Annotated in this window: 62 protein-coding genes and 1 other RNA gene (1 of these 63 running past the window's edge); 56 read left to right on the forward strand and 7 right to left on the reverse strand. The window is 34.0% G+C overall.

The genetic code is table 11. The features are described from left to right. Positions 1–153: 153 nt before the first annotated feature. Entirely contained in the window at positions 154–729 is a 576-nt protein-coding gene (locus ACX6U0_RS16815; protein ID WP_464961032.1) for a DUF2238 domain-containing protein, read from the reverse strand. Positions 730–1,008: 279 nt separating this feature from the next. Here ACX6U0_RS16815 and ACX6U0_RS16820 point away from each other — a divergent pair, with 279 nt between their 5' ends. The 3 genes from ACX6U0_RS16820 (at position 1,009) to ACX6U0_RS16830 (ending at position 2,541) form a co-directional block, all read left to right on the forward strand. Continuing rightward, positions 1,009–1,935 carry an alpha/beta hydrolase gene (locus tag ACX6U0_RS16820; RefSeq protein WP_464961033.1) on the forward strand — a complete coding sequence of 309 codons (927 nt, stop codon included), beginning with the start codon at positions 1,009–1,011 and terminating at the stop codon, positions 1,933–1,935. A gap of 59 nt (positions 1,936–1,994) precedes the next feature. After that, positions 1,995–2,228, forward strand: a complete 234-nt coding sequence (secG, locus tag ACX6U0_RS16825; RefSeq protein ID WP_088000739.1) for a preprotein translocase subunit SecG — start codon at positions 1,995–1,997, stop codon at positions 2,226–2,228. Between the two features lie 88 nt (positions 2,229–2,316). Continuing rightward, on the forward strand, positions 2,317–2,541 hold the full coding sequence (locus ACX6U0_RS16830) for a PepSY domain-containing protein (protein ID WP_464961034.1): 225 nt from the start codon (positions 2,317–2,319) through the stop codon (positions 2,539–2,541). Between the two features lie 45 nt (positions 2,542–2,586). Here the strand turns inward: ACX6U0_RS16830 and ACX6U0_RS16835 are convergent, their stop codons facing one another. After that, entirely contained in the window at positions 2,587–3,072 is a 486-nt protein-coding gene (locus ACX6U0_RS16835; protein ID WP_464961035.1) for a DinB family protein, read from the reverse strand. A 283-nt stretch (positions 3,073–3,355) separates the two neighbouring features. Here ACX6U0_RS16835 and ACX6U0_RS16840 point away from each other — a divergent pair, with 283 nt between their 5' ends. The 9 genes from ACX6U0_RS16840 (at position 3,356) to ACX6U0_RS16880 (ending at position 11,059) form a co-directional block, all read left to right on the forward strand. Next, the gene (locus tag ACX6U0_RS16840; RefSeq protein ID WP_464961036.1) at positions 3,356–4,096 is read left to right on the forward strand and encodes an alpha/beta hydrolase; all 741 of its coding nucleotides are present in this window, start codon (positions 3,356–3,358) and stop codon (positions 4,094–4,096) included. Between the two features lie 72 nt (positions 4,097–4,168). After that, a complete protein-coding gene (gene rnr, locus ACX6U0_RS16845) occupies positions 4,169–6,604 on the forward strand; it encodes a ribonuclease R (RefSeq protein ID WP_464961037.1) in 2,436 nt (811 codons plus the stop codon). A 134-nt stretch (positions 6,605–6,738) separates the two neighbouring features. Next, positions 6,739–7,206, forward strand: a complete 468-nt coding sequence (gene smpB / locus ACX6U0_RS16850) for an SsrA-binding protein SmpB (protein ID WP_464961038.1) — start codon at positions 6,739–6,741, stop codon at positions 7,204–7,206. A gap of 224 nt (positions 7,207–7,430) precedes the next feature. Continuing rightward, positions 7,431–7,788, forward strand: a transfer-messenger RNA (tmRNA) gene (ssrA, locus tag ACX6U0_RS16855). Between the two features lie 585 nt (positions 7,789–8,373). After that, on the forward strand, positions 8,374–8,697 hold the full coding sequence (locus ACX6U0_RS16860) for a PadR family transcriptional regulator (RefSeq protein ID WP_464961039.1): 324 nt from the start codon (positions 8,374–8,376) through the stop codon (positions 8,695–8,697). A 1-nt stretch (position 8,698) separates the two neighbouring features. Then, entirely contained in the window at positions 8,699–9,079 is a 381-nt protein-coding gene (locus ACX6U0_RS16865; RefSeq protein WP_464961040.1) for a DUF1048 domain-containing protein, read from the forward strand. A 13-nt stretch (positions 9,080–9,092) separates the two neighbouring features. Beyond that, positions 9,093–9,437, forward strand: coding sequence for a DUF1048 domain-containing protein (locus ACX6U0_RS16870; protein WP_464961041.1), 345 nt, complete (start codon positions 9,093–9,095; stop codon positions 9,435–9,437). A gap of 93 nt (positions 9,438–9,530) precedes the next feature. After that, a complete protein-coding gene (locus tag ACX6U0_RS16875) occupies positions 9,531–10,292 on the forward strand; it encodes an ABC transporter ATP-binding protein (protein WP_464961042.1) in 762 nt (253 codons plus the stop codon). A gap of 38 nt (positions 10,293–10,330) precedes the next feature. After that, positions 10,331–11,059, forward strand: a complete 729-nt coding sequence (locus ACX6U0_RS16880; RefSeq protein WP_464961043.1) for an ABC transporter permease — start codon at positions 10,331–10,333, stop codon at positions 11,057–11,059. 200 nt (positions 11,060–11,259) lie between these two features. On the opposite strand, the gene ACX6U0_RS16885 is transcribed toward ACX6U0_RS16880, so the two are convergent. Beyond that, positions 11,260–12,699 carry an alanine/glycine:cation symporter family protein gene (locus ACX6U0_RS16885; protein ID WP_464961153.1) on the reverse strand — a complete coding sequence of 480 codons (1,440 nt, stop codon included), beginning with the start codon at positions 12,697–12,699 and terminating at the stop codon, positions 11,260–11,262. Positions 12,700–13,255: 556 nt separating this feature from the next. Between ACX6U0_RS16885 and ACX6U0_RS16890 the strand changes: the two genes are divergently transcribed. The 33 genes from ACX6U0_RS16890 (at position 13,256) to map (ending at position 45,213) form a co-directional block, all read left to right on the forward strand. Beyond that, on the forward strand, positions 13,256–14,830 hold the full coding sequence (locus ACX6U0_RS16890) for a histidine kinase N-terminal 7TM domain-containing diguanylate cyclase (RefSeq protein ID WP_464961044.1): 1,575 nt from the start codon (positions 13,256–13,258) through the stop codon (positions 14,828–14,830). A 363-nt stretch (positions 14,831–15,193) separates the two neighbouring features. After that, positions 15,194–16,171, forward strand: coding sequence for a ring-cleaving dioxygenase (locus ACX6U0_RS16895; protein ID WP_464961045.1), 978 nt, complete (start codon positions 15,194–15,196; stop codon positions 16,169–16,171). Between the two features lie 127 nt (positions 16,172–16,298). Then, entirely contained in the window at positions 16,299–16,733 is a 435-nt protein-coding gene (locus tag ACX6U0_RS16900; protein WP_464961046.1) for a hypothetical protein, read from the forward strand. Position 16,734: 1 nt separating this feature from the next. Beyond that, positions 16,735–17,400 (forward strand): PspA/IM30 family protein, encoded by a 666-nt coding sequence (locus ACX6U0_RS16905; protein WP_464961047.1) that lies wholly within the window; start codon positions 16,735–16,737, stop codon positions 17,398–17,400. A gap of 547 nt (positions 17,401–17,947) precedes the next feature. Beyond that, the gene (locus ACX6U0_RS16910) at positions 17,948–18,610 is read left to right on the forward strand and encodes a M50 family metallopeptidase (RefSeq protein ID WP_464961048.1); all 663 of its coding nucleotides are present in this window, start codon (positions 17,948–17,950) and stop codon (positions 18,608–18,610) included. A gap of 58 nt (positions 18,611–18,668) precedes the next feature. After that, positions 18,669–19,343, forward strand: coding sequence for a response regulator transcription factor (locus tag ACX6U0_RS16915; protein ID WP_464961049.1), 675 nt, complete (start codon positions 18,669–18,671; stop codon positions 19,341–19,343). After that, positions 19,333–20,751 carry a sensor histidine kinase gene (locus tag ACX6U0_RS16920; protein ID WP_464961050.1) on the forward strand — a complete coding sequence of 473 codons (1,419 nt, stop codon included), beginning with the start codon at positions 19,333–19,335 and terminating at the stop codon, positions 20,749–20,751. The genes ACX6U0_RS16915 and ACX6U0_RS16920 overlap by 11 nt, the downstream gene beginning before the upstream one ends. A gap of 196 nt (positions 20,752–20,947) precedes the next feature. Beyond that, positions 20,948–22,183 carry a S1C family serine protease gene (locus ACX6U0_RS16925; RefSeq protein ID WP_464961051.1) on the forward strand — a complete coding sequence of 412 codons (1,236 nt, stop codon included), beginning with the start codon at positions 20,948–20,950 and terminating at the stop codon, positions 22,181–22,183. Between the two features lie 37 nt (positions 22,184–22,220). Continuing rightward, positions 22,221–23,084: a peptidylprolyl isomerase gene (locus ACX6U0_RS16930; protein ID WP_464961052.1), complete on the forward strand. Its 864-nt coding sequence runs from the start codon at positions 22,221–22,223 to the stop codon at positions 23,082–23,084. Between the two features lie 143 nt (positions 23,085–23,227). Then, positions 23,228–23,638 carry a hypothetical protein gene (locus ACX6U0_RS16935; RefSeq protein ID WP_464961053.1) on the forward strand — a complete coding sequence of 137 codons (411 nt, stop codon included), beginning with the start codon at positions 23,228–23,230 and terminating at the stop codon, positions 23,636–23,638. A gap of 222 nt (positions 23,639–23,860) precedes the next feature. Beyond that, entirely contained in the window at positions 23,861–25,339 is a 1,479-nt protein-coding gene (locus ACX6U0_RS16940) for a flavin monoamine oxidase family protein (protein ID WP_464961054.1), read from the forward strand. 171 nt (positions 25,340–25,510) lie between these two features. After that, complete coding sequence (locus ACX6U0_RS16945; RefSeq protein ID WP_464961154.1) at positions 25,511–25,666, forward strand: spore coat associated protein CotJA; 156 nt, start codon at positions 25,511–25,513, stop codon at positions 25,664–25,666. 5 nt (positions 25,667–25,671) lie between these two features. Continuing rightward, positions 25,672–25,935, forward strand: a complete 264-nt coding sequence (locus tag ACX6U0_RS16950) for a spore coat protein CotJB (protein WP_464961055.1) — start codon at positions 25,672–25,674, stop codon at positions 25,933–25,935. Positions 25,936–25,950: 15 nt separating this feature from the next. After that, positions 25,951–26,520, forward strand: coding sequence for a manganese catalase family protein (locus ACX6U0_RS16955; RefSeq protein ID WP_088000701.1), 570 nt, complete (start codon positions 25,951–25,953; stop codon positions 26,518–26,520). A gap of 411 nt (positions 26,521–26,931) precedes the next feature. Continuing rightward, the gene (locus tag ACX6U0_RS16960; RefSeq protein WP_464961056.1) at positions 26,932–28,176 is read left to right on the forward strand and encodes an ABC transporter substrate-binding protein; all 1,245 of its coding nucleotides are present in this window, start codon (positions 26,932–26,934) and stop codon (positions 28,174–28,176) included. 59 nt (positions 28,177–28,235) lie between these two features. Further along, entirely contained in the window at positions 28,236–29,186 is a 951-nt protein-coding gene (locus ACX6U0_RS16965; protein WP_464961057.1) for a carbohydrate ABC transporter permease, read from the forward strand. Between the two features lie 89 nt (positions 29,187–29,275). Further along, the gene (locus tag ACX6U0_RS16970; RefSeq protein ID WP_464961155.1) at positions 29,276–30,034 is read left to right on the forward strand and encodes a carbohydrate ABC transporter permease; all 759 of its coding nucleotides are present in this window, start codon (positions 29,276–29,278) and stop codon (positions 30,032–30,034) included. A gap of 28 nt (positions 30,035–30,062) precedes the next feature. Continuing rightward, positions 30,063–31,328 carry a Gfo/Idh/MocA family protein gene (locus tag ACX6U0_RS16975; RefSeq protein WP_464961058.1) on the forward strand — a complete coding sequence of 422 codons (1,266 nt, stop codon included), beginning with the start codon at positions 30,063–30,065 and terminating at the stop codon, positions 31,326–31,328. A gap of 101 nt (positions 31,329–31,429) precedes the next feature. Next, complete coding sequence (locus tag ACX6U0_RS16980) at positions 31,430–32,149, forward strand: GntR family transcriptional regulator (RefSeq protein WP_464961059.1); 720 nt, start codon at positions 31,430–31,432, stop codon at positions 32,147–32,149. A 68-nt stretch (positions 32,150–32,217) separates the two neighbouring features. Further along, positions 32,218–33,429 carry an SIS domain-containing protein gene (locus ACX6U0_RS16985; protein WP_464961060.1) on the forward strand — a complete coding sequence of 404 codons (1,212 nt, stop codon included), beginning with the start codon at positions 32,218–32,220 and terminating at the stop codon, positions 33,427–33,429. Next, complete coding sequence (gene gatY / locus ACX6U0_RS16990) at positions 33,426–34,277, forward strand: tagatose-bisphosphate aldolase subunit GatY (protein ID WP_464961061.1); 852 nt, start codon at positions 33,426–33,428, stop codon at positions 34,275–34,277. The genes ACX6U0_RS16985 and gatY overlap by 4 nt, the downstream gene beginning before the upstream one ends. Positions 34,278–34,281: 4 nt before the next feature. Then, positions 34,282–35,217, forward strand: a complete 936-nt coding sequence (gene pfkB, locus ACX6U0_RS16995; RefSeq protein ID WP_464961062.1) for a 1-phosphofructokinase — start codon at positions 34,282–34,284, stop codon at positions 35,215–35,217. A gap of 1 nt (position 35,218) precedes the next feature. Continuing rightward, the gene (locus ACX6U0_RS17000) at positions 35,219–36,154 is read left to right on the forward strand and encodes an ROK family protein (protein WP_464961063.1); all 936 of its coding nucleotides are present in this window, start codon (positions 35,219–35,221) and stop codon (positions 36,152–36,154) included. Between the two features lie 81 nt (positions 36,155–36,235). Next, positions 36,236–37,378 carry an N-acetylglucosamine-6-phosphate deacetylase gene (nagA, locus tag ACX6U0_RS17005; protein ID WP_464961064.1) on the forward strand — a complete coding sequence of 381 codons (1,143 nt, stop codon included), beginning with the start codon at positions 36,236–36,238 and terminating at the stop codon, positions 37,376–37,378. A 156-nt stretch (positions 37,379–37,534) separates the two neighbouring features. Next, on the forward strand, positions 37,535–38,548 hold the full coding sequence (locus ACX6U0_RS17010; RefSeq protein ID WP_464961065.1) for a S66 family peptidase: 1,014 nt from the start codon (positions 37,535–37,537) through the stop codon (positions 38,546–38,548). A gap of 36 nt (positions 38,549–38,584) precedes the next feature. Further along, positions 38,585–38,908 carry a hypothetical protein gene (locus ACX6U0_RS17015; RefSeq protein WP_464961066.1) on the forward strand — a complete coding sequence of 108 codons (324 nt, stop codon included), beginning with the start codon at positions 38,585–38,587 and terminating at the stop codon, positions 38,906–38,908. A gap of 57 nt (positions 38,909–38,965) precedes the next feature. Further along, the gene (locus ACX6U0_RS17020; protein WP_464961156.1) at positions 38,966–39,367 is read left to right on the forward strand and encodes an NUDIX hydrolase; all 402 of its coding nucleotides are present in this window, start codon (positions 38,966–38,968) and stop codon (positions 39,365–39,367) included. A 289-nt stretch (positions 39,368–39,656) separates the two neighbouring features. Next, on the forward strand, positions 39,657–40,592 hold the full coding sequence (locus tag ACX6U0_RS17025) for an ABC transporter substrate-binding protein (RefSeq protein WP_464961067.1): 936 nt from the start codon (positions 39,657–39,659) through the stop codon (positions 40,590–40,592). A 20-nt stretch (positions 40,593–40,612) separates the two neighbouring features. Next, positions 40,613–41,602, forward strand: coding sequence for a FecCD family ABC transporter permease (locus ACX6U0_RS17030; protein WP_464961068.1), 990 nt, complete (start codon positions 40,613–40,615; stop codon positions 41,600–41,602). Beyond that, positions 41,592–42,575 (forward strand): FecCD family ABC transporter permease, encoded by a 984-nt coding sequence (locus ACX6U0_RS17035; RefSeq protein ID WP_464961069.1) that lies wholly within the window; start codon positions 41,592–41,594, stop codon positions 42,573–42,575. Before ACX6U0_RS17030 ends, ACX6U0_RS17035 begins: the two co-directional genes overlap by 11 nt. Before the next feature lie 18 nt (positions 42,576–42,593). Beyond that, complete coding sequence (locus tag ACX6U0_RS17040; protein WP_464961070.1) at positions 42,594–43,013, forward strand: ankyrin repeat domain-containing protein; 420 nt, start codon at positions 42,594–42,596, stop codon at positions 43,011–43,013. Positions 43,014–43,022: 9 nt separating this feature from the next. Then, the gene (locus tag ACX6U0_RS17045) at positions 43,023–44,309 is read left to right on the forward strand and encodes an Ig-like domain-containing protein (RefSeq protein WP_464961071.1); all 1,287 of its coding nucleotides are present in this window, start codon (positions 43,023–43,025) and stop codon (positions 44,307–44,309) included. A gap of 157 nt (positions 44,310–44,466) precedes the next feature. Next, positions 44,467–45,213 (forward strand): type I methionyl aminopeptidase, encoded by a 747-nt coding sequence (map, locus tag ACX6U0_RS17050; RefSeq protein ID WP_464961072.1) that lies wholly within the window; start codon positions 44,467–44,469, stop codon positions 45,211–45,213. 44 nt (positions 45,214–45,257) lie between these two features. Here the strand turns inward: map and ACX6U0_RS17055 are convergent, their stop codons facing one another. After that, a complete protein-coding gene (locus ACX6U0_RS17055) occupies positions 45,258–45,665 on the reverse strand; it encodes a VOC family protein (RefSeq protein WP_464961073.1) in 408 nt (135 codons plus the stop codon). 202 nt (positions 45,666–45,867) lie between these two features. Here ACX6U0_RS17055 and ACX6U0_RS17060 point away from each other — a divergent pair, with 202 nt between their 5' ends. The 4 genes from ACX6U0_RS17060 (at position 45,868) to ACX6U0_RS17075 (ending at position 49,766) form a co-directional block, all read left to right on the forward strand. Continuing rightward, complete coding sequence (locus ACX6U0_RS17060; protein ID WP_464961157.1) at positions 45,868–45,999, forward strand: RAxF-45 family protein; 132 nt, start codon at positions 45,868–45,870, stop codon at positions 45,997–45,999. A 112-nt stretch (positions 46,000–46,111) separates the two neighbouring features. Further along, the gene (abc-f, locus tag ACX6U0_RS17065; protein ID WP_464961074.1) at positions 46,112–47,989 is read left to right on the forward strand and encodes a ribosomal protection-like ABC-F family protein; all 1,878 of its coding nucleotides are present in this window, start codon (positions 46,112–46,114) and stop codon (positions 47,987–47,989) included. Positions 47,990–48,084: 95 nt separating this feature from the next. Then, entirely contained in the window at positions 48,085–48,393 is a 309-nt protein-coding gene (locus ACX6U0_RS17070) for a hypothetical protein (RefSeq protein ID WP_464961075.1), read from the forward strand. A 341-nt stretch (positions 48,394–48,734) separates the two neighbouring features. Then, positions 48,735–49,766, forward strand: a complete 1,032-nt coding sequence (locus ACX6U0_RS17075) for a tetratricopeptide repeat protein (protein ID WP_464961076.1) — start codon at positions 48,735–48,737, stop codon at positions 49,764–49,766. A gap of 85 nt (positions 49,767–49,851) precedes the next feature. Here the strand turns inward: ACX6U0_RS17075 and ACX6U0_RS17080 are convergent, their stop codons facing one another. Beyond that, positions 49,852–50,838, reverse strand: a complete 987-nt coding sequence (locus ACX6U0_RS17080; protein ID WP_464961077.1) for a Gfo/Idh/MocA family protein — start codon at positions 50,836–50,838, stop codon at positions 49,852–49,854. Positions 50,839–50,937: 99 nt separating this feature from the next. On the opposite strand from ACX6U0_RS17080, the gene ACX6U0_RS17085 reads away from it, so the two are divergent. Next, complete coding sequence (locus ACX6U0_RS17085; protein ID WP_464961078.1) at positions 50,938–51,522, forward strand: LOG family protein; 585 nt, start codon at positions 50,938–50,940, stop codon at positions 51,520–51,522. Positions 51,523–51,577: 55 nt separating this feature from the next. On the opposite strand, the gene ACX6U0_RS17090 is transcribed toward ACX6U0_RS17085, so the two are convergent. After that, positions 51,578–51,829: a transporter suffix domain-containing protein gene (locus ACX6U0_RS17090; RefSeq protein WP_464961079.1), complete on the reverse strand. Its 252-nt coding sequence runs from the start codon at positions 51,827–51,829 to the stop codon at positions 51,578–51,580. Positions 51,830–51,956: 127 nt separating this feature from the next. On the opposite strand from ACX6U0_RS17090, the gene ACX6U0_RS17095 reads away from it, so the two are divergent. Next, positions 51,957–52,874 (forward strand): ABC transporter ATP-binding protein, encoded by a 918-nt coding sequence (locus ACX6U0_RS17095; RefSeq protein WP_464961080.1) that lies wholly within the window; start codon positions 51,957–51,959, stop codon positions 52,872–52,874. After that, positions 52,867–53,817, forward strand: coding sequence for an ABC transporter permease (locus ACX6U0_RS17100; protein WP_464961081.1), 951 nt, complete (start codon positions 52,867–52,869; stop codon positions 53,815–53,817). Before ACX6U0_RS17095 ends, ACX6U0_RS17100 begins: the two co-directional genes overlap by 8 nt. 379 nt (positions 53,818–54,196) lie before the next feature. Here the strand turns inward: ACX6U0_RS17100 and ACX6U0_RS17105 are convergent, their stop codons facing one another. Next, positions 54,197–54,790, reverse strand: coding sequence for a TetR/AcrR family transcriptional regulator (locus tag ACX6U0_RS17105; RefSeq protein ID WP_464961082.1), 594 nt, complete (start codon positions 54,788–54,790; stop codon positions 54,197–54,199). A gap of 158 nt (positions 54,791–54,948) precedes the next feature. Between ACX6U0_RS17105 and ACX6U0_RS17110 the strand changes: the two genes are divergently transcribed. The 4 genes from ACX6U0_RS17110 to kynU all read left to right on the forward strand — a co-directional run. After that, the gene (locus tag ACX6U0_RS17110) at positions 54,949–55,836 is read left to right on the forward strand and encodes an ABC transporter ATP-binding protein (protein WP_464961083.1); all 888 of its coding nucleotides are present in this window, start codon (positions 54,949–54,951) and stop codon (positions 55,834–55,836) included. Between the two features lie 3 nt (positions 55,837–55,839). After that, positions 55,840–56,637, forward strand: coding sequence for an ABC transporter permease subunit (locus tag ACX6U0_RS17115; RefSeq protein WP_464961084.1), 798 nt, complete (start codon positions 55,840–55,842; stop codon positions 56,635–56,637). A 24-nt stretch (positions 56,638–56,661) separates the two neighbouring features. Further along, positions 56,662–57,456 carry an ABC transporter permease subunit gene (locus ACX6U0_RS17120; protein WP_464961085.1) on the forward strand — a complete coding sequence of 265 codons (795 nt, stop codon included), beginning with the start codon at positions 56,662–56,664 and terminating at the stop codon, positions 57,454–57,456. Between the two features lie 177 nt (positions 57,457–57,633). Continuing rightward, positions 57,634–57,671, forward strand: partial view of a kynureninase gene (kynU, locus tag ACX6U0_RS17125; protein WP_464961086.1) — the start only. The gene runs 1,237 nt beyond the window's last position; the window shows 38 of its 1,275 coding nt (coding positions 1–38); its start codon is at positions 57,634–57,636; the stop codon falls past the right edge of the window.

A 57,671-nucleotide genomic window follows, 5' to 3' on the forward strand; every position in this document is an offset into this window, starting at 1 on the left:
GGCAGGGCGAGTTGCCTCCACTTTTCTTATTGTCTAGTTCCAGCGCCTAGCCCCTCGAGGTCATAAGCCAATGCCAATAAAAGTTAAAAAGCAACTTTTCTAGTCCTTGTCTTATGCTTGTCGGGGCTGAGCGAGGCGCTTCCACTTTTCTTTCTACTTTATCGTTTTAACTTTTGATCTTCTAGCAACCCAGATTGCTATGATTAGTGCTCCTACTGTGTCTGCTACTAGGTCTGTCATTGTGTCGAAGTTTCCTCCACCTTGGGTTGTTGTTCCGAGGAATTGGTCTGCGCTAAATTCATAAATTTCCCAAAGTACTCCTCCAAATACTCCAAAAGAGAGTACATACAGAAATATAAACCAGGCCGACATTTCGCTCCTTGATTGATCAGTTGTGAACTTTTCCATTAAATCGACAGCGAGGAAGGATATTAATGCACCACTTAGTAAATGTAGAAATGGTGTGTCCCACCAACCTAATGAATAGAGTCCTAACATTGAACCAAGGCATTGTGAAGCGACTAAGAAAGCAAAATATGAAATGATGAATGGTAAAGTAAATCGTATTTTTAAAAATTTATCTAAAGCAAATGGAATGAGACCGCATATGATACCGCCTATTGCAATTTGATATCGATACGTATCTCCTTTTAAGAAAAAGATTACGAATAGAGCAACCATTAATATGGTATAACCAAGACTTAATATCGTTTGAAAACCTCTTTTCATTTTCAACACCTCTTTTATTCCATATAAAAATTCATTACTATCAATTTTCCCTAATTAATAAATTCTAAGCAAAATGAACCAAACTGCTTTATAAAACGGGAAGGAATCAATAGCGGATTTCTCGAATACTTAAAAGGTTACTTTTGGTATACTATTAAAATGATTGTATTGTATATATACTGGTTAGTTTTCAGTTTTATCAGTGCTAAAAAGGTCATTTAATAACATACGATAAATTAAACAATAGTTACTTATTACATATGAAATGAAGGGGTTAAGATGAAAAACTGGGAAGGGTTAATTTCGGCCGAAGATAGAACGAAAATTTATGTTAGAAAATTTATTCCGGATCAACCGATTGCAGTCGTTCAAATTGTACATGGTATGGCTGAACATGGGGGCGCATACGAAAAATTCATTGAATACTTAGTTCATCAAAATATTGCGGTTTATATTCATGATCAAAGAGGACATGGAAAAACGGCAAAGAGTGAAGATGACTTAGGTTATTTTGGAGATAAAATTGCATGGGACCAAATTGCTAAAGATATTATTTATATAACAAAAATCATAAAGGAAGAATTGAGTGTTCCGCTTATTTTATTCGGTCATAGCATGGGGTCTTACCTAAGTAGACGTGTCGTTCAATTAGATGGACAGCTATACGATGGGTTAATTTTATCTGGTACGGGATTTGATCCTGGTATTTTAAGAAAGTTAGGGGTATTATTATCAGGCTCTGAATCCTTCATTATTGGTGACAAAGGAAGAAGTAAGCTATTAGACTTTTTAACATTTGGTAATTTTAATAATCATTTTAAATTTCCAAGAACAAAGTATGATTGGCTAACTCGAGATGAAGCTGAAATTGATCGTTATATAAAAGATCCTTATTGTGGGTTTATTTGTTCTCCAAGTTATTACCGAGAGCTTTTAAAAGGTGTTGGGATTATCCACCGAAAAGAAGAAATAAGAAAAACGCCAACAAATTTACCTATTTATATTTTTTCAGGTAGCAAAGATCCAGTTGGTCAAAATGGTGATGGCGTGAAAAAAGTTTACGAGCTCTATAAAAATTTAGGTTGTATAGATTTAACAATGAAACTATACGATGAGGGACGTCACGAAATGCTACACGAAATAAATAAAGATGATGTTTACCTAGATGTTAAAACATGGATAGAACAACATGTACTCTCATCTTGAAGTAAACTGTTCTTCATAGTAGAATAATAAGTAACAGTGTTTACTGTGGAGGTGAAGAAATGCATACGTTTTTATCTGTTTTATTAATTATCGTTTCAGTTCTTATGATTGTTCTAGTTTTACTTCAATCAAGTAAAAGTAATGGATTATCAGGTGCGATTTCTGGTGGAGCTGAACAGCTTTTCGGAAAACAAAAAGCACGTGGTTTCGAATTAGTTTTACAAAGAATAACAGTTGTTGTAGCAGTATTATTCTTCATTTTAACAATTGCTGTAACTTATTTAAAACTGTAATAAACTAGCTACCTGCTAAAGGTGGCTTTTTTATTTGTTGTTATATGATATTAAGCTTTGTTAGTTTTTTATTTTTGGGCGAAGCTAATTGAAAATTGAAGGATTCGTCATTAAATCTAAAGAAGCAAGAGAGATTGCATTAGCGGAAGTAAAAGACGCTACAATTACAGAGATAGAAAAAGAAGATGAAGATGGAAAATTTTATTATAGTGTCGAATTAATGAAAAATCATATAAATTATTCAATTGATATTGACGCGAAGTCGGGAAAAATATCGTCTATTGAACAAGAAGATATCTTTTTAAATGATTAATAAAGGAAGAGACAACCTTAGAATGGTTGTCTCTTTCTTTTAAAATTATTTCTTCATTTGAGCCCATTCTTCTCTGCTAGGACCATAAATTCCTGGTACGACTAATCCAGCTTGTCTCATTAGTACTGTCATTTGACCTCTATGATGGATTTGGTGATTAAGTGTCATACGAAGGATTGCAAACACAGGCATATCAAAACCAAAGCAATTTTTCATTTCTTTTAAGCTTTCGTCATTCCATTGTGCTTTTGCAGCTTCAACTATTGCACTACTAACCTTTTTGTAAGTTTCAGCAATTTCTTTTGCTGATCCAGGCATTTCGTCTTGAATTGTTACATCAATTTGTAAGCCAGATTGTGAGACGATTCCTTTAGCAGCTGTAGTAACGTGCCAAGCTAGTTCTCCAAGTGAAAAATGATCTTCTTCAATTGCTTGATCAAGTGAATCGTCAGTTAACACGTTTAAATATTTTAATGTACCTTCTGCTTCATGTGTCCACTCTTTAATAAATTGGTCAATGCTAATAAACATAAAATGCCTCCTAAAGTTTCTTATGTATATACAAAGATATTATAGCCTCAAGTATCATTAAAGCATAAGCATAAAGATAAAAAAACTCTTTATTGGTAAATAATGCAAATGAAAGGTAAAATAAAATAACACTTCCTATAAGGGTAAACTAATATGGGAAGAGTTATGTAAGTTTGATTGTAAGATGTAATTTAGAATGAATTTGAAACTCATTAGTATATAAGTTGTAAAAACAAAGGAATCTAATGAAAAAATGGATAGAACAGTTTTGGAGTGAGTATAAATGAAAGTAACAATGCCTAAGCCTTTCACATTTGAAGGTGGAGAGCGAGGAGTTTTATTATTACATGGTTTTACAGGGCATTCAGCCGACGTTAGAATGCTAGGTCGATTTTTAGAAAAACGTGGTTATACATGTCATGCACCACATTATAAGGGGCATGGGGTACCACCTGAGGAGCTTGTTCATACTGGGCCAGAGGATTGGTGGAAAGATGTAACGGAGGCTTACCAATATTTAAAGGACCTAGGTCATGAAAAAATTGCTGCGGTAGGTTTATCTCTAGGTGGAGTATTTGCACTGAAACTAGGTTATACAGTCCCATTAAATGGAATTGTGACAATGTGTTCCCCAATGTACATAAAAAGTGAAGAAATTATGTATGAAGGTGTTCTTGAATATGCTGCTGAGTTTAAAAAGCGAGAAGGCAAAGCACCGGAACAAATAGATATAGAAATGGAAGAGTTCAAAAAAGCACCAATGAAAACATTAAAAGAACTTCAAGGGTTAATCAAAGAAGTTCGTGAAAATGTAGACACTGTTTACGCACCTACATTTGTAGTGCAATCCAGAGTTGATGCAATGATTAATACAGATAGTGCAAATATTATTTTTAATGAAGTTCAATCTGATCAGAAAAAATTAAAATGGTATGAAAACTCTACTCATGTTATTACGCTCGGACAAGAGAAGGATCAATTGCATGAAGACGTCTTGGCGTTTCTGAATGATTTGGATTGGTAGAATCATGTTATTATGGACAAACTTAAATAAAAGACCCTTAACCGGATTGGTGAGAAAAGGAGGGAAATGTATATGCAAGATTTTCAACATTGGAAAGATAAGTTATTAACATTAATGAAAAGTGAAGACTACAAGCCTTTAAATATTCAAGGGTTAGAAGAAGAATTACAATTAACTGACGCTGTAGATTTTCGTGAAGTGGTCAAAGCGCTTGTCACATTAGAAGATGAGGGTTTCATTGTCCGTTCACGAAACAATAAATACAGTTTACCTGAACAATCAAATCTAGTAAGAGGTAAACTTACTGGTCACGCACGTGGTTTTGCATTTGTTATTCCAGAAGAAGCGGGAGCAGAGGATGTATTTATTTCACCATCAGATTTAAATGGAGCACTACACGGAGATGTTGTTTTAGCAAGAATTACGAAAGAAAAAAGCGATGCTCGTCGTGAAGGCACAATCGTAAAAATACTTGAGCGTGGTCAAACGAAAATGGTTGGGACATTCCAAGCACAGAAAAACTTTGGCTTTGTGGTTCCAGATGATAAACGATTTGGTAGTGATATTTTTATTACAAGAAGCAATTCACAAGGTGCAGTTGAAGGACACAAGGTAGTTGTGGAACTAACTCAATTCCCTGAAAACGGCAAAAATGCTGAAGGAATTATTGTTCAAATCCTTGGTCATAAAAACGATCCAGGAGTAGACATTCTTTCAGTCATTCATAAGTTTGGATTACCACAGGAATTTCCTAAAGAAGCAATGGATCAAGCTAATGCTGTTCCTGAAGAGATTGATGAAGCAGATATTGGTACTCGACGTGATTTGCGAGATCAACAAATCGTCACGATTGATGGAGCCGACGCAAAAGATTTAGATGATGCTGTTACTGTGACAAAACTTGAAAATGGCCACTATAAGCTTGGCGTACATATTGCTGACGTATCTTATTATGTAACGGAAAATTCTCCGATTGACCAAGAAGCTTATGATCGTGGAACAAGTATTTACTTAGTTGATCGAGTGATTCCGATGATTCCACACCGACTATCAAATGGTATTTGCTCATTAAATCCACAAGTTAATCGATTTACTCTTTCTTGTGAAATGGAAATTGACCAAAAAGGTGATGTCGTTAAACACGAAATCTTCGAAAGTATCATTAAGACAACTGAACGAATGACATATAGTGATGTTAACAAAATTCTAGATGAAGCAGATGTCGAGTTACGTGAACGTTATGAGCCACTTGTTCCTATGTTTGAAGAGATGGCTCATTTAGCAAGCATTTTACGTAAACGTAGAATGAATCGTGGTGCAATCGATTTTGATTTTAAAGAAGCGAAAGTTCTTGTAGACGCTGAAGGTCATCCTGAAGACATCGTACTACGTGAGCGTTCAACAGCAGAGAAATTAATTGAAGAGTTTATGCTTGTTGCGAATGAGACTGTAGCAGAGCATTTCCACTGGTTAAATGTTCCGTTTATGTATCGTGTTCACGAAGATCCTAAAGAAGAAAAACTACAACGCTTTTTTGAGTTTATTTCAACATTTGGTTATACAGTTAAAGGTGCGGCTAATGATATCCATCCGAGAGCATTACAACAAGTTCTTGATATGGTACACGGTCAACCAGAGGAAACGGTTATTTCAACTGTTATGCTTCGTTCAATGAAGCAAGCGAAGTATGAAGCTGATAATTTAGGACACTTTGGTTTAGCAGCGGAGTTCTATACGCATTTTACTTCACCAATTCGACGTTACCCTGATTTAATCGTACATCGTTTAATACGTACTTACTTAATTCAAGGGAAAATGAATGATGATACTAAGCGTGAATGGGATGATAAATTACCAGCCATTGCTGAGCACGCATCAAATATGGAGCGTCGTTCTGTAGAAGCTGAACGTGAAACCGATGATTTGAAAAAAGCAGAATTTATGCTTGATAAAATTGGCGAAGAGTATGAAGGAATTATTAGCTCAGTAACAAACTTCGGTATGTTTATTGAATTGCCAAATACGATTGAAGGTCTTGTTCGTGTAGCTGATTTATCGGATGACTACTACAACTATGATGAACGTCATTACGCTATGGTAGGAGAACGAACAGGTAAGATCTTTAGAATTGGTGATGAGGTTTCGATTCGAGTTGCCAATGTAAATAAAGAAGAACGTGCAATTGATTTTGAAATTGTCGGTATGAAATCAAATAAACCTCGTCGAAGTGGTGGAAGAGGTCCAGTGAATCGAGATGGCGGCGGTTCAGGAGGCCGAGGTAGAGGTCGTGGAAGAGGACCAACAGAAAGAAGTACTGATCGCAATAGAGGTGGTAGTTCACGTGGTAGACGTGGTGGAGATAATACCACTTCAAGTGAAGAAAGAGACAATGGCCGAAATGGGAAACCACGTAACAAACGAGATGATCGTTTTAACCCAACAAAAAGTAAAAGTAAAAAGAAAAAACCTTTCTATGATAAAGTAGCAAAAGGGAATAAGAAGAGATAATAAAAAATAAAGCAGTGGACTGATGAAATGTTCACTGTTTTATTCTTTTTGATTAAGTCCGGAGAAGTCCTATGTACATAGAAAATGGTTTCACTTTATGGTAAAATAAGTCAAGATAGTGAGGTGTTTCAAACATGCCAAAAGGTGAAGGTAAGGTTATCGCGCAAAATAAAAAAAGTTATCATGATTATTTTATTGAAGAAACGTATGAAACAGGTATCGTATTACAAGGTACTGAAATAAAATCATTACGTGCTGGAAAGGCTAATTTAAAGGATTCATTTGCTAGAGTTCAAAACGGTGAAGTTTGGCTTCATAATATGCATATTAGTCCGTACGAACAAGGCAATCGATATAATCATGAACCATTACGTACCAGAAAATTACTACTTCATAATAAAGAAATTGTTAAATTAATTGGTTATACAAAGGAAACGGGTTACACATTAGTGCCTTTAAAAATCTATTTAAAAAATGGATATGCGAAGTTATTACTTGGATTAGGTAAAGGTAAGAAACAATTTGATAAACGTGATGATCTGAAGAAGAAAGAAGCAAAACGTGAGGTTGAGCGAGCGTTCCGAGATCGTCAAAAAAGTTAATTGGATAATAGTTGAAGCTTTTCCATTCTGTATTACTATTAACAACAATTGTTAATTGCAACTGATGTCGAATGTGCTATAATAAGTTTGTAAGTTAATGAAACACATAAATGAGCACGATGATGTGCAGATTTTATAGATTATGAAGCTAAGCTTTTGTTTAGTGCTTCGTAAGTCACTCATAGCCACGAAGACTGAAAAAATGTCGAGTGTGCATTTTATATGGGGACGTTACGGATTCGACAGGGGTAGTTCGAGCTTAAGTCGCGAGTCGAGGGGTCGGCCTCGTTAAAACGCAAAAGCCTATAACTGGCAAAAACAACAATTTCTCTTTAGCTGCTTAATTGCACTAAAGGCTCCTCCTATGTATCGCCCATGTGCATAGCTTAGAGGGGTTCACTCATTAGTGGGCTACGCCGGACCTCACCGTCTGAGGGGAAAGGAAGAGACTAACCAGACTAGCTACTAGGAAGCCTGTCAATAGGCTGAATAGTATGCGAAATACGAATATATTGACTACGCTCGTAGAAGCTTAAGTGCCGATATTTCTGGACGTGGGTTCGACTCCCACCGTCTCCACCAATACATATTGTTGGTGGTTTTTTTATGTCAAAAATTCTGTTTTAATCGCTAATGGTTACTTTTAGTTTAATCTTTAACGAATTATAAAAAAGTAGATATCTGGGCTATCGTAAAAAGAAAATTTACTTTAGCCCATTTTCTTTTTCGATGATCATGACTAAATTTCTTGTTTCTCAAATTATTCAGCAGCTATTTTTGTTTTAGGATTGCAGGGGTTTATGGGTACGAACAAAAAAATTTTACTTAACATCTTTACAAACTTCACTACTTAGTGTTACGATATACAGGTACTAAGTAATACAGAATATCTGTAATACTAAATAGAGAATGTTTTTTAAAAAAATTTTAAAAATAGGTTCACATTTTAGCTACTCGGTAATACAATGTACTATTACTAAGTAACACAGAATATCAGTAATGCTAAATAGCTGAAAGGATAAATAAAGGTTAACACTTATGAAATCCTTGTTTCTTAAGTTATTTAGAGTTTTTTATTCAACACTACTAAGTGATACTGAATATCTGTGTTACTAAATAGCTATACTAAAAAGAAAATTAATTTATATATATAAGGAGGTGTATACCATGGAAAATTTAACAGAAATGCTTAAAGGTTCATTGGAAGGTTGTGTGCTTGAAATTATCAGTCGAGGTGATACTTACGGCTATGAGATTACACGCCGACTTAATGATCTTGGATTTTCAGAGGTTGTTGAAGGTACTGTCTACACCATTTTGGTACGACTGGAAAAGAAAAAGCTGGTGAATATTGAAAAAAAACCATCTGAAATGGGGCCGCCTCGTAAGTTTTATTCATTAAACGAAGCTGGACATGAGGAATTAAAACAATTTTGGGGGAAATGGGATTTTCTTTCATCAAAAATTAATATTTTAAAGGGGGAGAAGTAATATGAAGAAATTTATAGATCTAATCATTGGAGATTTGGAAAGCAAGAAGGAATACAAAGCATTTATGAAAAAAGTAAATGCGCTACCGAAGGATTACGCCTTTGTATTTAAAAAGATTCAAAAGTACATGTGGAATTTCGGTTTTGGATTTGGTGAAGAAATTATCAATTTATATGAATTGTTTGAAGCAAGTGCAGCAGAAGGCAAGCATGTCCTAGACGTTACTGGCGAAGATGTGGCAGCATTTGCCGACGAATTAATGGCTGTTTCAAAGTTAGATGAGGAATCCGGGATTAAATTAGGTGAGCAAGTAGAGTTGAATAAGGAAATTGAAAGTAGAGTTGAACAGCAAGTAAAAATATGGACGAATAAAAATAAATAGGGGGTTCAATACCATGGTAAATTTCATCAAAAAGATATTAAACGACAAAAAAGAATATAAAGAAATGATGGCGCGTGTCGAAGCTTTGCCTGGCGACTACCCAGAAGCATATAAAAAAATTTGTGAATATATGTGGCGTTTCTCTGCTGGTAGCGGCATGGATATGCTGAGAATCCAGTACGATTTAATCGACTTGTTTGAAGATGGTGCGGCAGAAGGAAAAGACGTTTTGGAAATAACAGGTGAAGACGTTACAGCATTCGCTAATGGACTGATTGAACAAGCGAAAAGATGGGATGATAAGTTACGCAATAACTTAAACAAAAGCATTTTAGATCATTTAGGTAAGAAAAAATAAGGTAGAAGAATCTATGGAGAGTAAACCAGTTGTTGGGCGCTATCGCGCTTTGAGCACGCGCCTTCAACATTAAATAGGGAGGGGAACAAAATTATGAGTAATACAGCAATTTCAGTGAAAGGGCTGGAGAAATCCTTCAAAGATAAAGATGTTTTAAAAGGTGTAGATTTTGAGGTGAAAAAGGGCAGTGTTTTTGCGCTTCTAGGGTCAAACGGTGCCGGTAAAACAACTATTATTAAAATATTAACTACTTTACTAAAAACAAACAAAGGTGAGATTGAAGTTTGCGGTGCCAATCTTCGAACAAATCCAGAGCAGGTCCGTGCGAAAATTAGTCTGACTGGGCAAAACGTGGCAGTAGATGATATTTTAAGCGGACGTGAAAATCTTGAATTGGTTGCAAAACTTCGCCATTTACCAAATCGCAAAGAAGCTGTAGAGGAAAGTCTGCGTCGCTTTGATCTAATAGAAGCTGGTGATCGTGCTCTTGCCACTTATTCTGGTGGGATGAAACGTCGTTTAGATTTGGCTATGACAGTGCTTGGCTCACCTGAACTTGTTTTTCTTGATGAACCATCTGTTGGACTTGACCCGGAAGCACGCTTGGCTTTATGGGATGTGATTCGAGATATGGTGAAAGCTGGTATTACAGTTTTTCTGACTACTCAATATTTAGAAGAAGCTGAACAATTAGCAGACCGCATTGCCATTTTGCATGATGGAAAAATTATCGTGCAAGGTACAATGGAAGAGCTTAAAGCAATTCTTCCACCTAAAAAAGTAGAATACGTGGAAAAACAGCCGACACTTGAGGAAATTTTCCTTGCGGTCATAGCTAAGAAAGGAGCGGAATAACGATGAGTAAAGAACATTTAATAAGTGATACAATGACGATGAGCGGACGGGTGATGAAGCATTCCCTTCGTAGTGTAGATACAATCATCACTACAATCCTTACGCCTATTATGTTGATGCTGGCATTCGTCTACATTTTCGGAAGCGCCATGACAATGGATAAATCGGATTATGTTAATTTTATCGTTCCTGGAGTTCTGCTAATGTGTATTGGAATGGGGATTTCATACACAGCGGTAAGGGTGAATATGGATATGACAAGAGGGATTTTTGACCGTTTTCATTCCATGCCAATCGCAAAATCTTCAATTTTAGGAGGGCATGTCATCTCCACTTTGTTATTAAACTTATTGTCAGTTGCTGCGGTGATTCTCATTTCCTTCCTTATGGGGTTCCGTCCTCACGCTAATTTTGTGGAATGGACAATAGCATTAGGTATGATCCTTCTTACCATTTTCGCTTTCACTTGGATGGCGGTAGCATTCGGACTTATGGCAAAATCTTATGAAGGTGCAAGCGTGTTCTCGTATCTGTTAATGGGTCTAATGTTTGTAAGTTCAGCCTTTGTTCCGACAAATAACATGGGTAGCAAGCTTCGTGCTTTTGCCGAAAACCAACCAATGACACCACTTGCTGAAAGTGTGCGTTCACTTCTAGCTGGAAATCCGAACTATGGTGACCTTTTAACAGCGGTAATATGGTTAGCTGGGATTGGGATTTTGTTTTACTTGATTTCGATGAAGGTATATAAAAAACGAATGAAATAGATTGGTTAAGTACGGGTTGGAGATTTCGTTTCAGTCTGTACTTTTTTTATTTAAATAAATTGTTATTTTTGAATATCTTTTCTACTAGTAATTTCATGAGTCTGTACAGGATCAATGCATTACTTTTAAAACTTAAAAATGAAAATAAAAAACCATCATTCATAGTTCAAATACTATGCAATGATGGTTTTTAAAATTAATTATCCAATTTGTTTATTAACTTCTTTTTCGTCAACCCAAGCTTCTAAATGCTCACGACCTGGTAGATTTGAAATGGAATCTGCATGGAAAACTGGATCCACACCTTTTTTCTTTTGCGCGATATAGTCCACTAATAGAGCTTTAGCAACTTTAGATAGACGCGTAATTGCGTATAAGTTTACTAAAACCATTAGTCCCATAAAGATATCAGCTAAAGACCAAATTAATTCTGCACTGTATAGTGCTCCGAATAATACCATTCCAATTACAGCAAAGCGATATAGGTAAATTGTTTTTTTACTATTCTTCATGAAGCTAATATTTGATTCACCATAGTAGTAGTTACCCATAATTGTACTTAAAGCAAATAAGAATACAGAAATAGATACAAATGTTGCTGCAAAGTCACCAAGACTTACACGTAATGATTCTTGTGTTAAAGGAATACCCGTTAATTCAGACGTTTTGTAAACACCTGAAACTAATACGATCATAGCAGTAGATGAACAGATGATAAATGTATCTACAATTACCCCTAAAGCTTGTATAAATCCTTGTTTTACAGGGTGAGTAACATCTGCTGTAGCTGCTGCGTTTGGTGCAGAACCCATACCTGCTTCGTTCGAGAATAATCCACGACGAATTCCATGAAGTACTGCAGCACCCATTACACCACCAAACATTTGCTTGAAAGTAAATACACCCTCAGAGAAAATTGCACCGAAAACGTTTGGTAAGATATCGAAATTAGCAATCATTACCCATAACGCTAATATTATGTAAACACCAGCTTTAATTGGTACTAAAACTGTAGAGAATTTTGCTACCGAATGTACTCCACCAAAAATAATGATAGCAGTAATAATTGCAAGCACAATTGCAGTAGTTGACGTACTGATGCCAAATTCATTATCTATTGAAGCGGCGATTGTATTAGCTTGTACAGCATTAAAAATAAGACCAAATGATAAAGTAATTAAAATACTAAAGATAATACCAAGCTTTCTATTTCCTAAAGCTTTTTCCATGTAATAAGCAGGTCCTCCACGCCAAGAGTCACCATCTTTAACCTTGTAAACCTGAGCTAATGTACTTTCTACGAATGCAGAAGCAGAACCGATTAGTGCGATAAGCCACATCCAAAATACTGCACCAGGACCACCTAATGCGACTGCTGTAGCAACACCAGCAATATTACCAGTACCAATACGTGCAGCCATCCCAATCATGAATGCTTGTAATGATGAAACAGTTTTTTTGTCTTTGTCTTTATTCTTACGACCATCCCCTAATAGACGGACCATCTCAGGGAAAAATCTAATTTGTAAGAAGCCTAAATACACTGTTAAAAATAAGCCAATTGCAACTAAGAAAATTACAATTAATTTGGCCCATAAATAGTCATTTAGTACTGAAATAAATTCTGTCATGAATTTCATCTCCTTGTTGTAAAATTTTTGCAAAAATAGCAATACTAATGATTATAAAATAAGTTAGAGCATTCTGTAAAATGAATTTCTGAAAAAAACACTGATATATCAGCGGGAATTTCAATATAAGGAAACTACAAAATGTGAGTTTTTTAGTATATCCCTATAACATATCTTGTGCAAAAAGGTAAAATAATCTACTATATCTAAAAAATAAAAAATTTTTCTTATAATAAAATATGAAGCCAACGTTGGAAGTACTAGGTAACTAAATTGTTCTAAAAAAAGAGCATTCCACTTTTAATGGAAGAGCTCTTTTTGTGTTGTGTATACTTAGAATTTTAAAAAAATAAATAAAATGTGTTAAGATAATGATAGAAAAAACGGTAATGATATCTTAATGATATATTACAACGGGAAAACAAATGGTTGAAGGAATATAGACTCAACAATAAGTAAGTTTTAACCGCGTGTGAACTGCTTATAATCAGTAACTTGGTGTAATTTCAATAGATTTTATTAACAAAACAATCTATTCAATAAAAACAGATGGAGTAAATGAAGGATGCCTCAAGAATTATTAGTTTATGTATTAGTTATTATATTTGCAGGTTCATTAAGTCTATTTTTATCTTTATATGCTCATCTTAATCTGAAAAATGCACCTGGTGCGAGGCCTTATATTGCTGTAACCATTTTATCTACTATATTTACATACTCTTATGCATTTGAGTTGTGTAGTAAATCATTAGAGCAGATAAAATTTTGGTTAAAGATTGAGTATCTTGCAATGCCATTTATTCCAGTATTTATTTTGTTGATGTGTTTAGAGTACCTCGGAATAAGGTTAAAGAAGAAATGGGTCTACTATATTCTTTTTATAGCACCAATCGTAACAATCTTCATGCATGATACGAATGATCTTCATCATCTATATTACAAATCGGTTAGTCTAAGAAGCGATCTACCTTTTCCAATCGTAGAACTAGAGTATGGTATATTTTTTTATGTCCATTCAATTTATCTCTTTTTATGTCTAATGATCAGTATTATTATGTTACTTGTGCGTTTAAGAAAAGCTGTATTTCGATTTAAAATCCAAATATTCATGATGGTAGCTGGTCTTATCATGCCAATCGTGGCTAATCATTTTTATTTAAATGGATTAAGTCCCTATGGAATCGATTTAGGCCCTGTATCGATGAGTATTTCTTTTTTATTTCACGGATCAGCACTTCTAACTTTTCAAATGTTTAATGTTGCGCCAATCGCAAGAGATACCGTATTTGAAAGTATGAAAGACGGAGTAATCGTTTTGAGTCAAAATAAGAGAATATTGGACTACAATCATGCCATGAAAGATGTTTTACCTATTTTAAATAAACATGTGATTGGTAAACCAATTAAAGACATTTTAAATGACCATCAACATTTATTAGAGTTAATAGACAAAGGTCAATCTTGTGATTATGAATTGTTTATTAATAGGCAAAACATTCACTACAATATTCGTTTTGCACCTGTTATGAATAAAAATGGAATGATGATAGGGCAGATTCTTACGTTTACGAATATAACGGAAAGAGTCTATTTACTAAAAAAATTAAAGCGTCTTGCAAGTATAGATGGACTAACTCAAATATTTAATAAATCATTTTTTATGAAAAGATATGAAGAAGTATTTAATGAGATAAAAGCTATGGGAGAGAATATTGCGGTCATAATGTTTGATATAGATCATTTTAAAAGTGTAAACGATACTTTTGGTCATGAAGTGGGAGATATTGTGTTATCGAGTGTATCAAAAATAGCAAAGGATCATTTAAGGAGTTCGGATCTTATAGGACGATACGGCGGAGAGGAGTTTGTTATTTGTTTGCCAAATACAAATATTCTTGAGGCATATAAAATGGCCGATGACCTTCGAGAGAAAATAGCTGAATGGAAGACAAGCATAAATGACCAAGAAATTCAGGTAACCTCAAGTTTTGGGATTACATCTACACAATTTTTGATTGGAGACGATAATAAAACGATGCAATCTTTGATTAGAGAAGCTGATCAGGCACTTTATGTTGCGAAAAATAGCGGTAGAGATCGTGTTGAAATTTTTAATCTAGTTCATGAATATTCACGTTAGTTTAAACCTAACTAATCATTTGAGGAGTACTACCATTAGAGTTTGGTAGTACTTTTTTATACACTCTTACAATTTTAGCGAAGTAATGTCGCAGCTAAAAGTTTAATCAATCTTGTGGAACTCATTTGCACGCGACATGAAGATCGAGCTATTTGAAGGGATGGAAAACAACAATCTTTATTCATTGAGAATTGAAATAAAATTACTGTTTGACAGAAAAAAGTGATTCATGATATATTTATCTCGAATTCAAGATATCTTGAATTCGAGATATTTTTTCTACCCGTATTCAAGTATGAATAATGAAACAAAATATAGAGGAATTAAATTAAATCGAACGTTATGTTCAATAGGAGGAAAAAAATGAACGGTTTAAAAGGAATCCATCATGTAACAGCTATTACAAGTAGTGCAGAAAAAAATTATGAATTTTTTACGTATGTATTAGGAATGAGATTAGTTAAAAAAACAGTAAATCAAGATGATATTCAAACATATCATTTATTCTTTGCAGATGATAAAGGTAGTGCTGGAACAGATATGACATTCTTTGATTTTCCAGGGATTCCAAAAGGTGTACATGGAACAAACGAAATATCAAAAACATCATTCCGTGTACCAAGTGATGAAGCAATTGACTATTGGTTAAAACGTTTTGATCGTTTAGAAGTAAAACATACTGGAATTAAAACACAATTTGGTAAGAAGACTTTATCTTTTGTTGATTTTGATGATCAACAATATCAATTAATTTCAGATGAAGGCAACACAGGCGTTGAGTCAGGTACACCTTGGCAAAATGGACCAATTCCTTTAGAGTACGCTATTACTGGATTAGGACCAATCTTTGTACGAACTGCCCATTTCGACTATTTTAAAGAAGTACTAGAAAAAGTTATGTTATTTAAAGAGATTGATAAGGATGGTTCGGTTCATTTATTCGAAGTAGGTGAAGGTGGAAATGGTGCACAGGTAATCGTTGAGTATAATACTATATTACCTCAAGCTATCCAAGGGTTTGGGACTGTACATCATACTGCATTCCGTGTGGAGGATCGATCTGTATTAGAAGAGTGGATTAAACGCTTTGAATCTTTCCAATTCCCAACTTCTGGGTATGTCGACCGTCACTTCTTTGAATCATTATATGTAAGAGTTGCGCCACAAATTTTATTTGAATTTGCAACAGATGGCCCAGGATTTATGGGAGATGAACCTTATGAAACGCTAGGTGAAAAATTATCTTTACCTCCATTTTTAGAATCAAAACGTGCAGAAATTGAAAGCATGGTTCGTCCAATTGATACGATTAGAAGTACGAAAGAATTTATCAAAGAATAAATTTTTAAAAAAAACACTCACAAATAGTTGAGTGTTTTTTTGTTTTTGAACATGTAAAAATTTTCACCATATTTTCACCATTGGTCTATATTATTCTACTTATCAAGAATGAAAGGAGGGAAAATGAATGAATGCCAGTGTTAAAAAAATGATTATCTGGGTATCTGGAACAATATTTTTGTTAGTAGGTATACGCTTTGTACTAGGAATGTTTGGATTTTTTAATGGCCATCGAGTACATCAAGAAGTTCATTACATAAGAAGAGCGGGAGGACCTGGACCTGTATTTGAACATCATCAGGAGGTAATGATGATAAATGGTCCACACCATGGTCATGATTTTGGTTGGATTGGGATGATTTTATTCCTACTTGCGGTTTTCGTAATAGGAAGGATCCTATTTAAAAAGCTACAAAAAACGAACAAGAATAATTCATTCAATCAGTTTGTTGGCGAGACATCATTACCAAGTGTTAATACACCTATGAACAGACAGAACGCAGAACTTTTAGACAAGTGGGAAAGAAGTATAAATATAAATCCAAATAAGGAGAATGAGTAAAATGGGTATTTTTAAAAGAATGAAAACAATCACAGCTGCACAAATGAATAGCGCACTTGATGGATTAGAAGATCCAATTGCGATGTTAAATCAATATATTAGAGAAATGGAATATGACCTTGCAAAAGGCCAAGAAGCGTTAGCACGTCAAATTTTCTTAGAGAACAAACAAAAGACTTTGGTTTTAGAAACAGAAGCATTAGTTTCAAAACGAATTGGACAGGCTAAACTTGCAGTTGAACGTGGAGAAGATCCAATTGCAAAATTAGCAATTCAAGAAAAGTTAGTTCATGAAAAACAATTAGTTTTATATAATGAGCAGCTTAAAGCAATTCAATTGCAAACTGAGTCACTAAAAAACAAATTAAGCGAGATGCAAAACAAATATGATGAATTCCAGCATAAAAGAATTTTACTAATCTCAAGAGCTAATGTAGCAAAATCAATTAAGCAGATTCAACAAACGACTGTTTCATTTAATTCAGAAAGCATTGCAAATGGAATGGCTAGAGCTGAAGATCGTATTCTTATGTTAGAAGCAGAAGTACAAGCTTCTGAAAGTTATAACCAAAATAGAAATTTCCTTTCAAATGATTTAAGTATTAATAATGAAGAACTTGAAGAGGAATTAAAGAACTTAAAAGAAGACGTGAAAGTAACAGCTTGATTTAAAATAAGACTGTTTTTGAATCATGTTTATCAAGAGTCCATTTATGCATTAATTTATTCAAGCTCTATTTATAAAAGTATGCTTCTTCCTGGGTTTAAAAAATAATGACAGAAGTTGATTACAACGGAAGGTGCGAGACTCCTGTGGGAGATGCGGGAAGGCTGAGACCCCGCAGGACACCGAGGAGGCTCAGCTCTCGCCCCACGGAAAGGGAGCATCCTGGAGTTGTAATCAACTAACGCATTCTAATTTAAGAATAGTGTGATATGAATTCGGGATACTCTGTCCTTGAGGAATGCAATATTGTTTCAAAGTACTTTCATTTTAGGGGTCTCATCTGCCCCGCTACCACCAAAGGAGTCGAATACTTTCTTCCATCAACTATGGATTGTTCGGTTGTTTTCTTTACATCAACCTGACAATAAATCATTCCACTTTAAACAATTACAGAGCTTATAATAGAAAGGAAGCATCGTATAACAGTAAACGGTTGCTTCCTTTTCAATCGTATAACCATCTAGTTAATTGAACAAGGAGAATCATAATGGAGACTACAATATTAGTTTATATATATTTGTTTATTGCTATATTAATAAGAATGATTCCTTTTATTAATGTAAATATCTCTTTAATTAATACATTGCTACATGAAGTGTTTCATGTTATTTGTGCAGCGATTTTTAGTGGGAAAGTTAGACATAAAATTAGATTAGAAAGAGATGGTTCAGGATTAGCAATCACGAATGTAACCACAAAAGTGGTACCAAAAACATTAATCTATATTTCTGGTTATGTCGGATCATCAGTTTCAGCACTTATATTATTTTATTTTCTTAGTATGGGTATGTTTAAAATGGTTGTTTATTTTATATTTTCCATCTTATGTATTTCATTAATATTGTGGATTCGTAATGTATATGGCATTTGTTGGACGATTTCCCTCATTTCCTTATTATCTATTGTTATCTACTTACAAAACAAAGCACTTTTTATGCATACGAGTTTGTTCCTCTCTGCTGTTGTCTTTATTCAATCGATATTCAGTGCATTTACAGTATTTAAACTTAGTATGATAGAACGTAAAAATGCAGGGGATGCGACGAGCTTAGCTAATGAGACATATATTCCTGCTGCGATTTGGGGGCTTTTATTTTTTGCTCAAGCACTGTGTATTGGGTATTTCATTCTAAGCAAATTTTTAATGTAATTGTCATTTCAATAACTAGTCTATTAATCCGAAATAGGTAAATGAGGAGGGAAAACCTTTGAATATATTATTAGCTGAAGATGATTTAAAACTAGGTGAACTTATTAGTTATATGTTAAAGAAAAAAGCTGGATATAAAGTGGAATGGGTTACTGATGGAGACGATGCATTTTATTATGCTAGAAATACTCATTATGAAGTGTTAATTTTAGATTGGATGATGCCAAATTTAACTGGAATAGAGGTTTGCAGTAAATTACGTAAAGAAGGATATGCCGGAGCTATTCTGATGCTTACTGCAAAAGATGCTGTAGATGATCGAATTGAGGGTTTAGACTCAGGAGCAGACGATTATTTAGTGAAGCCTTTTGAAATAAATGAATTATTAGCTCGCTTGAGAGCACTTTCAAGACGCAATTATGCTCCTATTTTAGAAGATGAAATCAACCTAAATGAGATGACGTTGAATAGGACGAGTCAAATTCTTAAAAGTGAGGATGTTGAAATTCAATTAAGTCCGCGTGAGTTTCAGTTGTTAGATCTATTAATTCAAAATAAAGGTCAAGTATTGCCGCGAGAAATTATTTTGGAACGCATTTGGGGATATGATTCAGATGTTTCCATGAAGACAATTGATGCAACAGTTAAATTACTTCGGAAGAAATTAGATAATCTCGGAAAACAAGAGGTGCTTCAAAGCATTAGAGGGGTAGGGTATAAATTTGAAAATTAAACTTCTTTCCTTTTTACCCGGTTTTCGAAATAACGGAGAGAAGGACGTCTTTAAACGAACGCAAGGTCAGTTAACCATTGTTTATAGTGGACTTGTTATATTGTTTTTAGTACTTTTCATATTTGTTGTTTTTGCACTCATTTATACGGTCATTCGTAAAGATCAAGAACGAACAGTTGCATCTTTGGCTTCACAGGAAGCAAAAATTATTGAAAACTATATGATTCAAAATAATGAACTATTGGAAAATCAAAATCAAGAAGTAGTGTTAGCTGGAGTAGATCAGTTTTTTTATTATGTAGTCAATCCTAATGGAGCATTGATGATGGGGCAAGAGGATATTCCACAACTCAGGTCTGAGTTATTGAGCCTTGTAAAAGGATGGTCCCCTGAGCAAAATGATACTCGTCAAGTTCGATTAAAAGTAGAAAAGTTTAGGTGGAACATTGGTCACGATGGTTTTAAACAGCAGCATGAGTTAAAAGTTCCGCCGATTCAAGATGATATTCGACTGATGATTGCGGGTGAACCTTTGTTTTATAAGGGGCAATTTATTGGTACTATTTACGTTGGTAAGGATATTTCAGTTGCATATGAATTATTCAAGTGGGTTGGAATTATATTAGGTGGATTAACAGTCATTTTTTCTGGTATCGCATTTTTTATGAGTAGAATCATGTCCAAAAAAGCGATGGTGCCAATAGCCAATTCATTTCATAAACAAAGAGAGTTTGTTGCAGATGCATCTCACGAGTTGAGAACACCACTAAGTGTCATGCTTTCTTCAATTGATGCGATGGAAATGACAATTGAAACTGAAGAAGATGATTTTTCTCGTAAAGTTCTTTCTAATATGAAAGATGAAGTAAAACGGATGACAAACCTCGTTAGTGACTTACTAACATTGGCTCGCTCAGATTCTAATCGGGTTGAGTTGAAAATTGAAAGGTTTGATTTTCGACCATATGCCGAAAAAGCGATTGTTTCGTTAGAGCCATTAGCTACTTCAAAACAAATTAATCTTAGTTTAAAAGCACCAGAGATTGTGATTGCTCAGGGCGATTCAGAGAAATTATCACAGCTGTTATATATATTGATAGACAATGGAATTAAATATACGCCAAATGGTGGAGAGGTTCAATTAATTCTTTCACAACAAGAGAGTTCATTAACGATTCAAGTGAAGGATTCGGGAATTGGGATTAAACCCGAGGATTATAAACGAATATTTGATCGTTTTTATAGAGTTGATAAATCAAGAGCAAGACAGAGTGGTAGCCATGGTCTTGGTTTAGCAATTGCCAAATGGATAGTTGATATTCATAATGGAACAATTGAAGTAAATAGTGAAATCGGATATGGAAGTATTTTTACAATTCGTGTACCACTTTCAAAATCATATCAGTAAAAAAGCGTAAGTCGATAAAAAACGGCTTATGCTTTTTTTATTGCAAAAAATGTTTGTAGTCTCCCTTTTCATCAAATTTTCACCATTCAGTCTTAGAATGAACAATATAGAACAACTAAGACAAGTTTAATTGATTATGATGAAAGATTTATATGTGTATTGAAATTTGAATGAATTAGAAAGGGAGAAGAAAAGTATGAACTTTATAGAAAAGGAAATAAAAGAGAAACCAGTTAAAAGGAAGAAAAGAGTCTTTCCAACATTTTTAGCAACCTTATCTGGAGCGGTTTTAGGATCAATTATTACGGTTTATTCAACTAATTATATAGATTTAAATGAACTAATTAATCTACCATTGGTTGAAAGTGCAACAGTAAAAAACGTGGAAAAAACAACATCTTCTGAAAATATAGTGCCAATTGAGAAAACCTCAAATAATAGCGCTAGTCAGATGTTAGATTCAATCGAAAAGGTTTCTGAAGCTGTGGTAGGTGTTGTAAATATCAAACAACAGACGAATGGCTACTACCAAAACACGCAATCAGAAAGCAATAGTCAGGATAGTGGAACCGGCTCGGGTGTAATTTTTAAGAAAAATGGAGATAGCGCGTATATTGTAACAAATAACCATGTTATTGAAGGGGCAGATCGTGTAGAGGTCTCATTAGCAAATGGAAATCGAGTGGAGGCAAAGATTGTCGGCACTGATCCACTTTCAGATTTAGCTGTGTTAAAGATTGATAGTAAAAATGTAACGGTTGTAGCTAGCTTTGGTGATTCATCAGCTTTAAGAGTTGGGGAGCAAGTTGCTGCAATTGGTAATCCATTAGGGTTAGATTTTTCTGGTAGTGTAACGCAAGGGATTATTAGTAGTAAAGAAAGAACAATTGCCGTTTCAACTTCTGAAGGTGATTGGGATTTAAATGTAATTCAAACAGATGCTGCAATCAATCCTGGGAATAGTGGCGGAGCATTAATTAATAGTTCAGGACAGGTAGTAGGAATTAATAGCCTGAAAATCTCTGAAGAAGGTGTAGAAGGATTAGGTTTTGCGATTCCAACTGAGGATGTAAAACCAATTATTGAAGATTTACTAGAGGATGGGAAAGTAAGTAGGCCATATCTAGGTGTTGGGCTACAAAGTATAAATGAATTAGATGCATATACTCGACAAAATCAATTAAATCTTTCAGATGAAGTGACTGAGGGAGTGGTCGTATATTCAGTTGATCCTTCCTCAGCTGCAGCTTCATCTGGTCTAAAGGTGAAAGACGTAATCGTTTCATTTGATGGGACAAAAGTAGGCAATGTAGGTGATTTTAGGAAATATTTATATACACAAGCAACAGTAGGAAAAGAAAGTAAAATCGATGTTTACCGAAATGGTGAAAAAATAACTTTAACAATTAAAATTAGTGAACAAAATACTTAATTTACATTGAAAAATGAATAGGAAAAGGGTTAATAAGATGAAAAAAAGATTAATAACGTTTGCGGGATGCCTTGCATTATCGATTGGACTAAGTGGATGTTCTTCATTTAATAATGAGGTAGTAGTAAAAACTGATTCTGGTAATATCACAAAAGAAGAATTGTACGAGGTATTAAAAACTTCAAATGGAGCAACTATACTTGATGGATTAATCCAAGAAAAATTGCTTAGTAACAAATATAAAGTTACTGATGAAGAATTAAATAAGGAATTAGATAAATATCAATCTCAATTTTCAACAACAGAAGAGTTTGAGAATACCTTAACTAGCAATGGTTATAAAGACTTAACTGCATTCAAAAAGGAGCTTACGTTAAACCTTTTACAGAAAAAAGCAGTAACTGATGGAATCAAGACAAGCGAGAAAATATTAAAGGCTTATTATAATGAAAATAAAACAAACTATGATTATGTTACAGCATCGCATATTTTAGTAAGTACGAAAGAGGAAGCAAACAATATTAAGAAGCAATTAGATGCAGGAGAAGACTTTGCTAAGTTAGCGAATGAAAATTCTACTGACACAACGACGGCAAAAAAAGGCGGTTCATTAGGTGAATTTGCTCGTGGAGAAATGGTGTCAGAGTTTGAGGAAGTAGCATTTAAACAAAAAGCTGGCACAATTAGCGCTCCAGTACAAACAGATTATGGATACCATATTATAAAAGTTACCAAGCATGTACAAAAGGATTATGAGGATGTGAAAGAAAAAGTAAAGGAAGACTATTTAAATGCTAATGCAAAATCAATTGACGATGTAATCAATAAACTGAAAAAAAGTGAAAATGTAGTGATCAAAGATCAAGAACTGAAACAAGAACTGTCTACTGAAGAGTCATAATATCATGAGTAACACTCAAAAAACACCTTTTAGGGAAGCATCCTCAGAAGGTGTTTTTCGTTTCTAAATATCAGTTTCATTCTTACAATTAAAGGTACTTTCAAGAGCTAGAAAGAAATAAATATAACAGAAGGAGGGATAAAATGATTTTTTATAAATCTTTGAAATATATAGGGTTTTTAGTCTTATTGTACGGAATTTCAATAGGGTGTTTATCAATTAATAATCATATACAGAAGATTGCAGCTGAGACTTATGACTACTCAGAATATATATTTATTTTATCTTTCTTATACGTTCCGATTGGTTTATGTCTTGGATTGCCACAATTATTAGCCGAATGGAAGAAAAAGGGGAGTTGGAAAATAAATGTGACGAAGCTTATAGTGTTAGGAATTCCAGCTTTATATCTTTCTGGATATATGTATATACACTATCACATTCCCTTTTTACAATTATGGCAATATATAGCGGTGGAGCTACTACAAGCAAAATCAACAGTACTTTCGAATATAATATTAGGTTATATTTTTATGACAAGTTTTCATAAGTAACACGTTCTAGTGAGGAAAGGCAGTACCTATTAATGGTATTGCTTTTTTTATTGCTTCAAAACTCCTCTTTTTATATACATTGTAATAATTTTTTATTATTCAACTCTCTTTTGTTAGAAAAAGTAAAAATTTTTAATGAATATTATAAAAAAACCTTCTACTGAAATATTTTAGTGAATAAGATTCTTTTGAACTAAATTATGTTTTTTTAGGAGAGAAGACATGAATCGTACATCTGAGAAGGTTATGTCAAAGGAAGAGATGCTATCTTGCATTCATCACGGTTTAGAAAAAACAACCAATCCTAAAAGAATTATTATTGTAGGAGCAGGTATTGCGGGGTTAGTGTCTGCTTCGTTACTAAAAGAAGCTGGTCATGATGTTGTTGTTTTGGAAGCAAATGGGCGAGCTGGAGGTCGAATTTATACGAAAAGAAACCCATTTATTAATGACCAATATCTTGAGCTAGGTGCAATGAGAATCCCATCTACCCATCAACTTGTTATGGCGTATATAAAAAAATTTGGTCTAGAAATGAATGAATTTATAAATGGGAAATCAGATGATGTTATATTTGCGAATGGCATTAAAACGATCCAAAAAAAGTATGAAAAAAATCCAGATATGCTAGGTTATCATGTGTCTGAAAATGAAAAAGGTATAAATGTAGATTCTTTAATTGAAAGATCAATTAAACCAGTAATCGATTATATTAATCAAAATCCTGAAGAAAATTGGGATAAAGTAATTGAGGAGTTAGATCGTTATTCGATGGACTCTTTTTTACGTTATAACCCCGTAGGCGAGCCTCTTTCTCCAGGTGCGGTAGAAAAGGTTAAAGTACTTGTAGGATTGGAAGGATTTCCTGAGCTAGCTTTTACAGCAATATTAAGAGAGTTTATTGTTTTGTTAACGAAAGATCTTAAGTTTTATGAAATTACTGGTGGAAATGATAAGTTAGCTCACAAATTTCATGAAAAATTGAAAGAACATATATTTTTTGGTCAAAAAATGAATAAAATCGTGCAAGAAAATCACCAAGTTACGATTCATTCAGATCATTATACTACCCATAAACCTTTTGAAACCTCAGGTGATTATGCGATTATTACAATTCCATTCTCATTACTAAACTTTATTGAAGTTTACCCACGTGATTCATTTTCATATAACAAATGGAAAGCAATTCGAGAGCTACATTATGTGGCCTCAACAAAGATTGGTTTGCAATTTAAGACAAGGTTTTGGGAGAAGGAAGGAATCCTTGGAGGGAAGCTTACAACAGATTTACCAATTCGATTCGCTTATTATCCTAGTAATCATAATGGTATTAATGGTTCCGGCATCATATTAGCTAGCTACACTTGGGAAGATGATGCATTAATTTGGGATAGTATGTCAGAACAAGATCGTATTTTGAATGCGTTGAGAGATTTGGCGACAATTCATGGGGACCAAGTATATACAGAATATATTACTGGATACACACATAGTTGGGCATTGTACCCATACGCTGGTGGTGCTTTTTCAATGTTTAAACCGGAACAAAATAAAGAGCTCTCACCTCATATTTACACGCCAGAGGGAAGAGTTCACTTTGCCGGAGAGCACACCTCAACAGCACCTGCTTGGATTGAAGGTGCTGTTGAATCAGGCATTCGAGCCGCCTATGAAGTAAATAATAGATCATTTCATGAATAGCTCTATTTCTTTCTCATTAATTCTTTGATTTATGAATATAGTGAAATAGTTGATGTTTTTACTTTCAAAGGAGTGATCACTTTGAACGATAATCAAAAAGAAAATAATCTCCAGTTTACCCATGTTAAAGCATATAGTGTCTTTCATGGACCAAATGATCCTTGTCCACCAATTGGACAGAAATTCTATTCAACTCCACCACATCTTTATTTAGGATTTCAACCACCAAATTTAGAACAATTTCCTTATAAGGAAGCATTACAAAAAGGTACACTCTGGAAAGTTTTCTATGATTTTTATGACAATCCTTATAAAGCAAGGGGGTAAAAAAGATGACAAGTTCATTACCGCCGGAATACTATCAAGAATTAGAAGAATTACAAGCAGTTGATTTTGTCTTAGTCGAATTGACTTTATACTTAGATACTCACCCTGATGATGTAAATGCAATTAACCAATTTAATCAGTACGCACAGTATAAGAAACAAATTGAAGCTAATTTTGAAGCTAAATATGGTCCACTTTTTCAATTTGGTAATAGTTTATCTGGTGAGAATTGGGGCTGGGGTAAAGGCCCTTGGCCATGGCAAGTTTAGAAGGGGGAGAATCAGATGTGGATCTATGAAAAGAAGTTACAATATCCAGTTAAAGTAAGTACATGTAACCCAATGTTAGCTAAATTTCTAGTTGAACAATATGGTGGAGCAGATGGAGAGCTTGCTGCTGCTTTAAGATATTTAAACCAACGATACACAATACCTGACAAAGTAATCGGACTATTAACAGATATTGGTACGGAAGAATTTGCACATTTGGAAATGATTGCTACGATGATTTATAAATTAACAAAGGATGCTACTCCTGACCAAATGAAAGCAGCAGGGCTAGATGCACACTATGCATCGCATGATAGCGCTTTGTTCTACCACAATTCTGACGGTGTTCCATTTACAGCGGCTTATATTCAAGCAAAAGGTGATCCAATTGCAGATTTATATGAGGATATTGCAGCTGAAGAAAAAGCACGCGCTACATATCAATGGATTATTGATATGTCAGATGATCCAGATTTAAATGATTCTTTAAGATTTTTAAGAGAGCGTGAAATCATTCATTCACAAAGGTTCAGAGAAGCAGTAGAAATCGTAAAAGACGATCGCCAGCAGCGAAAGATATTTTAAATAGTTATGAAAAACCTCTAGTGTTTATTGTACATTAGAGGTTTTTTCAGAAGAGAATGAATTAAAAACTACAGGAATAGTAAGGTGTTTGTCTTTATAGAAAAGAGCGACCACCAAACTACAACAAATGTAAGTCTTTGGGAATTATGATGAAATGTGTCGATTTAATTTTCAGAAAAAAATGATGAAAAGGTATTTTGGATTTGAAAAAGAGGTGTTATACTATCTACAACTGGTAATGACGTCATTACTATGTTGCTACTAGGAGGTGCTGATCCGCATATTGAAACTGAAGTTACTGTAAGACATTTTTGTAAGCCTTTACACAACAACTGGTAATAACATCATGATGAGGTGGTTTTTATTAGGTTGGTAATCTATTAAACTTTCATAAGAAGGAAGGGAAAAAAGATGAAAAAATGGCTTATCATGATTTTAACATTGGCGTTGGGATTACTAGGGTTAGCAGGTTGTAGTTCTAGTGATGAAACATCAAGTGATGGAAAAGTTGAGATTACTTATGGATTTTGGGATAAGAAGCAAGTCCCTGCAATTGAAGAAATTATAAAATTATTTAATGAAAAAAATCCTGATATTAAAGTGAAGACCGAGCTGACTCCATATGCACAATATTTCCAAAAGCTTGAAACAGCTGCAACTGGTGGGGCACTTCCTGATGTGTTATGGATGAATGGTCCACATGTAGTTCAATATGCAAAAGGTAAAGTCATTCTTCCACTAAGCGATATGGCTAAAAAAGATGATTATAGCTTTGATAATTATCCGAAGTCGTTAATTGATCTTTACACAGTTGATGATGAAGTATATGGAATTCCAAAAGATTTTGATACGACTGGTTTATGGTATAACAAAAAGATTTTTGATGAAGCAGGTGTACCGTATCCTGATGATACTTGGGACTGGAACAAGTTGAAGGAAGTAGCTACTAAGCTAACAAATAAAGATAAGGGTATTTGGGGATATGCTGCTTTAATGGGTAATCAAGGTGGATATTATGATTTCATTTGGCAAAATGGTGGTCATATTATCTCTGAGGATGGTAAGTCTGTTGGATTTGATCAACCTGAAGCGATTGAGGCATTAAAATTTAATATTAGCTTTATTGAAGATGGGCTTTCTCCAACACAAGCTCAAATGACAGAAACAGCGGCTTCTGAACTATTCTCTTCAGGCAAAATCGCTATGATGTTTGATGGTCCTTGGATGGTTCCAGAGTATAAGAAAAATCCTGATTTAAATGTAGCGGTTGTTCCAAAAGGAAAGCAACGTGCTGTTGCGATTCATGGATTATCTAATGTTATTGCTGCAAATACGAAGCATAAAGATGCTGCTTGGAAGTTTGTGCAGTTTTTAGGATCTAAGGATGCAGCGGAAGTATATGCAAAAACAGGAACTGTTATTCCTGCTTACAATGGTACCCAGGATGCATGGTTACAATCAGTCCCAAATTTGAATCTTAAAGCATTTATCGATGGTGTTGATTATTCTGTACCATTACCAAGTGTGGAAAATACAGGGGAAATTTGGCAGTACGAAACTGATGTTCTGAAAAAAGCCTGGAGCGAGGAAGAAAGTGTAGAGGATGCTGTAAAAGAGTTAACGAAAAAAGCAAATGAGGCACTATCTAAGAACTAGAAAAAATGAAGAGGAGAAGTAGTTTCTTCTCTTTATTTTCCTTAAAAGGAGGGAGTATAGTGAAGGAAATTCCTCTACCAGTTGAAGTAAATGCGAAAAAAAGAAAATTGAAGGTACCAAACATAAGCAAAACAAGAAAGCGTTCTGATTTCTTTTGGGCTTATCTGATGATTGCTCCTACTATGCTTGGCTTATTGGTTTTTTATTTGTGGCCAATACTTCAAACGATTTACTTTAGTTTTACAGAGTGGGGAGCATTTGGGCAGTACGAGTGGACGGGATTAGACAACTACAAACGAATGGTAGATGATGCTAACCTTTTACAGTCTTTCAAGAATACTGGCATTTATATTTTATTTACAGTTCCAATTGGAATTTTCCTTTCTATTCTAGTAGCAGTTCTCTTAAACCAGAAAATAAAGGGGAAATCGGTATATCGAACTTTATATTTTTTACCAGTTATAACAATGCCCGCTGCGATCGCTATGGTGTGGAGATGGCTATATAATTCAGATTATGGCCTCTTGAATTATCTTTTATCTCTTATTGGAATAAAGGGTCCTCAATGGGTAAGTGATCCGAAAATTGCATTGTATTCAGTTATAGTAGTAGCGATTTGGAGTGGAATTGGCTATAACGTAGTCATTTTCTTATCAGGATTGCAGGGAATACCGAAGACGTACTACGAAGCGGCGGAAATTGATGGAGCAGGTCCAATCAAGGTGTTCTTTAAAATAACGCTACCATTACTTTCTCCAGTCATTTTCTTCGTTACGATTATGTCCTTTATTGGGGCGTTTCAAGTGTTTGATTTAATTTTTATGATGATTGGTAAAGGCAGTACAGCATTGGAGAAAACACAATCTATTGTATATTTATTTTATCAGCATGCGTTCGTTTTAAACGATAAAGGTTATGCAGCCGCAATCGCTGTTCTATTACTGATTATTATCCTCATTATTACTGCGATTCAAATGGTTTTACAGAAAAAATGGGTTCATTATGATTAAAGGAGGAATAACCATTGGAAAAAACGAGACAGCTTATTACAAGTAAAACACTACTAATCCATATCATCCTAATAGTCGGCGCCGTTGCGATGGTCCTACCTTTTATTTGGATGTTCCTAACTTCATTAAAGACTTATGCGGAGTCAATCCATGTTCCACCAGTAATCATTCCAAAGGATTTTCAATGGGAAAACTATAAAGAAGTTTTTACATTGCTTCCTTTTTTCAAATTTATGCTTAACACATTACTCGTTACTGTTCTTCGGACAGCTGGACAACTATTTTTATGTTCACTAGCTGCCTATGCGTTTGCGAGGATAGAATTTCCAGGTAGAAATGTTCTGTTTTTAGTAGCATTATCTGTTTTAATGGTACCAGGGCAAGTTTTTTTACTACCGCAATATATGATTATGGTGAAATTAGGATGGCTAAATACTTTGCAAGCCGTGGTAGTTCCTGGTTTATTTAGTGCATTTGGTACATTCTTATTACGTCAGTTTTTTATGGGGCTTCCAAAAGAGTTAGAAGAAGCGGCTAGATTAGATGGGTGTAACCATTTTCAAATTTACTGGCGAGTTATGCTACCTCTAGCAAAACCAGGTTTAGTGGCTTTAGGAATTTTTACAACTCTTTGGAGCTGGAATGAGTTAATGTGGCCAATGATTGTTAATAGTTCACCAGAATCTATGACACTATCAGTAGGTTTGTCTTCGTTGCAAGGCCAATATTTAACAAACTATCCAGTTTTAATGGCAGGATCTTTTTTAGCGATCGTACCAATGCTTATTTTATTTATGATTTTGCAAAAGCAATTTATTGAAGGAATTGCCATAACAGGCGGAAAATAATAGATTTCATAAAGCTAGGAGGAAACTGATGATGAAAGCAGCTTTAATCGGAGCGGGAAGCAGGGGTTTTTATGCATATGGATCGTATGCTCTTCAATATCCACATGAAATTCAATTCATTGCGGTAGCTGAACCAAATAAAGAAAAGCGAGAGAAATTTGCTCAAACGCATAATATTCCAGAGAATATGAGATTTGAAGATTGGACGGAGCTATTAGAAAAAGAACAGCTTTGTGAAGCACTTTTAATTTGTAGTCCGGACCGAGATCATTTTAAACCTGTTATGAAAGCAATAGAAAAAGGGTATAGTATTTTGCTAGAGAAACCAATGTCACCAATTCCTCATGAGACATTAAAAATTGCCGAAGCAGCTCGCAAACATAATACGTTATTAACGGTTTGTCATGTGATGCGATATGCTCCTTTTTATCAAGCATTAAAAGATGTCATTGACCAAAAAGCAATTGGAGAAATCGTATCCATTCAGTGGAATGAGAATGTTGGATATTTTCATCAAGCACATAGCTTTGTTCGTGGAAACTGGCGCAATTCAGGGGAATCAAGCCCGATGATCCTTCAAAAAAGCTGTCATGATATGGATATGTTGGCATGGTTGATTGGCAAGGAATGTCAAAGTGTTTCTTCGTATGGAAGCTTATCTTATTTTAAAAAGGAAAATGCTCCAGAAGGCTCAACATATCGTTGCTTGGATGGATGTAAGGTGGAAAAAGAATGTCCATATTCAGCTGCTAAATGGTATTTACACGATCGTGATGTTTGGCCAGCTAATGTCATTTCGGCAGATTCAAGTATAGAAAGTAGACTTAAGGCGATTCAAGAAGGTCCATATGGTCGATGTGTGTATCATTGTGATAACGATGTAGTGGACCATCAAGTAGTGAATTTATTGTTTGATAATGATGTGACAGTTGCCTTTACCATGACTGCTTTTACAAAGGAGACCTTTAGAAACTTTAAAATCATGGGTACAAAGGGTGAAATTAATGGGAATGACGCAAAAAATGAACTCGAAATCAACTACTTTTCAGGAAAAAAAGAAATCATTCACCCTGAAACAGTAGATGGGGGTCATATGGGGGCAGATACAAGTATAATGGCGGACTTCATTCAAAGTGTAAAACAGAAAAGTAATAGTAGTTTAACATCCGCTTTTGTTTCTGCACAAAGTCACATGATTGCCTATGCAGCAGAGGAATCAAGAGTTACTGGAGCAACCGTGTCATTAAAGAAATATGTGGAAAGCTTGAAAGAGATGAAAGAGGAAGTTTTATAAAAAAATCTACTGCGACAAAATGTGGTAACTTTTTCAATATTATGTATAATATACTTATTAATAACTGGTTATGACAAAGATACCACCTAAAGGAGCATATCATGGTAGAAAAGGATTCTCGACTTCCTCTGTATTATCAATTAATGGATATTTTATTAGAAAAAATCGAATCAGGTGAGCTTGTTGAAAATGATCAACTACCATCTGAACGAGAATTGTGTGATTCCTACCGAGTGAGCCGAACAACTGTAAGGCAAACAATGCAGGAGTTGGAAAAACAGGGGTTTATTTATAAGGTTCATGGTAAAGGAACGTATGTTTCACCAAGAACGCACAATCAAAGCCTTGTGAAGTTTTATAGTTTTACAGAAGAGATGAAAAAAGTCGGAAAACTTCCAACCACTCAGGTCGTTTCATTTGAGAAAATATTTTGTGATCATAAAATTGCAAAAGTCATGGATCTACCGGTTGAAGAAGAAGTATTTAAGATTGTTCGATTAAGGCTTGCTGACCAGGATCCGATGTTATACGAAACATCTTATGTTCCAGTTAAAGAGTTTAAAAACCTTTCTAGTCAGGAATTAGAGCAAACACCAATGTATGAAATTTTTAGTTCCCAGTATAATGTGAAAATTTCTAAAGCATTGGAGAGCTTTATGGCGGTTAGTGCAAATAATGTGGAATCAGACATGTTAAACATAAATGAAGGTGCACCATGTCTTATGTTAAAGCGTATTACCTATGACCAAAGCAAAGTAATTGAATATACGATTTCTATTGCTAGAGGTGACAAATTTACTTATACGGTTGAATTGAAATAGATACTTTCTGTATCTATTTCACTCTAACTGGTAATGACGACATGAACTGTTTAGTAGGAGGAGAAAAAATGGAGCTATTAAAATCAAGTGAATTCGAGAGAATGAATGTAGGTGCCAGCCATACAGCAAAAGAAATAGCCCAGCAGCCTAGATTATGGAACGAGACGAAGGAAATTATTTTATATCATAGAGATCGGATTTTTTCATTTTTAAAGAGTATTGAAAATAAGCATGAACGATTGCGTATCATCTTAACTGGTGCTGGGACTTCAGCTTTTGTTGGTGATACCATCCTTCCTCATCTAAAAGGAATCGTGAATAACAAAAAAATAGTGGTTGAAAGTATTGCAACAACGAATATTGTTTCAAATCCTGATTCGTTTTTAGATGAAAACTTTCCAACAATTATGATTTCCTTTGCACGTTCAGGAAATAGCCCAGAGAGCTTAGCGGCGGTTAATTTAGGAGAACAAATCATAAAAGATTTTTACGGCATTATTTTTACATGTAATCCAGATGGACTTTTAGCTGAGAAAAAGAAAAATGATCCAAATCACTTAGTCATTTATATGCCAAAGGAAGCAAATGACCAAGGCTTTGCGATGACAAGTAGTTTTACAACAATGCTTCTCTCTGTTTTACTTCTTTCTCATGTTAGACATATTCATACATTGGAAACAACGCTTGATGACATTGTTAAGGCTGGAAATTCCATAATCAGTGAAAGCGAAAAAAGTGTAAAAGAACTAGCAACCTCCACTTTTTCAAAGGTTGTTTATTTAGGGTCTGGTGTATTTGAAGGATTAGCAAGAGAAGCTTCTTTAAAATTATTAGAATTAACAGGTGGAACGATTCCATCTTCTTTTGATACTTCCTTAGGTTTCCGCCATGGTCCAAAATCAATTTTAGATAAAGAAACGATTGTATTCGTGTTCTTATCAAGTCACTCCTATACTAGACAATACGATCTCGATATTTTAGAAGAAATTTATCGAGAAACAGAAAGAGGAAAGGTTGTGGCGATTTCCTCCATTAAGGATGAAGTCTCTGTAAATCATTGTGATATTTTCTATCATGTGGATCTTCCGAAGGTTAATAATGATATTTTACTTACTTTCCCATACATCTTATATGCACAAACCTTTGCTATGTATAAATCTATTAATCTTGGTTTTTCTCCAGATAATCCATCACCATCAGGCGTTGTAAATAGAGTTGTAAAAGGCGTTACCATCCACCCTTATGCGAATGAGTCGAAAAATGGAGGAGATGTATCATGATTACTTCAAGAAGTGCGATTCTATTAGATGCACAGTCAAAGGGCTACGCAGTACCAGCTTTTAATATTCATAACTTAGAAACGATGAAAGCTGTTTTAGAAACTGCACAAGAGCTACGGTCTCCGGTTATGATCGCTGCTACACCAAGTACTGTGCGTTATATTGGTCAGGATTTTTTTATTGGTATGATGGAAGCCGCTAAAAAAAGCTATGATATTCCAATCTGTTTCCACCTCGATCATCATGAGAAATTTGAGGATATTAAAACATTGATTCAATTGGGCATTTCGTCTGTCATGATTGATGCATCACATTATGACTTTGAGGAGAATGTTAGGATTGTCCATGAAGTAGTGGAGTATGCAGCACCATTTGGCGTAGCGGTTGAAGCGGAGCTTGGCCGGCTTAGTGGGATAGAGGATGACTTGGAAGTGGATGAGAGGGATCAGATTTATACAAATCCGACGCAGGCTCAGGAGTTTGTTTCACGAACTGGAATCGATTCACTGGCTGTCGCAATTGGTACTGCTCACGGACTTTATAAAGGGGAACCAAAATTGGATATCGATCGATTGGCTGCCATTCAAAGGGAAGTTGATATTCCGTTAGTTCTTCATGGCGCTTCAGGTTTGCCAGATGACTTAGTTCAAAAAACAATCGATAGTGGGATCTGTAAAGTAAATATTGCTACTGAATTAAAAATTGCTTTCGTAAAAGGACTTCGTAGATATTTACAAGAACATCCAGATGCAAATGATCCAAGGTATTATTTTCAAGATGCAGTTATTGAAATGAAAAAAGTGGTTGCCGATAAAATCAAAATGTGTGGTAGTGTGAATCGAGGTTAGTAGAATGATTGCAACAGTTACATGTAACCCAGCGATTGATATTCGATACAATCTTCCAGTTTTTCAGCTGGATGAGGTGAACCGTGTTTCAATAGTGGATAAAACGGCGGGAGGAAAGGGATTAAATGTTTCCCGTGTATTATCACAGTTAGGAGCTAAAGTAACCTGCACAGGATTTCTAGGAGGAAAAAGTGGTGAATGGATTGCTGAGCAATTCCCTAAATGGGAATTGGTGAATCAGTTTGTACCAATCAAGGGAAACACAAGATTCTGTTTGGCGATTGAATCAAACGAAGGTCATACAGAAATTCTTGAACAAGGTCCTATGATAGAGGAAAATGAAGTAGAAGAGTTTTTGAAGAATTTTGATAAAATCCTTAATACCAATCAATACATTGTTATTTCTGGTAGTTTGCCATGTGGATTGTCATCGGATTTTTATCGTCTGCTGGCAGTTAAGGCGAAACAAAAAGGGAAGTACTTGCTTTTAGATACAAGCAATGAGGCTTTAGAAAAGGGAATTCAAGGTAATCCATTTTTAATAAAACCTAATAGGGAAGAATTTTGTAAGTTGATTGGAATAAAGGATGCTACCTTAGAAGAAATGATGCTACATGCTCGGGCCATTTGTCAGAAGGGAATAAAATTCGTCCTTCTTTCCTTAGGAAAACACGGTGCACTATTAGTAAGTAGTGGCAGAGTTCTTCAGGCAAATATTCCGACCTTGACGTCAGTTCATCAAGTAGGTTCAGGAGATAGTATGCTCGCCGGATTCACATACGCTCATTCAAGGAATTATTCAATTGAAGAAGTACTCAAGTGGGCATGTGCCTGCGGAATGTCAAATGCTACATCTGAGAGAACAGGGGAAATTGATTTATCGCAAGTACATTACTTTTTGAACTTCATAGAGGTGAAGGAATTAACAGGGGGTATGTAAGTTGGATTATATTATTTGTTTTGATATCGGTGGTACATTTGTCAAATATGGCCTAATCGATCAAAATGGTCAAATGTTGTTTAAAGATAAAGCACTAAGCCCTAAACATGATATTCAAACATTACTTCCTGAACTGATTATTGAAAAGATAAAATGTCTTCAAAACGATTTTAAAATAACTGGAATCGGTATCTCATCATGTGGTCTTGTTAATCATGAAAAAGGGGAAATACTCTTTTCTAATAATCTACCAGGCTATACCGGAATGAAATTAGCTGAAATGATATTGAAAACAATTGAATTACCAGTAGTCGTTGAAAACGATGTGAAATGTGCATGCTTAGGTGAAATGTGGAAGGGTTCCATTCAAGGGAAGCAAAACGTAGTATTTTTAACACTAGGAACTGGAATAGGTAGCTCGATCATTATAGACGGGAAGATTGTAAATGGATCCCATCGTTTAGCTGGTGAGTTAGGTCATATGGTCATTGTCGCAAATGGACGGTCTTGCGGATGTGGTCGAAAAGGTTGCTATGAACGTTATGCCGCTACTTCAGCTTTTGTAAATGATTATATTGAGGAAAAAAAGAAACAAGGTATAATATTGGAAAATGTTTCTGGAGAACAAATTCTCCAGTTTGTCATCGAAAAGGACCCAATTGCTACTATGGTATATAAGAGATTTGTTTCTTATATAAGTATAGGCTTGGTGAATATAGCACATTTACTTAACCCAGAGGCAATCATAATCGGTGGCGGTATTGCTGAGCAAACTGAACAATTTTTACAAGATATCAACATCGAGATTAAGAATGAAATAATGCCTATTTATCACAATCAAGAGGATTTAGTATTTCCTTCTGCTTTAGGAAATGATGCTGGAATGTACGGAGCAGGTTACTTAACATTAAAAAGATTAAGTCGCTTACAAGTATAATTTGTTTTAGTATAAAGGCAGCATCGCTATGTGGTGTTGCCTTTAGTCTGTAAGGTGCTTTTTTAGATGGGAGGCAATGAAATGATAGCGATTAAGGTGAAAGAAGTTTATGCACCTCAACAAGTCATCAATACCGGTTATATACTAATTGAAGATGGAAAAATAATTGACATTACAACAAATAAGCCTTTTTGTGAGATTTTGGACTTCTCTGGATATGCAGCCATTCCGGGTTTAATTGATTTTCATATTCATGGACTTGCGGGAAATGACACAATGGATGATAGTATTCAGTCTTTGCGAGATATGTCTACTTCACTTGTCCGACATGGGGTAACTGGATTTTTGCCAACTACGTTAACCCATGATTTTGAAAAGATTAAGAACGCAGTAAAGATGATCAGTGAAGCAATTGGGCAAACAAGTGGTGCGGAAATCATTGGTTCTTATGTGGAAGGGCCATATATTACACCTGAGTATCGCGGAGCACATCCGATTAAATTTATGCGAGAACTTTCTTTGCGTGAGCTGAATGAGCTAATTGAGGTTTCAAACAATACGATTAAAGTCATGACAATTGCTCCTGAAAAAGAACTAGCAATTGAAGCGATACAGCATTTAACGGAAAAAGGGATTCATGTTTCGATAGGACATACAAATGCGGACTATGATATAACGAATAATGCGATTGAACAGGGTGCAAGGATCGCTGTTCATACTTATAATGGAATGAGAGGATTTAATCATCGTGACCCAGGTTGTGTTGGAGCAGTACTTACGAATGATCAATGTTATTGTGAGTGTATTGCTGATTTGCAGCATGTTCACCCCGGTGCAATTAAGCTTCTTTATAAGGCAAAAGGGAATGATCACATTTTATTAATTAGCGACTCCATGGCCGCAGCTGATTTACCAGATGGTCAGTATTCTCTTGGGACTTTAGCGGTAAAGGTAGAAAATAAAATTGCTCGGACAAATGAAACAGGTTCCTTGGCAGGAAGTACTACTAATTTAATGGAATGCCTAAAAAATGTAAAAGATGTTTTAAACATTCCTCTCGAAAGGATTCTACCTATGGTCAGTCTTAATCAAGCAAAACTGTTAAAAATTGACCATGAAGTAGGTAGCTTAGAGAGTGGGAAAAAAGCAAACATCGTTTTGATTGACCAAGAATTAAACGTAAAAGTTACGTTTGTTAATGGAAATATCGTTTATAGAAACTAATCTAAAGCACTATATACATGTAAATCAAACCTCAAATGTTTCAAGTACATTAGAGGTTTTTTGTTTGAAAAGGAAATTTTTTCTAAAAAATTCAAAAAAGCCTTGTTTATAGAATTAGATTTTAATAGAATCAACTAAAAGCAAATAGGTGATCATATGATTAAATATCCAGTTTTTGAGAAGAATTCAACGATTGGTGTAACAGCACCATCGTCTGGTGTACCAGTAGATTTGCATAATATTTTTAAGCAAGCTTGTCGTCGTATGGAGGAATATGGCTACCATGTGATTTGTGGTGAAACGGTTTGGACTCAGGATAAAGCTAAATCAGCAATTTCTAAAAAAAGGGCAATTGAGTTTAATCAAATGATGAAAAATGATGATATTGATTTCATTATTCCGCCTTGGGGTGGAGAATTAGCAATTGAGATGATTGATCTAATAGATTATGAGAATGTTAAAGAGAAGTGGTTATTAGGCTATTCGGATACGAGTAGCATTCTATTAGCAATAACATTGAAAACAGGTATGGCTACTGCACATGGTACGAATTTATTAGATTTAAGAGGCGAATTTTCTGATGAAACTACAGCGATGTGGGAATCAGTCCTATCAACAAAAAGAGAAGGTTCTGTTACACAATACTCTTCTGATCGATATCAAAAAGAATGGAACCATGTTGATCCATCTCCATGTGTCTTTCATTTAACGGAGGAAACTTATTGGAAGACGGTTTCTCATAAAAAAGAAATGATTCAAGGACGATTACTTGGTGGTTGTGTTGATATAATTAGACATTTGATTGGAACTCCATATGGAAATGTTAAAGCATTTAGAGAAAAGTTCATACCAAATGAAGCAGTTATTTGGTATTTCGAAAACTGTGAATTAAATGCAACTGACTTAAGAAGATCATTGGTACAAATGAAGTTAGCTGGTTGGTTTGAAAATTGTTCAGGAATTTTATTCGGACGTAGTCCAGCTTATCAACCAGTAGAAAATTACACGATAGAAGATGTTTATCACGACCTTAATGAAGAACTAGGATTTCCAGTTATTTTTGACATTGATTGTGGGCATGTACCTCCTCAAATCACTTTCATTAATGGTGCTTTTGCAGAGATAGAGGTTTATGAAGGTAAAGGGAAAGTGACTCAATATTTTAAATAAAAGCTAGGGCTTATTATGTAATAAGGAGAGATTCCTTTGAAGCAAATCTATTGTGATAAGTGTTTAAAGGAAATAAAAGTAAGAGATGATTTAGTAACCGCTACAATATTTTTTGAAGTGATTCCATATCATGAAGATTGTTATGCAAAGGATTTAAAAGGGGCTAAGACTTTATTTTTAAATAATCAACCGGTCAATGGATTTTCAGGTACTCTACTCGCTTTTTTTGCCTTAATTGTTTTGATTGTTAGTTTATTTATGAAAGAGGATATGATGATCTTTTTAACTATTTTTATGGTGTTTCCAATTTTATATCGTGTGTATTCGTATATTGTGTATGAGAGACATATTGAAAAATAAAGATTGAATGGTTCGATTAGAATCGTTTTTGTAAAAGGAGTAAGTAAATTGAAAAATGTGAATGTCGTTTATTCTCTTATTTATAATGAAGCTGATAACACTGTATTAATGGTCCAAAATGAAAATCTAATTTGGACATTGCCAGGAGGTGCAGTGGAACCAAACGAAACGTTAAAGCAAGCAGCGGTTAGGGAAACGTTAGAGGAAACAGGGTTAGAGGTTGAAGTTGATCATATTGTCGCTATTAATGAAGCATTTTTTCCGGAAAGGGATCACCATACTTTATTAATTACATTTTCTGCAAGGATAATTGGCGGAGATATTACTATCCAATACCCTGATGAAATATACCAAATTAAATGGATAGATATTGAAACAGCAGATCAATACATGCCATTTCATAAACAAGGTATAAAAAGCTTATTAAAATCTTATGCACCATATACATTCCAAGGTTAAATTTCGGTCCTTTGGAATGCGAGCGTTCAGAATCGGAAATGAGTTAATTCCCTTTTTAATAGCAAAAAGTACTTCACAAAGAGCCTCAAGCAAATTGAGGCTCTTTTTTGTAGTTCCCTTTAATAGACTAAGAAAAAAATTAAAAATTGTATTACGAATTGATTAAAATTATTACATAAATCTACAAGATATTTCAAAATATTTACAAAAATATATTGACTGTCTAAATATTCAAGCTTTATACTGAGAATGGTTATCGTTATCATTTTTATAAACGGAGGAAAAATAAATGTTACATAAAAAACAGACAACATTACTTACTGTATTGCTATCATTCATTTTATTATTTACATCAGTATTTAATGGAAATACAGCTGATGCTGCAACAAAAACTCGTAAATTTAAAACAGAATTAGGCGTTGTAACTTTAAAAGGAATTCCTAAAAAAATTGTTACATTAAGCATGGCAGGTACTGATGCTGTACTAACTTTAGGTGTTAAACCTGTCGGATATACAATTTCGAATTCAAACTCAACACCTGTGTACTTAAAAAATAAATTAAAAGGTGTTCAGTCAGTTGGTACATTAAGTGCGCCAAGTCTAGAAAGAATTACAGCTTTAAAACCAGATTTAATTATTATCGATCAAGATTATGAATTTCATAAAGCAATCCTTTCAAAACTTCAAAAAATATCTCCAGTTGTAGGGTTTAGAGCTAACAGCTATAAGGAATCTATGAGTCAATTAATGACGCTAGGTGATATTATGGGAAAAAAAGCACAAGCTAAAGCATTTGTAAACTCATTTGACAGTGAATTAAATAAATCAAAAGCTAAATTAAAAGACAAAAATATCGACGTACTTGGATTTTTTGTTAATAAAAGTGGAATCAATGTTTGGCAAGATAATTCATTTTCAGGAACTATTTTTACGGCATTAAAAGCAAATTATGCTTATAAAGAACGTGGTGGAGAGTATTCAGACTTTCAAACGGTTAATTTAGAAAAAATACTTTCGATTGATCCAGATTTAATTGTTGCATATGTAGATCCTGGTAAAAGTGATTTAAAGGATGTTTCTAAAAATCCAATTTGGCCAAAATTAAAAGCAGTTAAAAATAAACATGTTGTTCAAGTAAACCGTGATCTTTGGTCTCGTAGCCGTGGTCCATTAGCTGCAAAATTAATTGTTAAGGAAGCAACTAGTATCCTTTCACGCTACTAAACTTGAAAGGAAGCAAATAAGTGCATAAAAAATTTTATTTTTTCTTAGTATTGCTTTTCATTTGTACTTTACTTGTAATTGTTTCTCTAATGTACGGAACTGTAAACGTCCCATTTAATAGAATACTAGATGTTTTGATGTTAGATGATGGTTCAAAAGCAAGAACAATTATTTGGGATCTACGCTTGCCAAGAGCAATTATGGCATTTTTAATTGGTGCAAATCTTGCGGTGAGTGGGGCATTAATGCAAAGTATGACAAAAAATCCGCTTGCAGAACCAAAACTATTAGGAATTACAGCTGGTGCAGCTACAATGGTTGTAATCATTGAGTATTTCTTAGTCAGTCTACCTTATATATGGTTCTCTCCATTAGTATTTATTGGTGCAGCACTTGGAGGAGCTGTAGTATATACCTTGAGTATGAAAGGAAATGTTTCTCCAGTTAGGTTAACACTAGCTGGAGTTGCTGTAAGTGCATTTTTACATGCAATTACTGTCGGAATTTTAATTCTTCTTGGGGAAGACGCAGCTTCGGTCTATACTTGGCTAGTTGGAGGGCTAAATGGCTTAACTTGGTCTCATTTAATGTTAATAGCACCTTGGTCATTAATTGGTTTATTTGTGGCACTGGCTCTTTCTTCAAAAATGAACCTACTAGAACTTGGTGATGATATGGCTAAAGGATTAGGTGTTAAAGTAGGTCTATTAAAAATTACAATGGCAATTCTTGTTGTTGTACTTGCAGGGAGCTCTGTTTCAGTAGCAGGTAGCATAGGTTTTATCGGGTTAATCGTTCCGCATTTAGTTAGGAAGATTTTAGGGCCAGACCATAAAAATCTCATTCCTTTTAGTGCTTTAGCTGGAGGATGTATATTATTAGCAGGAGATTTCCTAGCAAGAACAATCGTACAGCCTATCGAATTGCCAGTTGGAATTTTTACAGCTGCAATCGGCTGTCCATATTTCCTTTATTTAGTTAGAAAGCAGGGAGATCGTCGTGAAAAATAAGAAACCTGCGATTCTATTAATCATGTTTTTATTGACCACAATCATACTGATTCCATTAAGTGTAGAATTTGGTGATATTAAAATTCCATTTATGAAGTCTTTTCAAGCTCTTATTCACCCAAATGATTCTGTTGAAAGCATCATTATATGGGAGTATAGATTACCTCGAACATTAATTGGGGTATTTGTCGGAATGAACTTGGCAATAGCTGGGACACTTTTACAAGCGGTTACACAAAATCCATTGGCGGCACCAAATATTATTGGAATAACTGCAGGGGCTAGTTTTATAGCAGTGCTATCTATGTTTTTTATTCCTTCTCTACCAATTGCATATTTACCACTTGCTGCGTTTATCGGCTCAGCCGTAGCTGGCGTTTTAGTCTACTTAGTAGCTTGGAAGAATGGTATTAGTAAAGAAAGATTTGCATTGGCAGGTATCGCAATTGATGCACTATTTCAAGCTGCTACAACAGGGATGATTGTATTTGCGTCAAAAAAAATTGAAGCATCAATCGTTTGGTTAGCAGGAAGCTTCTGGGGCAGAGGATGGGAGCATGTAATGATGATTCTGCCATGGTCTATTATCGGAATCATCATTACAATTATGATGTCTGCGCGTATTAACGCCATTCAACTTGGTGACGATATTGCAACGAGTTTAGGTGTGTCAGTTCAGAGAAGTAGAATCTTTCTATTAATCATTACAGTTGTATTAGCTGGTAGTGCGGTAGCTGTTTCTGGGCCTATCGGATTTATTGGATTAGTCATCCCTCACCTTAGTAGACTTTTAGTAGGAAATGATCATAGATGGGTGATACCAATCAGTGCTTTATTAGGTGCAATACTCGCCATTGTTAGTGATTTAATTGGTCGGACAATTTTGGCACCGATAGAAATACCAGTTGGTGTAGTTACAGCATTAATAGGTGCTCCCTATTTCCTATATTTGCTAAAAAAATCAAGACTATAAAAAGAATGGATGAGGATTTTGTACAAAAAAAATATAGTAGTTGGAGTCATTACATTATTATTAATAGTTCTAACTGGTTGCTCGGGTGAAAGACCGTCAACATTTAATGGTAACAAAAATAAAGATCAACAAAATGAAGTTAAAAAAGATAATCAAAATTCAGTAGAATCCCTAATGGATGCAATATCAAACGGTGATTCCAAGAAAGTAAACGCACTTCTTTCAAAAGATGCAGATCCAAATAAAAAGGACGATTTAGGAAATACGCCTTTAATTATTTCAGTTCAATACGGTGAAGTTGAAATAACGAAATTATTGGTTGAGGCTGGAGCTGACCCAAACATTCAAGACGACCTAGGGATTACCCCTCTTGCCATGGCAATTGAAAATGATCATAAAGAAATTGTAGAACTATTAAAAGAGCATGGAGCAAAATAGGAGGATATAATGAAAACTTTTAAAAAAGTATTAGCTAGTAGTGTGCTTGCAACAAGCTTTGCGATATATACGGTTGGATCTGTTCATGCTGAAGTTAGTGTTTCTAATACAGCAATTAAAGCAAATCAGTCATCTGTAAATGATACGAAAGCACTGGTAATCCCTAAGGTTTATGTTCAAAAATCGATTAATAAATTTAATCAAAAGAAGTTTGAGGTTAAAGGGGTAGCAGAACCAAAGTCAAAAGTAGTTGGACAATTAAAAAGTATGGATAGCCAGATTACTTTTGAAGCGAAAACAGATGAGAAAGGAAATTTTAAATCGTTCCTTAATACACAAAAATTAAAAGATGGAGCGCTTAAACTTTCTGTATATAATGTTGATGCAAGTGGTAACAAAGGAAAATTGAAAAATGTATCTATATTAAAGGATACATTTTTAGAAGAATTGACAGTTGAGAACGAAGGCTTTATCAATTCATATAATGTAAGCGATTTTCCTGTTTCAGGAACAGGTGATCCAAAAGCGACGGTATATATTACCTTACAAAGTGGAAAGCAAATTGTAATGGGAAAAACGATTGTTGATGAATTTGGAAATTATTCATTAAATATGAATGTACAAAAATTTGCTGAAGGTAAAGTAGCTATTCAAGCAAAACAAGTTGATAAAGCAGGAAACACAGAAAATGTAGCAGTAAACGTGACGAAAGAAACAAAATCGCCTAATAAGCCAGTAATATTCAAGCCATCAAATATTACTGCAAATACAGATCAAACAACTTATAAAATAAAAGGCTTAGGAAAAGCTGGCTCTGAAATTGAAATTGTATTAAGTGATGGAATAATAGACGTTAGTTCTATTGGTGAAGTTGATGCAAATGGATCTTTTGAAGTAGAAATCGAGACAACTGACCTTCAAAGTGGAGAAATCAAAGTCACAGCTATTCAAACAAGTACTGCTGGTAATACGAGTTTAGAATCAGTAACAAAATTTATGAAAGATACAGATGGACCAAATACTCCTGAACTAAATGCTCTCGTTTCAATTAAACAAGAAAACGTGGCGAACTATACAGTTTCTGGAAAGGGTGAAATCGGTTCTATCATTAAAATATTCGTAACTGATGGTAAAACGACTGTAACCAATTCTGCAATAGTAACTGAACAAGGTATATTTACAACGAATCTTAATCTAACTACTTTACAATCTGGAAATGTCTATTTTATTGCTACTCAATTGGACAGTTCCAACAACTCAAGTACACCTGTAACGGTAACAATTTTAAAAAGCTAATCAATTAAAAAAGAGGAAACCACAAAAATGGGTCTCCTCTTTTTTGTTTATTTAAAGAAATGCATTGTATAAGTATTTAAAAAACTATAACATAGTAATATTATGGCATAATAATAGATAGACAAATATCAATAACGAATCAGGAGTAAAAAATATAATGATTATAAATAATGAACAAGAACTAGAAGCTTTACGAAAAATTGGTCGCATTGTTGCGTTAGCTAGAGAAGAGATGAAAGAAAAAGCGACGGCAGGAATGACAACTAAAGAGTTAGATGAAATTGGCAAAAAAGTATTAGATGAGCATGGTGCAACTTCAGCACCACAAAAAGAATATGATTTTCCAGGAACTACTTGTATCAGTGTGAATGAAGAAGTAGCCCATGGTATTCCGAGTGATCGCGTGCTTCAAGAAGGTGACTTAGTGAATATTGATGTATCTGCAGCATTAGATGGATTTTATGCTGATACTGGTATATCATTTGTTATTGGAAAAGGTGATTTGTTAAAGGAAAAACTTTGTAAAGCTGCAGAAGATGCATTTTGGGCAGCAATGAAAAAAACAAAGGCAGGATCTAAACAAAATCAAATAGGCCGAGCAGTATTTAATGAGGCAAGTAAAAACGGATTTAATGTAATAGAAAACTTAACAGGGCACGGAATTGGAAAAAGTCTCCATGAAAAGCCACAGCATATTTTAAATTATTTTGACCCAATGGACGGAGCATTACTGAAAGATGGATTAGTGTTGGCAGTTGAACCATTCGTATCAGCTAACGCAGACCACATTATTGAATCAGGTGATGGCTGGACATTTGTAACTCCTGATAAAAGTTTAGTGGCACAGTGTGAGCATACAATTGTCGTTACAAAAGGGGAACCGATTATATTAACACAACTTTAAAAATAAAAAGCGAAACCTAATCGTAGGTTTTGCTTTTTTATTTTTTATTCAGTTGCAGGTCCTTTACTCAAGTTTAACTCCCAAGTTAGTCCGTATTGATCTGTTACGACTGCATATATTGCACCCCAAAATGTATCTTGAAGTTCCATTTTTATTTCACCATCTTTTGATAATGTTTGATAAATAGAGCGAATCTCTTCCTCAGAACTCATTTCAAGCATTGTCCAAATATTGTTTCCTTTTGTTATAGGATTAAAAACGTCTGCAAAGTAAATAACACAATCATCATTTATATGGAGTTCAGCATGAATGTATTTTCCTTCATGACCTTTGAACATTTCCATTCCATCACCAGTTTGCGTATTTTTGATTTCTCCACCAAAAACTTTCTTATAGTATTCAAGTACTTCTTTACAATTCTCAATATAAATATGGGGTAATAATTTTTTCATTTCATTTCTCCTCTTTTGGCGATTTAGTTTTCTAATATTTTTGGTTAATTTTCAAAATTATGTAAATACTAATGCACAAAATCAGTATAACCAAATAAATTAAGTATTGTACAATATGCTAAGTTATTTTATAATTTAGATAAATTTAGGACGAAAAGGAGGTGTAGGGAAGATGTTACGTTTTCAAATGGTGTGCGCGCAAATGGTAGAATTTTTATATTTTTGTCGTGCGAAATTTGCGTTTTTAACTGTTAACGGGATACGTGTGTCCTTTTTTAATAATTTATCAACTCAAATAACGAAACGTACTCTTTCCTACGACTTCATAAAATAAGATAATTTGTGCTGTTGCACATTAATTAATCATTATTGAGAGCCATGGATGAGTTTATCTATCTATGGCTTTTTTCTATGGAATTGTACGGCGAATAGAATGGAGAATCATAATGATTGCATGTAGTATAGAAAAAATTTCAAAAATGTTTGGTGGAAATACACTTTTTACAGATTTATCTTTTCAAATTAACCAAGGTAGTCGAGTTGGTTTAGTCGGCGCAAACGGTAGTGGAAAAACAAGTATATTTAAACTTTTAACAGGAATTGAGGCACCTGATAGCGGGGCTATTCATTTTAAGAAAGGATTAAAGTGCGGTTATTTAGCTCAAATTCCTTTTTTCCCAGAAGAATTGACAAGTCGTGATGTATTATTAACAGTGTTTGAGGACTTAAGAAAAATTGAAAGTGAAATGAAGCAACTAGAAATGAAGATGGCAACTATTTCTGATGAGCGTTCACTTAATCAAATGCTAAGTAGCTACGGAATATTGCAAGAAAAATTTGCCTTAAATGGCGGCTATGAAATGGAAGCAGAGCTGTCAAAGATTGTTAATGGTTTAGGAATTAATGATTTATTGTCTAAGAAATTTGCTTCTTTAAGTGGAGGAGAAAAAACCAAGATTGGACTAGGAATTGTATTATTACAAAAACCTGATCTTTTATTGCTTGATGAACCAACAAATCACTTAGATTTATCTGCGATTGAATGGTTAGGAGCATTTTTAAAGGAATACGAAGGAACGATTATTACGATTTCTCATGATCGTTACTTTTTAGATGAAGTTGTAACGAGTATTTTGGAATTAGAGGATGGAGAAATTACTGTCTACCATACAAATTATTCACAATTCGTTATTCAAAAAGAAGAGAGATTATTAAAAGAATTTCAAGCTTATGAAGAACAACAAAAGAAAATTCAAAAAATGAAAGAAACAATTAAACGGCTGAGAGAGTGGGCAAATCAAGCTAATCCACCTAATGCTGGATTGCATAGAAGAGCAAGAAGTATGGAAAAAGCGTTAGAAAGAATTGAAAGACTGAAACGCCCTATTTTACAGAAAAAGAAAATGGCGTTTCAAATAGAAGAAGCTGGTAGAAGTGGTAAAGATGTTATCATTGCAGAGAATTTATCAAAAGCATTTCAGGATAAAGTATTGTTTAAAGACATTCATTTTTCATTATATTATGGAGACAGAGCTGTTATTGTAGGTGATAATGGGACTGGAAAATCTACATTATTAAAAATGATACTAGGAGAGGCTTCAGTAGATGAAGGAAAGCTGAAAGTCGGAAGTAATGTCAAAATCGGTTACTTATCACAGCATTATGAAGCAATTAATTCAGATCATACAGTACTTGAAGAGTTCAGAGAAGAAGTCCATGTTACAGAAGGGGAAGCTCGAAACATTTTAGCAGGGTTCTTGTTTTATGGATATATGGTCTACAGAAAAGTAGGCCAGTTAAGTGGGGGAGAGCGAATGAGATTAAGATTAGCTCAACTCATGTATCAAGATATAAATTTATTAGTCGTGGATGAACCAACGAATCATCTGGATATAGAATCTAGAGAAGTGTTAGAAGATGCACTTGAAAAGTTTAAAGGTACAATTTTATCTGTTTCTCATGATCGTTACTTTATTAATAAGTTATTTTCTAAGATTTATTGGTTAGCTGACGGTGCAATTCATGAATTTATCGAAGACTATCAGCATGCAAAAGAAAAAATGAGTTTACGAAAAAATAAAAAAGAAAAAATTCTAAAATTGGAAACACCTAAAGAAGTGAAACCAATTAAGAAAGAAAAACAAAAAGATATTGAGGACATTGAGAAAGAGATTACAATATTTGAAGAAAAAATAAGTGAGTTAAATAAATTAATGATGGAAGAAAGCGATATTGATACACTCCAAGAACTTCATGTGGAGAAAGTAAGCTTAGAAGAACAATGCCAGGAATTATACGTTCAATATGAAGCTTGGTGTGATTAACAAAATAGTCAGCTTCAATTGCTAAAGTACATGCTCAGTACCAAAATTAAATCATAGAATATTAAGATATGAATTCTAATTTAGGTGGTGAGCATATGAGCGACTATTTATATGGACGATATCCTGGCCCTCCAGGTCAAGGACACGGTGGTCATGGAAGTGGACACGGTGGCCATAGCGGCGGACACGGTGGCCATGGAGGTGGACACGGTGGTCATGGAGGTGGACACGGTGGTCATGGAGGTGGACATGGAGGTCATGGAGGTCATGGAGGCCATGGAGGCGGACACGGTGGACATGGATTTCCTTGGCCAGGACCTGGTGGCTATTGGTCAGGTGGATTCTACATTTTCCAAGGTAGAAGATGGTACTTTATCCCAGGATTTGGTTGGGTTTTTGTATAATTAAAAACAATAAAAGCTGATTAATATTCCATTATATTGATCAGCTTTTTATTAATATTGCGTTGTTATAATATTAACTGTTGATTTTTCTAAATGCAAAAAGAATATGAATGGAAGTTTTGAAGACTCTTATGGGAGATGTGGGAAACTTGAGACCAGTAAGGTAGGCATGTTAAAAACTATTCATTTGCTCACTGATAAAAATTAGAATGGAAAATTGGCTACCAAATTTTAACCAATAATTTATACATATGTTTAATATATAGATATGTTAAACTTGTAATATATTTGAAAATCTAATTGCAGCTTTTTTTAGATGGGATAAGTAACGAGGTGTAAATGTGAAATCGAAAAAAGTATCTCAAGGTACTGTAAATAAATCAGTTCTTGAGCAATATAAAGAAATCTATTCAATGTATCATCACGCAACAAGATTAATAAAAGAAGATAACTTAGATAGCGCAGAACTCATTTTACAAGAAATTTTTAATGATCATAAAGAATTGCAAGTACCAATTGAAATGTATAAAACATATATATTATTGCTTCTTACGAATAAAAAAGAAAAACAAGCAAGCCAGTTTCTTTCAAATGCGCCAGATGAGATTAAATATGCTGGTGAAATTCTACAGATTCAACAAAAATATCAATTGGTTGTTCCAGAAAAAGATCACAGTCAAAGAAATTACATGTCAAAAAAGATGATCTATTCTTTGGTCGGTATCTTGATACTTTGTATGCTTGGAATTGGATTGACAAAATTTGATATTTTAAGTGGCCCCGAACAAGCAAGTAAAGATGTAAATGTATTAAAGGAGCAAATTAAGGATTTAGAAGATAAAAATAAAACAATGGAAATGCAGGTTAATGAGGCGAATAAAAAGTTATCGGAAGCTTCACAATCTAAAAAAACGGATCAGCAGGAAAATCAACCAGAACAAGAGACCGCTAAAACAAATTCTTTAACGCCAGAAACAGTAGTGAAAGAAGCAGTAGAATCGTATGAAAAAGGATTTAAACATTTTCAGAATAAAAATTACAAGCAATCTATAGAACAATTAAAATTAAGTTATACTTTAGATTCTACAAATTACAGTAGTGATGACGCATTATACTATTTAATTTTATCTGAACAAAGAATGAATAAAAAGACAAATGTGAGACCTTATATTTCGGAGTTTGTTAACCAGGAAAATGAGTTCTTTAAAAAATCACCTTATTATGATGATGTAATATTAATGCAAGCTAAGTGGTTCATAACTGATGGGAAGAATAAAGAAGCAGAGAAACTTCTAAATGAAATTGTGAGAAAGTATAAAAAAGAATGGACTGCAAATACCGCAACCAGATTATTAAAATCACTTAATAAATAAATACCATCACCTACTAGAGAATATAGTATCTCTAAAGGGTGATGGTATTTTTATTTCTTATATGTATAGAAATGTACGAAAATAATTAATTGTTTTCTACACTGAAAATAATACCACTTTGCTTACGAGCCGATTCTGTAATTGTTAATACAATCGAACTCATTTCTTTTAAACGATTGTAATCTTCTACTAGATTATGTTGAATGATTTTTGTGATATTTTGTATTTCATAAAGCATATCATTCTTTACTTGAGATACTTCTAATGATGTTGATTCTTGTGTTTTATGGTTAATTAGTGTGATGTTAGAAATTGGTGAAGGTTTATCGAGAACGAATGAACCAACTTCACCAGTGATTTCACTTTGTATATATGATTGAGAAATTTTAGAGCATTGAATACTACAAACGAAACCCTCATAGTTCAACACTAAAGTTCCACTACCATCAATACCATTTCTTAATTTTACAGGTGTGTAATTTACTGTAGTTGGTTGACCAAATAATCCAACCGCAACATAAAGAGGATATACTCCAAGATCTACTAAAGCTCCACCAGAAAATTCAGGTGAGAATACATTTGGATTTTCGCCTCTTAAGAATGAATCATATCTAGATGAATATTGTAGATAATGAAGATTAGCACTTCTTATCTGACCTATTTTATGTAGATTTTCCTTTAATACTGTAAAATTTGGAGAATGGACGTTTCGAATTGCTTCAAATAAGTAAACCCCATTTTCTTCAGCAACTTGGTAGGCATGATCTAATTCTTTTGTAGTTGAGAAAATTGGTTTTTCACAGATAACATGTTTTTTATTTTTTAAAAACATAATTGTTTGTTCATAATGTAATGAATTAGGAGATGCAATATAGACTATTTCAATTGTTGAACTTTTTGCCATTTCCTCTATATTTGAAAAGTAAGTACTTGCGTCATGTTTCTTTGCAAATGCTTGTGCAGAGTCTTCATTTCTTGAATAAACAGCTGCTAAAGTAAGTAATTTACTTTCTTTTGATGCCTCAATAAAACTTTCTGTAATCCAGCTTGTACCGATGGTTCCAAACTTCATTAAATTCAACTCCTATTCAGGTTGTTAACTCTATCTTTACAATCCTAATCGAAACATATGATAAAATAAAGTAAAATACATCAAAGGAAGTGATAATGCATGAGAAAAATTTGTGTGTATGCAGGTTCTAATCTTGGAAGTAGAGACTCATATCGTTTGGAAGCAAAAAAACTAGGTAGAATATTTGCTAAAAAAAATATAGATTTAATATATGGTGGATCAAAATTAGGAATTATGGCTGAGATCGCAAACGAAGTTCTTAAACAAGGTGGCAATGCGATTGGTATTATGCCAAGCGGATTATTCCGAGGTGAAATTGCACATCAAGGTTTATCTGAATTTATTGAAACTGAGTCAATGCATGAACGTAAAGCATTAATGAATGAATTATCAGATGGCTTTATTGCTTTACCGGGTGGAATTGGTACTTTTGATGAGTTGTTTGAAATTATCTGTTGGGCACAAATTGGTATTCATACCAAACCGATTGGATTATTAAATGTAGATGAATTTTTCACGCCAGTTTTAAATTTACTAAACCATGCGGTTAAAGAAGGATTTATGAATGAAAATACATTATCATTGTTCGTCGTATCTAATGATGCAGCTGAATTAATGGATTTAATGGAAAATTTCACTTCACCTGTTATGCAAAATAAATGGAAGCAATTAGACGGTAAATAATATAAAATAAAAATGGCTCATTGAGTAAGAGTTTTTTCTCTTCCCAATGGGCCATTTAGTTTTTGTTTTTTTCAGTTCTTTTTTTATTTTTAAACCATTTTGCTGGATTAAATTTCTTTCGATATGCAGCCATGGCTTCTTTGCCAACTAATATTCCACCAATCCAAAACATAAGTTCACCAAGAATAACTAGAATTGGTATGAGACCAGCTTTTACACCGCCAGAAACAGGTAAAAATGGTAATGCGAATATTAATAAGTAAGGAATAAATGAACCAAATACTAAGTAATATGGTATTCTTTTCATAAAGTTCTCCTTTCAATTCCATCTTGAGGATAGCATTATTTAAGTAGAATTGAAAGAAAAGAATTGTTTTACTACTGATCATTACAAGTTTAAATGTGCTGGTGATAAATTGTAGGAGGAAGTCAAAATGAAACAAGAAGTTGTTCTTGAGTTGAGCAATGTTAAAAAAACGATTAAGAATAAAGAAATCATAAAGGACATTAGCTTTGAGCTATATAAGGGTGAGGTTTTAGGGTTACTAGGACCGAATGGATCTGGTAAAACAACAACAATGCGTATGATCGTTGGGTTAATGAGCTTATCTGATGGAGAGATTTATATCAAAGGGAATTCCATACAAAAAAACTTTAGTGAGTCTATTAAGCACGTTGGTGCGATGATTGAAACACCTGCATTTTATCCATTCTATAGTGGTTTTAAAAATTTAATGTATTTTTCACGTATGCTTGAAGGTGTAACAAAGGACCGAGTATTAGAAGTAATCGATTTACTAGGACTTTCTAATGCAATTCATAAAAATTTTTCAACCTATTCCTTAGGTATGAAGCAAAGATTAGGAATTGCCCAAGCATTATTACATAATCCAGCCATCCTAATTTTGGACGAGCCTACTAATGGCCTTGATCCAGCAGGTGTAAGAGAAATACGTGATTATTTAAAAAGAATAGCCGAGGTTGAAGATACAGCGATATTGTTATCTAGTCATTTACTCTCAGAAATTGAATTAATTTGTGATCGAGCAATCATTATTCAAAATGGTCATTTCGTTGAAACGATTGATATGAACGAAAAAGCAGAGGGGAAACTAGTAATCGAGATAATCGTAAATGAAACGAAAGATATTGAAACTGTATTAAATCAATATGATTACAAATTTGAGGTTATTAATGAACGTACGATTATTTTTGAAATTGATGAAGAAAAAATTCCAAGTTTAAATAAAGAGTTAGTACTAGCTGGGATAGATGTATTCTATATTTCACGTAAAAAAGAGAGTTTAGAGGACTTGTTCATTCAATTGACAGGAGGGAATGTCATTGAGTAATTTTTTTAGTTTAATTGGAAATGAAGGTCGTAAGATTTTTGTTCAAAAGTCATTTATCATATCCTTAGTGCTCCTTTTAATTCCAATCATTGTACTTGGAAGATGGGAATTTGTAGGAGAAAAATTAGGTGCTACTAAAGAGGCTAATTGGAAAGAAGAAATAAGGATAGATAATGAAAATATTGAGAAGGAGCTAAAATCTGCAGATATCTCAGAACCTGCCGACCAGCAACTAGAGAAACTTGCGATAAATAATTACCGACTTCAACATAATATCTCACCTTATCAACAACATTCAGTAATAGACTTTATGAATAAAGGTGCGTCTATCACAAATTTTATTGGTATTTTATTACTATATTTTGCAAGTAATATGATGTCAAAGGAGCATCAATGGAAAACAATTAATTTTCTATTAGTTAAACCTTCGACAAGAAGAATGATCTATTATGCGAAATTTACAACTCTTTCATTATTGTATTTTGTCTTTTCAATAGCAATCCTAATATACTCCTTTGTAATCGGATGTGCTATAAATGGATTTGATTTTAGTACACAACCAGTTCTTGTTTACGTAAACCATCAAGTAGTAGAACAAAGTGTTCTAACGAGTTTAGTATATAATTATTTAATAAACTTATTACCATTCCTGCTATTCGTATCAATTGCATATTTCTTTTCTACAATTTTAAAAACGAGTAGTATTTCTTTACTAATTAGTATCATCTTATTTGCAACTTCAGATCCAATTGCAGCACTTTTAAGTTCAAAGAGCTGGTCTAAATATTTACCATTTATGCACACAGATTTAACCGTATATGCTCAAGGCATTAATATCGTAAATGATATGCACATCGGATTTTCAATTTTTATGCTATTACTCTATACGGCACTATTTGTCATAGGTGCGGGTGAAGTGTTTAAGAAGAGAGATGTGGTGTAAATAAAAAAACGGGCGATATAGATAGTTCGGTTTAAGTGCACGAAAAATTAAATATTTAAAGGACCAAATCCATAGGATTTGGTCTTCTTTATTTTTAAAAAGATAATGTGTTGATTTCCACTACAGGATGCTCGCTTTCCGTGGGGCGTGCGCTGAGCCTCCTCGTCGCTATCACTCCTGTGGGGTCTCAGCTGTCCCGCATCTCCCACAGGAGTCGAGCACCTTCCGTTCCAATCTTCGTGTGTTAATGAGAGGACTCTAAGAAAACCTTTTTTAATACTAATTTATCAAAAGATATACTTTTTTTGTACACCTCTATGTTTTACTGGAAAATCCTTTGCCTTCAACGATCAATCCATTTTCATTTAAGCCTTGAACGTTACGATTCCTGTTTTAACATTCCGTATAGGAATAAGTTCATGATTTCATCAATTACTTCCTTTTGCTGAATGTATTGAGAAGTAGTCGCGTCCATGTTCATAAAGGCCTGACTTAGTACTTGAATATATATTTGCAGTGTTTTTGGGCTAAATTCATTACGGATGACACCTAATGATCGCCCTTCGTCGATTAGTGCAAGTAATAACTTAAATGACTTGTTCATGGAAAAGTCTAATACAATGGCATGAAGCTCTTCATCCTTTTGAATTAGAGTCGTAAATGTCTCGAGATTGACTATATCTATACCATCTTTCTTTCTTAATAGCATCTCTTTTATCTTTTCCTCAAATGGTTTATCACTTGAAAGAAGCTTTTTATATTCCTCATATTGCTGATCCATTAATCTAAGAAATGCCGCTTTCAGCAATGCTTCCTTACTTCCATAATAGTTATAGATCGTTACTTGTGATACGTTTGCCAACTTTGCAATATCCATAATTTTTATATCATTGATTGGTAAGGATAATAATTTTATTGTACTCAGTTCAATATTTTCCATTTTTAGTTGTGTTCTTTTTTGATAGCCGTCCAAATTGATTACCTCCAATTACATCTAATCCTATTGTATCATGTTTTGAAATATTCTATAAATAATATTTCAAAAAGTATTCTCATTTTCCAAAAAGAGGTATATACTGATTTTGTAATATTAAGTGTTAAATATTACAAAACAATGCGGGAGGCGCAACAATGTATGCGATTGAAATTAACAATCTAACCAAAACTTACGGGAATTCAAGAGGGATTACGGATATTAGTTTTTCCATAGTGGAGGGCGAAATATTTGGATTTATTGGGCCGAATGGTGCTGGGAAATCAACGACCATTCGAACATTATTGTCCCTAATATACCCAACGAGTGGTAGTGCTAAAATATTTGGGAAGGATTGTATTGAGTTTGCCCCTGAAATAAAAAAAGAAATCGGTTATTTACCGTCGGAAGTTTTTTATTATGACAATATGAAGGTAATTGATCTATTAAAATATTCAGCTAGCTTTTATAAGAAAGACTGCACGAAAAGAATAAAAGAATTAGCAGAAATAATGGATCTAGACTTAACAAAGAAAATTGATGATCTATCTTTGGGGAATAAGAAAAAGGTAGGGATTATTCAGGGACTTTTACATGAACCTAAACTCATTATTTTAGATGAGCCAACAAGCGGTTTGGATCCACTTATGCAACAAAGATTTTTTGAGCTACTGGAAGCAGAAAATAAAAAAGGTGCAACGATTTTATTTTCATCTCATATTTTAAGTGAAGTTCAGCGATTATGTAATCGAGTTGCAATTATAAAAGAAGGTAGAGTCGTAACAGTCGAAAAGATTAGCACATTAAAAGAAAACAATTATAAACGTTTTAAAATTGAAACTGCTGATAGTATCGACATGAATTTATTTCAAATGTTAGGCGTAAATAATCTTGAAATAAAAGGTAATGAAGTTAGCTTTTTATTCAAAGGAAATATCAACACTGTATTGAAAAAACTAGCTGAAATAGAGATAAGAAATCTATGGATAGAGGAACCAGATCTAGAGGAAATATTCATGCATTATTATGAAAAGGAGAACGAATAAGCTATGAATATATTTTTTCATGAATTAAAAGCTTATCGGAAAACCACGATTATTTGGACCTGTTCTTTAATGGGGATTGTTATCTTCTTTTTATTAATGTTTCCTTCTATTTCTAAAGATTACTTGGAATTTTCAAAAGTGCTGGAGGGATATCCTGAAGGAGTAAGAAAAGCACTTGGTCTTGAGCTTGAGAGTTTTGGATCAATTCTAGGATTCTATTCTTACATCTTTTTATATATCACCCTTTGTGGATCAATTCAGGCAATGATATTAGGAACATCAATTGTTTCAAAGGAAATGCGTGAAAAGACTGCAGATTTTCTATTAACAAAGCCAGTTACTCGAACAAAAGTATTAACTTCAAAACTATTGGCAGGGATAACTTCATTAATGATTACAAATGTGTTTTACCTCGCAACAGTTTATATAATGGCAGGGCAAGTTACTGAAGCAGCTTTTAGTAGTAAGTTATTATTTTTAGTATCAATCACTTTATTCTTCCTTCAACTCATTTTTTTGACATTGGGTATTTTAGTTTCAGTTATTTTTTCTAAATTAAAAGCAGTACTTTCAGTTTCTCTAGGTACAGTATTCGCTTTTTTTGTAATCGGTATGGTTGTTTCTGGTGATAGTAGTCAGGCAAAACGGTATTTATCACCTTTTAAATATTTTGATCCTAAGTATATTATCGCTCATTCAAAATTTGAATTTGCATATTTAATCGTTACAGTCGGAATCATACTTGTTTCAATCATTGTTAGTTATTTCATTTATACAAAAAAGGATGTACACGCGGTATAAATGAATGTAAAAGGATGGGTAGACATGAATATATTTCTTAGAGAAATGAAAGCTTATCGAAAATCTATCATATTTTGGAGTATAGGAATCATTTTCTTATTGGCGAGTGGGATGGCAAAATATAAAGCTACAGCGGCTAATGGTGAGATAAATGATTTGTTTGCTGAAATGCCTAAATCATTTCAAGCAATTGTAGGTTCGGGTGCATTTGATTTATCAAAAGCGAGTGGTTATTTTGGGATTCTAGTACTCTATTTATTTTTAATGGCAACGATTCATGCAGCCATGCTAGGAGCTAATATCATTGCAAAAGAAGAACGTGATAAAACAGCGGAATTTATATTTGTAAAACCGATATCTAGAACAAGTATAATCATGTATAAATTGTTAAGTGCTCTCACGAATGTACTAATTTTTAATCTGGTTTCTTGGATATCAAGTGTTCTGTTTGTTGGGAAATATAGTAATGGTGAACAGGTGAATGGAGATATCGCCATCGTAATGACTGGAATGTTTATTTTACAGTTATTATTTTTAGTAATTGGTACTGCGATTGCAGCAGTAAGTAAAAATTCTAAAAAGGCAGCCTCGTATTCTACTGGTATTCTCTTACTAACATTTATTTTATCGATTGCAATTGACTTGAATGAGAAAATAGAAATATTAAAGTATCTGTCACCATTTAAATATTTTGAGGCGAAAAATATCATGTATGGTGGAGGTTTTGACATAGCATTTGTTGCAATTTCAATCATTTCGATCATTACATTAACTTTTGTCACCTTCTTATTTTATAATAAGCGTGATTTACATGTGTAAGAAGATTAGGTAACAAATAATATTTTATATGAAGGTGACTTGAACCGATGTGAACACACATAGCGTTCTAGTCCCTTATTTTTTTATTAGAAATTATATTCAGAAAATATTGACATCAGTTATCAAACTACAATACCTTTAATATATAAGTTATTTAATTGTTAGGAGGTAAAGAGGATGTTTCAAGCAACAAAAGAATTTGCTGAGATTCTAGA

Source organism: Gottfriedia sp. ABJ_BB2_2, assembly GCF_055484705.1.

What these genes read in the sequence shown, in the direction of transcription:
- nagA (WP_464961064.1), top strand. Translation starts at nt 36,236, where the DNA reads ATGATAGCGATTAAGGTGAAAGAAGTTTATGCACCTCAACAAGTCATC.
- ACX6U0_RS16840 (WP_464961036.1), top strand. Translation starts at nt 3,356, where the DNA reads ATGAAAGTAACAATGCCTAAGCCTTTCACATTTGAAGGTGGAGAGCGA.
- ACX6U0_RS16960 (WP_464961056.1), top strand. Translation starts at nt 26,932, where the DNA reads ATGAAAAAATGGCTTATCATGATTTTAACATTGGCGTTGGGATTACTA.
- rnr (WP_464961037.1), top strand. Translation starts at nt 4,169, where the DNA reads ATGCAAGATTTTCAACATTGGAAAGATAAGTTATTAACATTAATGAAA.
- secG (WP_088000739.1), top strand. Translation starts at nt 1,995, where the DNA reads ATGCATACGTTTTTATCTGTTTTATTAATTATCGTTTCAGTTCTTATG.
- ACX6U0_RS16875 (WP_464961042.1), top strand. Translation starts at nt 9,531, where the DNA reads ATGAGTAATACAGCAATTTCAGTGAAAGGGCTGGAGAAATCCTTCAAA.
- ACX6U0_RS17060 (WP_464961157.1), top strand. Translation starts at nt 45,868, where the DNA reads ATGGTAGAATTTTTATATTTTTGTCGTGCGAAATTTGCGTTTTTAACT.
- ACX6U0_RS17010 (WP_464961065.1), top strand. Translation starts at nt 37,535, where the DNA reads ATGATTAAATATCCAGTTTTTGAGAAGAATTCAACGATTGGTGTAACA.
- ACX6U0_RS16870 (WP_464961041.1), top strand. Translation starts at nt 9,093, where the DNA reads ATGGTAAATTTCATCAAAAAGATATTAAACGACAAAAAAGAATATAAA.
- ACX6U0_RS17090 (WP_464961079.1), bottom strand. Translation starts at nt 51,829, where the DNA reads ATGAAAAGAATACCATATTACTTAGTATTTGGTTCATTTATTCCTTAC.
- ACX6U0_RS16905 (WP_464961047.1), top strand. Translation starts at nt 16,735, where the DNA reads ATGGGTATTTTTAAAAGAATGAAAACAATCACAGCTGCACAAATGAAT.
- ACX6U0_RS16935 (WP_464961053.1), top strand. Translation starts at nt 23,228, where the DNA reads ATGATTTTTTATAAATCTTTGAAATATATAGGGTTTTTAGTCTTATTG.
- pfkB (WP_464961062.1), top strand. Translation starts at nt 34,282, where the DNA reads ATGATTGCAACAGTTACATGTAACCCAGCGATTGATATTCGATACAAT.
- ACX6U0_RS17025 (WP_464961067.1), top strand. Translation starts at nt 39,657, where the DNA reads ATGTTACATAAAAAACAGACAACATTACTTACTGTATTGCTATCATTC.
- ACX6U0_RS16970 (WP_464961155.1), top strand. Translation starts at nt 29,276, where the DNA reads ATGGTCCTACCTTTTATTTGGATGTTCCTAACTTCATTAAAGACTTAT.
- ACX6U0_RS17045 (WP_464961071.1), top strand. Translation starts at nt 43,023, where the DNA reads ATGAAAACTTTTAAAAAAGTATTAGCTAGTAGTGTGCTTGCAACAAGC.
- map (WP_464961072.1), top strand. Translation starts at nt 44,467, where the DNA reads ATGATTATAAATAATGAACAAGAACTAGAAGCTTTACGAAAAATTGGT.
- ACX6U0_RS16955 (WP_088000701.1), top strand. Translation starts at nt 25,951, where the DNA reads ATGTGGATCTATGAAAAGAAGTTACAATATCCAGTTAAAGTAAGTACA.
- ACX6U0_RS16835 (WP_464961035.1), bottom strand. Translation starts at nt 3,072, where the DNA reads ATGTTTATTAGCATTGACCAATTTATTAAAGAGTGGACACATGAAGCA.
- ACX6U0_RS17115 (WP_464961084.1), top strand. Translation starts at nt 55,840, where the DNA reads ATGAATATATTTTTTCATGAATTAAAAGCTTATCGGAAAACCACGATT.
- ACX6U0_RS17070 (WP_464961075.1), top strand. Translation starts at nt 48,085, where the DNA reads ATGAGCGACTATTTATATGGACGATATCCTGGCCCTCCAGGTCAAGGA.
- ACX6U0_RS17085 (WP_464961078.1), top strand. Translation starts at nt 50,938, where the DNA reads ATGAGAAAAATTTGTGTGTATGCAGGTTCTAATCTTGGAAGTAGAGAC.
- gatY (WP_464961061.1), top strand. Translation starts at nt 33,426, where the DNA reads ATGATTACTTCAAGAAGTGCGATTCTATTAGATGCACAGTCAAAGGGC.
- ACX6U0_RS17055 (WP_464961073.1), bottom strand. Translation starts at nt 45,665, where the DNA reads ATGAAAAAATTATTACCCCATATTTATATTGAGAATTGTAAAGAAGTA.
- ACX6U0_RS16820 (WP_464961033.1), top strand. Translation starts at nt 1,009, where the DNA reads ATGAAAAACTGGGAAGGGTTAATTTCGGCCGAAGATAGAACGAAAATT.
- abc-f (WP_464961074.1), top strand. Translation starts at nt 46,112, where the DNA reads ATGATTGCATGTAGTATAGAAAAAATTTCAAAAATGTTTGGTGGAAAT.
- ACX6U0_RS16865 (WP_464961040.1), top strand. Translation starts at nt 8,699, where the DNA reads ATGAAGAAATTTATAGATCTAATCATTGGAGATTTGGAAAGCAAGAAG.
- ACX6U0_RS16940 (WP_464961054.1), top strand. Translation starts at nt 23,861, where the DNA reads ATGAATCGTACATCTGAGAAGGTTATGTCAAAGGAAGAGATGCTATCT.
- ACX6U0_RS16950 (WP_464961055.1), top strand. Translation starts at nt 25,672, where the DNA reads ATGACAAGTTCATTACCGCCGGAATACTATCAAGAATTAGAAGAATTA.
- ACX6U0_RS16930 (WP_464961052.1), top strand. Translation starts at nt 22,221, where the DNA reads ATGAAAAAAAGATTAATAACGTTTGCGGGATGCCTTGCATTATCGATT.
- ACX6U0_RS17095 (WP_464961080.1), top strand. Translation starts at nt 51,957, where the DNA reads ATGAAACAAGAAGTTGTTCTTGAGTTGAGCAATGTTAAAAAAACGATT.
- ACX6U0_RS16985 (WP_464961060.1), top strand. Translation starts at nt 32,218, where the DNA reads ATGGAGCTATTAAAATCAAGTGAATTCGAGAGAATGAATGTAGGTGCC.
- ACX6U0_RS17120 (WP_464961085.1), top strand. Translation starts at nt 56,662, where the DNA reads ATGAATATATTTCTTAGAGAAATGAAAGCTTATCGAAAATCTATCATA.
- ACX6U0_RS16860 (WP_464961039.1), top strand. Translation starts at nt 8,374, where the DNA reads ATGGAAAATTTAACAGAAATGCTTAAAGGTTCATTGGAAGGTTGTGTG.
- ACX6U0_RS16900 (WP_464961046.1), top strand. Translation starts at nt 16,299, where the DNA reads ATGAATGCCAGTGTTAAAAAAATGATTATCTGGGTATCTGGAACAATA.
- ACX6U0_RS16980 (WP_464961059.1), top strand. Translation starts at nt 31,430, where the DNA reads ATGGTAGAAAAGGATTCTCGACTTCCTCTGTATTATCAATTAATGGAT.
- smpB (WP_464961038.1), top strand. Translation starts at nt 6,739, where the DNA reads ATGCCAAAAGGTGAAGGTAAGGTTATCGCGCAAAATAAAAAAAGTTAT.
- ACX6U0_RS16975 (WP_464961058.1), top strand. Translation starts at nt 30,063, where the DNA reads ATGATGAAAGCAGCTTTAATCGGAGCGGGAAGCAGGGGTTTTTATGCA.
- ACX6U0_RS17110 (WP_464961083.1), top strand. Translation starts at nt 54,949, where the DNA reads ATGTATGCGATTGAAATTAACAATCTAACCAAAACTTACGGGAATTCA.
- ACX6U0_RS16895 (WP_464961045.1), top strand. Translation starts at nt 15,194, where the DNA reads ATGAACGGTTTAAAAGGAATCCATCATGTAACAGCTATTACAAGTAGT.
- ACX6U0_RS16925 (WP_464961051.1), top strand. Translation starts at nt 20,948, where the DNA reads ATGAACTTTATAGAAAAGGAAATAAAAGAGAAACCAGTTAAAAGGAAG.
- ACX6U0_RS16815 (WP_464961032.1), bottom strand. Translation starts at nt 729, where the DNA reads ATGAAAAGAGGTTTTCAAACGATATTAAGTCTTGGTTATACCATATTA.
- ACX6U0_RS17080 (WP_464961077.1), bottom strand. Translation starts at nt 50,838, where the DNA reads ATGAAGTTTGGAACCATCGGTACAAGCTGGATTACAGAAAGTTTTATT.
- ACX6U0_RS16880 (WP_464961043.1), top strand. Translation starts at nt 10,331, where the DNA reads ATGAGCGGACGGGTGATGAAGCATTCCCTTCGTAGTGTAGATACAATC.
- ACX6U0_RS16910 (WP_464961048.1), top strand. Translation starts at nt 17,948, where the DNA reads ATGGAGACTACAATATTAGTTTATATATATTTGTTTATTGCTATATTA.
- ACX6U0_RS16885 (WP_464961153.1), bottom strand. Translation starts at nt 12,699, where the DNA reads ATGAAATTCATGACAGAATTTATTTCAGTACTAAATGACTATTTATGG.
- ACX6U0_RS16890 (WP_464961044.1), top strand. Translation starts at nt 13,256, where the DNA reads ATGCCTCAAGAATTATTAGTTTATGTATTAGTTATTATATTTGCAGGT.